At 56.8% G+C, this 55,994-nt stretch carries 53 protein-coding genes, 2 tRNA genes and 1 pseudogene (1 of these 56 running past the window's edge); 14 read left to right on the plus strand and 42 right to left on the minus strand.

Features of this window, described 5'->3' with window-relative positions; translation table 11 throughout:
• A pseudogene (locus SYN8016DRAFT_RS15120) lies at positions 1 to 169 on the minus strand (photosystem II q(b) protein); the annotation flags it as partial.
• A 163-nt stretch (positions 170 to 332) separates the two neighbouring features.
• Between SYN8016DRAFT_RS15120 and SYN8016DRAFT_RS12380 the strand changes: the two are divergent.
• Positions 333 to 1,937, plus strand: coding sequence for a photosystem II high light acclimation radical SAM protein (locus tag SYN8016DRAFT_RS12380; RefSeq protein ID WP_006854763.1), 1,605 nt, complete (start codon positions 333 to 335; stop codon positions 1,935 to 1,937).
• Position 1,938: 1 nt separating this feature from the next.
• Here the strand turns inward: SYN8016DRAFT_RS12380 and SYN8016DRAFT_RS12385 are convergent, their stop codons facing one another.
• The 3 genes from SYN8016DRAFT_RS12385 to SYN8016DRAFT_RS12395 are packed head-to-tail and all read right to left on the minus strand — an operon-like array spanning position 1,939 to position 4,333.
• Positions 1,939 to 2,730, minus strand: coding sequence for a CPBP family intramembrane glutamic endopeptidase (locus tag SYN8016DRAFT_RS12385; protein WP_038014826.1), 792 nt, complete (start codon positions 2,728 to 2,730; stop codon positions 1,939 to 1,941).
• A gap of 23 nt (positions 2,731 to 2,753) precedes the next feature.
• The gene (gene clpS, locus SYN8016DRAFT_RS12390; protein ID WP_006854765.1) at positions 2,754 to 3,065 is read right to left on the minus strand and encodes an ATP-dependent Clp protease adapter ClpS; all 312 of its coding nucleotides are present in this window, start codon (positions 3,063 to 3,065) and stop codon (positions 2,754 to 2,756) included.
• A gap of 41 nt (positions 3,066 to 3,106) precedes the next feature.
• Positions 3,107 to 4,333 carry an LL-diaminopimelate aminotransferase gene (locus SYN8016DRAFT_RS12395; protein WP_006854766.1) on the minus strand — a complete coding sequence of 409 codons (1,227 nt, stop codon included), beginning with the start codon at positions 4,331 to 4,333 and terminating at the stop codon, positions 3,107 to 3,109.
• 165 nt (positions 4,334 to 4,498) lie between these two features.
• Between SYN8016DRAFT_RS12395 and SYN8016DRAFT_RS12400 the strand changes: the two genes are divergently transcribed.
• The 3 genes from SYN8016DRAFT_RS12400 (at position 4,499) to SYN8016DRAFT_RS12410 (ending at position 9,982) form a co-directional block, all read left to right on the plus strand.
• Positions 4,499 to 7,099 carry a TIGR03960 family B12-binding radical SAM protein gene (locus SYN8016DRAFT_RS12400; protein ID WP_253909879.1) on the plus strand — a complete coding sequence of 867 codons (2,601 nt, stop codon included), beginning with the start codon at positions 4,499 to 4,501 and terminating at the stop codon, positions 7,097 to 7,099.
• A 261-nt stretch (positions 7,100 to 7,360) separates the two neighbouring features.
• Entirely contained in the window at positions 7,361 to 9,370 is a 2,010-nt protein-coding gene (locus SYN8016DRAFT_RS12405; protein ID WP_006854768.1) for an Rne/Rng family ribonuclease, read from the plus strand.
• Between the two features lie 18 nt (positions 9,371 to 9,388).
• On the plus strand, positions 9,389 to 9,982 hold the full coding sequence (locus tag SYN8016DRAFT_RS12410; protein WP_006854769.1) for a ribonuclease HII: 594 nt from the start codon (positions 9,389 to 9,391) through the stop codon (positions 9,980 to 9,982).
• Here the strand turns inward: SYN8016DRAFT_RS12410 and SYN8016DRAFT_RS12415 are convergent.
• On the minus strand, positions 9,965 to 10,540 hold the full coding sequence (locus tag SYN8016DRAFT_RS12415; protein ID WP_006854770.1) for a DUF1997 domain-containing protein: 576 nt from the start codon (positions 10,538 to 10,540) through the stop codon (positions 9,965 to 9,967). The two genes, SYN8016DRAFT_RS12410 and SYN8016DRAFT_RS12415, sit on opposite strands and share 18 nt — an antisense overlap.
• A gap of 31 nt (positions 10,541 to 10,571) precedes the next feature.
• Between SYN8016DRAFT_RS12415 and pheA the strand changes: the two genes are divergently transcribed.
• Complete coding sequence (gene pheA, locus SYN8016DRAFT_RS12420; protein WP_038014887.1) at positions 10,572 to 11,411, plus strand: prephenate dehydratase; 840 nt, start codon at positions 10,572 to 10,574, stop codon at positions 11,409 to 11,411.
• Between the two features lie 58 nt (positions 11,412 to 11,469).
• On the opposite strand, the gene SYN8016DRAFT_RS12425 is transcribed toward pheA, so the two are convergent.
• The 9 genes from SYN8016DRAFT_RS12425 to SYN8016DRAFT_RS12465 all read right to left on the minus strand — a co-directional run bounded on the left by SYN8016DRAFT_RS12425 (position 11,470) and on the right by SYN8016DRAFT_RS12465 (position 20,034).
• Complete coding sequence (locus SYN8016DRAFT_RS12425) at positions 11,470 to 12,414, minus strand: methyltransferase domain-containing protein (protein ID WP_006854772.1); 945 nt, start codon at positions 12,412 to 12,414, stop codon at positions 11,470 to 11,472.
• Positions 12,414 to 13,076 (minus strand): LON peptidase substrate-binding domain-containing protein, encoded by a 663-nt coding sequence (locus SYN8016DRAFT_RS12430; protein WP_006854773.1) that lies wholly within the window; start codon positions 13,074 to 13,076, stop codon positions 12,414 to 12,416. The genes SYN8016DRAFT_RS12425 and SYN8016DRAFT_RS12430 overlap by 1 nt, the downstream gene beginning before the upstream one ends.
• A 57-nt stretch (positions 13,077 to 13,133) precedes the next feature.
• Positions 13,134 to 13,454: a 30S ribosomal protein S10 gene (gene rpsJ, locus SYN8016DRAFT_RS12435; RefSeq protein ID WP_006042265.1), complete on the minus strand. Its 321-nt coding sequence runs from the start codon at positions 13,452 to 13,454 to the stop codon at positions 13,134 to 13,136.
• Between the two features lie 152 nt (positions 13,455 to 13,606).
• Complete coding sequence (gene tuf, locus SYN8016DRAFT_RS12440; protein ID WP_006854774.1) at positions 13,607 to 14,806, minus strand: elongation factor Tu; 1,200 nt, start codon at positions 14,804 to 14,806, stop codon at positions 13,607 to 13,609.
• Between the two features lie 41 nt (positions 14,807 to 14,847).
• Positions 14,848 to 16,923, minus strand: coding sequence for an elongation factor G (fusA, locus tag SYN8016DRAFT_RS12445; RefSeq protein WP_006854775.1), 2,076 nt, complete (start codon positions 16,921 to 16,923; stop codon positions 14,848 to 14,850).
• A gap of 77 nt (positions 16,924 to 17,000) precedes the next feature.
• Positions 17,001 to 17,471 (minus strand): 30S ribosomal protein S7, encoded by a 471-nt coding sequence (gene rpsG, locus SYN8016DRAFT_RS12450; RefSeq protein WP_006854776.1) that lies wholly within the window; start codon positions 17,469 to 17,471, stop codon positions 17,001 to 17,003.
• Between the two features lie 51 nt (positions 17,472 to 17,522).
• Entirely contained in the window at positions 17,523 to 17,897 is a 375-nt protein-coding gene (gene rpsL, locus SYN8016DRAFT_RS12455; protein WP_006854777.1) for a 30S ribosomal protein S12, read from the minus strand.
• Between the two features lie 77 nt (positions 17,898 to 17,974).
• Positions 17,975 to 18,301, minus strand: a complete 327-nt coding sequence (locus SYN8016DRAFT_RS12460) for an AIR synthase (RefSeq protein WP_038014828.1) — start codon at positions 18,299 to 18,301, stop codon at positions 17,975 to 17,977.
• Positions 18,302 to 18,321: 20 nt separating this feature from the next.
• Positions 18,322 to 20,034 carry a phosphodiester glycosidase family protein gene (locus tag SYN8016DRAFT_RS12465; protein WP_141561519.1) on the minus strand — a complete coding sequence of 571 codons (1,713 nt, stop codon included), beginning with the start codon at positions 20,032 to 20,034 and terminating at the stop codon, positions 18,322 to 18,324.
• Positions 20,035 to 20,148: 114 nt separating this feature from the next.
• Between SYN8016DRAFT_RS12465 and gltB the strand changes: the two genes are divergently transcribed.
• Together gltB and SYN8016DRAFT_RS12475 are read left to right on the plus strand one after the other, a co-directional pair.
• A complete protein-coding gene (gene gltB / locus SYN8016DRAFT_RS12470; RefSeq protein WP_006854780.1) occupies positions 20,149 to 24,747 on the plus strand; it encodes a glutamate synthase large subunit in 4,599 nt (1,532 codons plus the stop codon).
• 15 nt (positions 24,748 to 24,762) lie between these two features.
• Entirely contained in the window at positions 24,763 to 25,071 is a 309-nt protein-coding gene (locus SYN8016DRAFT_RS12475; protein WP_006854781.1) for a YciI family protein, read from the plus strand.
• Positions 25,072 to 25,101: 30 nt separating this feature from the next.
• On the opposite strand, the gene lipA is transcribed toward SYN8016DRAFT_RS12475, so the two are convergent.
• Positions 25,102 to 25,971: a lipoyl synthase gene (gene lipA / locus SYN8016DRAFT_RS12480; RefSeq protein WP_038014889.1), complete on the minus strand. Its 870-nt coding sequence runs from the start codon at positions 25,969 to 25,971 to the stop codon at positions 25,102 to 25,104.
• A 27-nt stretch (positions 25,972 to 25,998) separates the two neighbouring features.
• Here lipA and SYN8016DRAFT_RS12485 point away from each other — a divergent pair.
• Positions 25,999 to 26,072: transfer RNA gene (locus SYN8016DRAFT_RS12485), tRNA-Pro, on the plus strand.
• A 15-nt stretch (positions 26,073 to 26,087) separates the two neighbouring features.
• Here SYN8016DRAFT_RS12485 and cobJ read toward each other — a convergent pair.
• Entirely contained in the window at positions 26,088 to 27,998 is a 1,911-nt protein-coding gene (cobJ, locus tag SYN8016DRAFT_RS12490) for a precorrin-3B C(17)-methyltransferase (protein WP_006854783.1), read from the minus strand.
• On the minus strand, positions 27,995 to 29,545 hold the full coding sequence (locus tag SYN8016DRAFT_RS12495) for a hypothetical protein (protein WP_253909874.1): 1,551 nt from the start codon (positions 29,543 to 29,545) through the stop codon (positions 27,995 to 27,997). Before SYN8016DRAFT_RS12495 ends, cobJ begins: the two co-directional genes overlap by 4 nt.
• A gap of 381 nt (positions 29,546 to 29,926) precedes the next feature.
• On the opposite strand from SYN8016DRAFT_RS12495, the gene psaA reads away from it, so the two are divergent.
• Together psaA and psaB are read left to right on the plus strand one after the other, a co-directional pair.
• Positions 29,927 to 32,230, plus strand: coding sequence for a photosystem I core protein PsaA (gene psaA, locus SYN8016DRAFT_RS12505; protein WP_006854785.1), 2,304 nt, complete (start codon positions 29,927 to 29,929; stop codon positions 32,228 to 32,230).
• A gap of 22 nt (positions 32,231 to 32,252) precedes the next feature.
• A complete protein-coding gene (gene psaB / locus SYN8016DRAFT_RS12510) occupies positions 32,253 to 34,469 on the plus strand; it encodes a photosystem I core protein PsaB (protein WP_006854786.1) in 2,217 nt (738 codons plus the stop codon).
• Positions 34,470 to 34,610: 141 nt separating this feature from the next.
• Here psaB and SYN8016DRAFT_RS12515 read toward each other — a convergent pair whose 3' ends face one another.
• Both SYN8016DRAFT_RS12515 and SYN8016DRAFT_RS12520 read right to left on the minus strand, forming a co-directional pair.
• Complete coding sequence (locus SYN8016DRAFT_RS12515) at positions 34,611 to 35,564, minus strand: hypothetical protein (RefSeq protein WP_006854787.1); 954 nt, start codon at positions 35,562 to 35,564, stop codon at positions 34,611 to 34,613.
• A 102-nt stretch (positions 35,565 to 35,666) separates the two neighbouring features.
• Positions 35,667 to 36,644, minus strand: coding sequence for a fatty acid desaturase (locus tag SYN8016DRAFT_RS12520; RefSeq protein ID WP_371212451.1), 978 nt, complete (start codon positions 36,642 to 36,644; stop codon positions 35,667 to 35,669).
• On the opposite strand from SYN8016DRAFT_RS12520, the gene SYN8016DRAFT_RS15875 reads away from it, so the two are divergent.
• Positions 36,607 to 36,756 (plus strand): hypothetical protein, encoded by a 150-nt coding sequence (locus SYN8016DRAFT_RS15875; RefSeq protein ID WP_244279013.1) that lies wholly within the window; start codon positions 36,607 to 36,609, stop codon positions 36,754 to 36,756. The two genes, SYN8016DRAFT_RS12520 and SYN8016DRAFT_RS15875, sit on opposite strands and share 38 nt — an antisense overlap.
• Positions 36,757 to 36,874: 118 nt before the next feature.
• Here SYN8016DRAFT_RS15875 and SYN8016DRAFT_RS12525 read toward each other — a convergent pair whose 3' ends face one another.
• The 3 genes from SYN8016DRAFT_RS12525 to SYN8016DRAFT_RS12535 form a co-directional block, all read right to left on the minus strand.
• On the minus strand, positions 36,875 to 40,012 hold the full coding sequence (locus tag SYN8016DRAFT_RS12525) for an efflux RND transporter permease subunit (RefSeq protein ID WP_006854789.1): 3,138 nt from the start codon (positions 40,010 to 40,012) through the stop codon (positions 36,875 to 36,877).
• Positions 40,013 to 40,123: 111 nt separating this feature from the next.
• Entirely contained in the window at positions 40,124 to 40,615 is a 492-nt protein-coding gene (locus tag SYN8016DRAFT_RS12530) for a photosystem I reaction center subunit XI (protein ID WP_006854790.1), read from the minus strand.
• A 57-nt stretch (positions 40,616 to 40,672) separates the two neighbouring features.
• Positions 40,673 to 40,789 (minus strand): photosystem I reaction center subunit VIII, encoded by a 117-nt coding sequence (locus tag SYN8016DRAFT_RS12535; RefSeq protein WP_006854791.1) that lies wholly within the window; start codon positions 40,787 to 40,789, stop codon positions 40,673 to 40,675.
• 111 nt (positions 40,790 to 40,900) lie between these two features.
• Here SYN8016DRAFT_RS12535 and SYN8016DRAFT_RS12540 point away from each other — a divergent pair, with 111 nt between their 5' ends.
• Positions 40,901 to 41,392 carry a hypothetical protein gene (locus tag SYN8016DRAFT_RS12540; RefSeq protein ID WP_006854792.1) on the plus strand — a complete coding sequence of 164 codons (492 nt, stop codon included), beginning with the start codon at positions 40,901 to 40,903 and terminating at the stop codon, positions 41,390 to 41,392.
• Here the strand turns inward: SYN8016DRAFT_RS12540 and SYN8016DRAFT_RS12545 are convergent.
• Complete coding sequence (locus SYN8016DRAFT_RS12545) at positions 41,350 to 42,354, minus strand: glycosyltransferase family 2 protein (protein WP_006854793.1); 1,005 nt, start codon at positions 42,352 to 42,354, stop codon at positions 41,350 to 41,352. The two genes, SYN8016DRAFT_RS12540 and SYN8016DRAFT_RS12545, sit on opposite strands and share 43 nt — an antisense overlap.
• A gap of 49 nt (positions 42,355 to 42,403) precedes the next feature.
• The gene (locus SYN8016DRAFT_RS12550; protein ID WP_006854795.1) at positions 42,404 to 43,141 is read right to left on the minus strand and encodes a C40 family peptidase; all 738 of its coding nucleotides are present in this window, start codon (positions 43,139 to 43,141) and stop codon (positions 42,404 to 42,406) included.
• 17 nt (positions 43,142 to 43,158) lie between these two features.
• Between SYN8016DRAFT_RS12550 and SYN8016DRAFT_RS12555 the strand changes: the two genes are divergently transcribed.
• Positions 43,159 to 44,049: a serine hydrolase gene (locus tag SYN8016DRAFT_RS12555; RefSeq protein WP_006854796.1), complete on the plus strand. Its 891-nt coding sequence runs from the start codon at positions 43,159 to 43,161 to the stop codon at positions 44,047 to 44,049.
• 513 nt (positions 44,050 to 44,562) lie between these two features.
• Here the strand turns inward: SYN8016DRAFT_RS12555 and SYN8016DRAFT_RS12560 are convergent.
• Positions 44,563 to 44,651: transfer RNA gene (locus SYN8016DRAFT_RS12560), tRNA-Ser, on the minus strand.
• Positions 44,652 to 44,689: 38 nt separating this feature from the next.
• A complete protein-coding gene (gene alr / locus SYN8016DRAFT_RS12565) occupies positions 44,690 to 45,871 on the minus strand; it encodes an alanine racemase (RefSeq protein WP_006854797.1) in 1,182 nt (393 codons plus the stop codon).
• A gap of 73 nt (positions 45,872 to 45,944) precedes the next feature.
• On the opposite strand from alr, the gene SYN8016DRAFT_RS12570 reads away from it, so the two are divergent.
• A complete protein-coding gene (locus tag SYN8016DRAFT_RS12570; RefSeq protein ID WP_006854798.1) occupies positions 45,945 to 46,445 on the plus strand; it encodes an HNH endonuclease in 501 nt (166 codons plus the stop codon).
• A gap of 11 nt (positions 46,446 to 46,456) precedes the next feature.
• Here SYN8016DRAFT_RS12570 and prfA read toward each other — a convergent pair whose 3' ends face one another.
• The 16 genes from prfA to rplF all read right to left on the minus strand — a co-directional run.
• Entirely contained in the window at positions 46,457 to 47,551 is a 1,095-nt protein-coding gene (prfA, locus tag SYN8016DRAFT_RS12575; protein WP_006854799.1) for a peptide chain release factor 1, read from the minus strand.
• A 101-nt stretch (positions 47,552 to 47,652) separates the two neighbouring features.
• A complete protein-coding gene (rpmE, locus tag SYN8016DRAFT_RS12580) occupies positions 47,653 to 47,919 on the minus strand; it encodes a 50S ribosomal protein L31 (RefSeq protein ID WP_006854800.1) in 267 nt (88 codons plus the stop codon).
• Between the two features lie 33 nt (positions 47,920 to 47,952).
• Complete coding sequence (gene rpsI, locus SYN8016DRAFT_RS12585) at positions 47,953 to 48,360, minus strand: 30S ribosomal protein S9 (protein ID WP_006854801.1); 408 nt, start codon at positions 48,358 to 48,360, stop codon at positions 47,953 to 47,955.
• Positions 48,357 to 48,809 carry a 50S ribosomal protein L13 gene (gene rplM, locus SYN8016DRAFT_RS12590; protein ID WP_006854802.1) on the minus strand — a complete coding sequence of 151 codons (453 nt, stop codon included), beginning with the start codon at positions 48,807 to 48,809 and terminating at the stop codon, positions 48,357 to 48,359. The genes rpsI and rplM overlap by 4 nt, the downstream gene beginning before the upstream one ends.
• Before the next feature lie 169 nt (positions 48,810 to 48,978).
• Complete coding sequence (truA, locus tag SYN8016DRAFT_RS12595) at positions 48,979 to 49,869, minus strand: tRNA pseudouridine(38-40) synthase TruA (RefSeq protein ID WP_173362188.1); 891 nt, start codon at positions 49,867 to 49,869, stop codon at positions 48,979 to 48,981.
• A 35-nt stretch (positions 49,870 to 49,904) separates the two neighbouring features.
• Positions 49,905 to 50,255, minus strand: a complete 351-nt coding sequence (gene rplQ / locus SYN8016DRAFT_RS12600) for a 50S ribosomal protein L17 (protein WP_006854805.1) — start codon at positions 50,253 to 50,255, stop codon at positions 49,905 to 49,907.
• Between the two features lie 31 nt (positions 50,256 to 50,286).
• Positions 50,287 to 51,225 carry a DNA-directed RNA polymerase subunit alpha gene (locus SYN8016DRAFT_RS12605; RefSeq protein WP_006854806.1) on the minus strand — a complete coding sequence of 313 codons (939 nt, stop codon included), beginning with the start codon at positions 51,223 to 51,225 and terminating at the stop codon, positions 50,287 to 50,289.
• 50 nt (positions 51,226 to 51,275) lie between these two features.
• A complete protein-coding gene (gene rpsK, locus SYN8016DRAFT_RS12610; RefSeq protein WP_006854807.1) occupies positions 51,276 to 51,668 on the minus strand; it encodes a 30S ribosomal protein S11 in 393 nt (130 codons plus the stop codon).
• 66 nt (positions 51,669 to 51,734) lie between these two features.
• Complete coding sequence (gene rpsM / locus SYN8016DRAFT_RS12615; RefSeq protein ID WP_006854808.1) at positions 51,735 to 52,100, minus strand: 30S ribosomal protein S13; 366 nt, start codon at positions 52,098 to 52,100, stop codon at positions 51,735 to 51,737.
• Between the two features lie 74 nt (positions 52,101 to 52,174).
• Positions 52,175 to 52,288, minus strand: coding sequence for a 50S ribosomal protein L36 (gene rpmJ, locus SYN8016DRAFT_RS14640; RefSeq protein WP_011618382.1), 114 nt, complete (start codon positions 52,286 to 52,288; stop codon positions 52,175 to 52,177).
• 47 nt (positions 52,289 to 52,335) lie between these two features.
• Positions 52,336 to 52,887, minus strand: a complete 552-nt coding sequence (locus tag SYN8016DRAFT_RS12625; protein ID WP_006854809.1) for an adenylate kinase — start codon at positions 52,885 to 52,887, stop codon at positions 52,336 to 52,338.
• 30 nt (positions 52,888 to 52,917) lie between these two features.
• Complete coding sequence (gene secY / locus SYN8016DRAFT_RS12630; protein WP_006854810.1) at positions 52,918 to 54,237, minus strand: preprotein translocase subunit SecY; 1,320 nt, start codon at positions 54,235 to 54,237, stop codon at positions 52,918 to 52,920.
• A gap of 109 nt (positions 54,238 to 54,346) precedes the next feature.
• On the minus strand, positions 54,347 to 54,799 hold the full coding sequence (rplO, locus tag SYN8016DRAFT_RS12635; protein ID WP_006854811.1) for a 50S ribosomal protein L15: 453 nt from the start codon (positions 54,797 to 54,799) through the stop codon (positions 54,347 to 54,349).
• 8 nt (positions 54,800 to 54,807) lie between these two features.
• Positions 54,808 to 55,461 carry a 30S ribosomal protein S5 gene (gene rpsE / locus SYN8016DRAFT_RS12640; RefSeq protein WP_038014840.1) on the minus strand — a complete coding sequence of 218 codons (654 nt, stop codon included), beginning with the start codon at positions 55,459 to 55,461 and terminating at the stop codon, positions 54,808 to 54,810.
• Positions 55,462 to 55,474: 13 nt separating this feature from the next.
• Complete coding sequence (gene rplR / locus SYN8016DRAFT_RS12645) at positions 55,475 to 55,843, minus strand: 50S ribosomal protein L18 (protein ID WP_006854813.1); 369 nt, start codon at positions 55,841 to 55,843, stop codon at positions 55,475 to 55,477.
• Positions 55,844 to 55,876: 33 nt separating this feature from the next.
• On the minus strand, positions 55,877 to 55,994 hold the final stretch of the coding sequence (gene rplF / locus SYN8016DRAFT_RS12650; protein ID WP_006854814.1) for a 50S ribosomal protein L6. Its footprint extends 422 nt past the window's final position; only the last 118 of its 540 coding nucleotides appear in the window; the start codon falls outside the window, past its right edge; it ends in the stop codon at positions 55,877 to 55,879.

Genomic DNA, 55,994 nt, shown 5'->3' on the forward strand with positions numbered 1-55,994 from the left:
GAGGTGCGGCGATGAAAGCGACGATGAAGCAAGTGGTAGCGGCAAGCAGGGTGGGGATCATCAGAACACCGAACCAACCGACATAAAGACGGTTGTTGGTGGAGGTGACCCACTCACAGAACTGCTGCCAGCCGTTAGCGCCGGAGCGCTGCTGGATGGTGGTAGTCATGAGAACGGAAAAGAAGGTCTCGCAAGGAGACGGTTACGGAAGGGCAGGACGCCCTGCCGAAGCAATTGTAAAGCAAGTTTGCGGTTTGTAACCGCTTCTTGATGAAGCAATCCTGAAGCCCGGGGCCGGGCGTTGCAGCGGATGCAGTTGTTAGCGTCCGCAGATGAGCAACGCAGCACCGATCGCGACGTCAAGGGCAGCAGGTGAAAGGGTCCTGTTTGTGCGCTTGCCATGCAATCCAATCTTTCCGATCGGACCGATTTATCTGGCCGATCACTTGCACAAGTGTTTTCCGGAATTGCCCCAGCGCATTCTTGATCTGGCGGCCCTGCCGGTTCTTGATGTTGAAGGTGTTCTGCTCAACGTGGTGGATCAGTTTCGGCCCACGTTGTTGGTCTTCTCTTGGAGAGACATTCAGATCTATGCGCCTGTGGATGGCCGAGGCGGGAATCCACTTCAAAATTCCTTTGAAGTGTTTTATGCACGCAACCCTCTGAAGCGAGTCAAGGGGGCCTTGGGTGGATTGCGCTTGATGACCAGTCATTACGGCGAACTTCATCGCAATCAAAAATTGGTGCGTCGTGGTTTGAAACGGGCGCGTCGCCATCGTCCAGAAGCGCGTGCCGTTTTAGGTGGTGGTGCCGTCAGTGTTTTTTACGAACAGCTGGGCCGGTCCTTGCCGAAGGGAACCATCATTTCCATCGGGGAGGGTGAGCCACTTCTGGAAAAGCTGTTGGCTCAACAACCGCTTGATGGAGAGCGTTGTTTTGTTGTGGGAGAGGCGCCTCGCCGGGGTTTGATTCATGAGCAACCCGAGAGCAGGCCAAAGACAGCGTGTGATTACAACTACATCTCTTCGATTTGGCCGCAGCTGGATTGGTACTTAGAAGGTGGAGACTTTTACGTTGGTGTTCAGACCAAGCGAGGTTGCCCTCACAACTGTTGCTATTGCGTCTACACCGTTGTGGAAGGCAAGCAGGTAAGGGTCAATCCTGTGCAGGAAGTTGTTGCTGAAATGCGTCAGCTTTATGACCGGGGGGTGCGGGGCTTCTGGTTTACCGATGCGCAGTTCATTCCCGCTCGGAAATACATCGAGGATGCAAAGGAGCTGTTGCGTGCGATCAAAGCGGAGGGTCTAACTGGGATTCGTTGGGCGGCCTACATCCGTGCCGACAACTTGGATCCTGAGTTGGCCCAGTTGATGGTTGAGACCGGCATGAGTTATTTCGAAATTGGTATAACTTCAGGCTCCCAGGAGCTCGTGCGCAAGATGCGTATGGGGTACAACCTGCGCACTGTTTTGGAAAGTTGCCGGATGCTTGCCGACGCGGGCTTCCGTGATCACGTGTCGGTGAATTACTCCTTCAATGTGATTGATGAAAGGCCTGAAACGATTCGGCAAACCGTGGCGTATCACCGGGAACTCGAAACGATTTTTGGTGAAGATCTGGTTGAACCTGCCATCTTCTTCATCGGCCTACAGCCGCATACGCACCTCGAGCAATACGGCTTTGATCAAGGTTTGATCAAGCCTGGATATAACCCGATGAGCATGATGCCCTGGACGGCGCGCAAACTCCTTTGGAATCCTGAGCCGATGGGCAGCACGTTTGGTCGGGTTTGCCTCGAAGCGTTTGATCGCGATCCCAGTCGTTTCGGTAAAACGGTGATGGGACTTCTCGAACGCGACTACGGCACAGCTCCACTTGAAGAAGCCCTGCGTGCACCCGTTGAAGGCCGCAAGGCCTTGGCGACGGCGACCCGCTAGCTCAGCGCCACCAGCGGCGGCGCACCAGGATTAATCCCGCCAGCCCGACCCAGCCCAGGAGGCCTCCTATCGGGTTGGGATTGGCCCCGCCAGGACCCAAGAGCCATACTGGCCCTGTCGCCGGCACGCTGATCAGGCCGGATTGCAGGGCAAACCAGCCCCCGACCAGTCCGCCGTGAAGTCCAACCGATCCCCAGAGCGCACCTTGATCGGCCCGCCGTTGCAGCGCTAGGGCGAGCCCCAAGAGCGTCAGCCCTACGAGCAGCCCAATCGCTTCGATCGCGGGAAGCTGGTACCAGGGATGCACCAGGGCAAAGAAGGCAGCCTGCAAACCAATGGCCTGTTGACGGCCTCCAAGCAGCTCCAATTCACCCCAGAGCCAACCACGAAAGAGCAGTTCCTCAGCGAATCCCAACCCCAGCAGCAGGGCGATGGCATTAAGGAGTTGTCCGGCTGTAAGTTGCCCCTGCCATTGGCTTTGGCCGCTGAGCAGTAGGACCACAACCACGCCAAAAAGAAGTGCAGCTGCCTTCAAGAATCCGCGAAAGAAGGCGCGTAGCCCCGTAGCGGCAGGGACGACAATCCCCAGCTTGTGCCAAGGATGCTCGACACCCCAGCTGCGTCGCAATCGCCAAGGGAGGGTGAGCAACAGCAGCAGCAACGCCACCACCACTCCAGCCAGGTTTACCTGGTCCGGGCGCCATTGGGGGAAGATCAGCGCCAGAGGTCGTGCGCTCAGCCAACCCAGCCCGTAGATCACCGGTACATAGAGGAGCGTTCCCCACCAGTGCAACGTTGATCTGGGGGGGGGCTGTATCAATCTTCTGGTTCGATGGTGCTGGTGAGGCCCTTGTTCTTCAAGGTTTCGCAGTAGAACTCTGCAGGCTCAATGTCGCAAACGATCACCAGACCGACCCCCGTGTTGTGGGTTTCCAGCATCACGGCCATCGCGTCCTGTTCACTGAGCTGGGGAACCACCTGCTGAAGCGTGACGACGACGTACTCCATGCTGTTAACAGGGTCGTTATGAAGCAAAACCTTGTAGCGGGGCGATGTCTTACGCACCCGCTCGGTCTGCTTATCAAGAACCGCAGCCCCACCGGGGCTACGGCTGGGTGTATCCACCATTGCCACTGATTCCCACTCCTTCCAATCTAGGAGTGATGAGGTCATAGGTTGCGGATGCGGGCCATCGCTTCGTCCACATTGCTGCGGCTGTTGAAGGCGGAAAGGCGGAAATAGCCCTCTCCTGCAGCCCCGAAGCCACTGCCGGGCGTTCCCACCACGTTGGCCTTCTGAAGAAGGTGATCGAAGAAGCTCCAGGAGTCCATTCCGGAAGGGGTTTTCAGCCACACATAGGGCGCGTGCTGTCCTCCATGCACTTCGATGCCTGCGGCACTGAGCTCGCCCCGGATGATGGCAGCGTTCTCCATGTAAAAGCTCACAAGCGCCTTCACTTCCTGTTTCCCTGCGTCGGAATACACCGCTTCCGCACCGCGTTGAATGATGTAGCTCACACCGTTGAACTTGGTGCTCTGCCGACGGTTCCAAAGCCCCCAAAGTTCCACCTCTGAACCATCGTCGGCTTGGCCTTTGAGCCCTTTGGGAACAACGGTTAGGGCGCAACGGGTGCCTGTAAAACCGGCGTTTTTGGAGAAGGAGCGGAATTCGATCGCACACTCGCGAGCGCCCTCGATCTCATAGATGGAATGGGGTAGCTCGGGATCCTGAATGAAGGCTTCATAAGCGGCATCAAACAGAATCAAGGCTTTGTTGGCACGGGCGTAGTCCACCCACGCTTTGAGTTGAGCTTTCGTCGCTACAGCGCCCGTGGGGTTGTTGGGATAACAGAGGTAGATCAGGTCCACAGGTTCACAAGGAATCTGCGCTGCAAAGCCGTTATCGGCGGTGATCGGCAGGTAGGTGAGGCCGCCATAACGACCGTCATCGCCCGCTTCGCCTGTGCGGCCAGCCATCACATTGCTGTCGACGTAGACCGGATACACCGGATCGGTGACTGCAATGCGGTTACCACTCCCGAGGATGTCGAGGATATTGCTGCTGTCGCATTTGGAGCCATCCGACACAAAGATCTCCTCTGCGCTGATCTCACAGCCCCTGGCTTGGAAGTCATCGCGGGCAATCGCCTCACGAAGCCAGGCATAACCCTGTTCTGGTCCATAGCCGTGGAACCCTTCCGCCGTCCCCATCTCGTCGATGGCTGATTTCATGGCGTTGCGACAGGCCAGCGGTAGGGGCTCTGTGACGTCTCCGATGCCGAGACGAATCAGCTGGGCCCCGGGGTTGGCGCTACTAAAGGCCTTCACCCTGCGGCCAATCTCCGGGAACAGATAACCCGCTTTGAGTTTCAGGTAATTGCCGTTGACCTTGACCACGAATGACTGGGGTTGCTGCGGGCATCCTGCTACATACGATGAAAGAAGCAGGGCCTGGTGGTCGTGATTGTCGCCCCGTCCCATACGAAGCAGGATCCGGATCCCCACGCTGTCGTGGCGTTTGACCAGCTTGTGGATGCCTCAATCAATCGCCCTGCCCGCTATATGGGCCATGAGTTGGGGGTGGAGCCACGGGATTGGGAGGCGGCGCGGGTTCGCTGGGCTCTGACCTACCCCGAGATTTACGAGGTGGGCTCCAGCAACCTTGGCCACATCATTCTCTATTCCATTCTCAATGCTGTTCCCGGTCAGCTCTGTGATCGGGCCTATCTCCCGGAGGCTGATTTATCCGAGAGGCTGAAAGAGCGGAATCAAGCGCTGTTTGCGGTGGAGAGCAGGAGGCCGCTCCCAGCTTTCGACATACTTGGCTTCAGCCTCAGTTACGAGCTCGGTGCGACCAACATTCTCGCCATGTTGGATTTGGCGAAAGTGCCGCTTTATGCGGCAGAGCGAGGCGACTTGCCCCTCTCTCACCCTGAGTCCCCGCCTCTGATTTTTGCTGGCGGTCCCACCGCCACCAGCAACCCTGAGCCCTACGCAGCTTTTTTCGACTTCATTGCTTTAGGGGACGGGGAGGAACTTCTCCCTGAGATTGGATTGGTGGTGGCCGAAGCCAAAGCGGCGGGTTGGTCGCGAACGGACTTGCTCCGTGATCTGGCTCTTGTCCCAGGGGTTTATGTGCCCTCGCTCTATGGACCGGATCCGCAAGGGATCAGCGTGGCGCCGCTGGAGCCTGGTCTCCCGGCGCGCCCTTTGAGGCGCGTGGCCACTCCCATGCCTCATTACGCGATGGGACTCGTTCCCCATGTCGAAACCGTGCATGACCGATTAACGGTGGAAATTCGGCGTGGCTGCACCCGCGGCTGTCGTTTTTGCCAACCGGGAATGCTGACGAGGCCAGCCAGGGACGTGGAGCCTGAGGCCGTCATTGAGGCGATTGAAACGGGAATGCAGCGAACGGGTTACAGCGACTTTTCGTTGCTCTCGTTGAGCTGCAGCGATTATTTGGCGTTGCCCGCTGTGGGTGTCGAGCTTCGTAACCGTCTCGCCGATCGCAACGTCACGCTTCAGTTGCCGAGTCAGCGGGTGGACCGGTTTGATGACGATATCGCTCACATTCTTGGGGGCTCCCGGCAGTCAGGGCTCACGTTTGCACCGGAAGCAGGCACCCAGCGGCTGAGAGACATCGTGAACAAAGGCCTGACGGATACCGACCTTGTGGATGGAATCCGCACGGCCATGCAGAACGGCTTCCGGAAGGTGAAGCTCTATTTCATGATCGGGCTGCCTGGTGAGACCGATGCCGATGTGCTCGGCATCGCCGAGACCTGTCGGATGTTGCTCGATCGCTGCCGCGATTTGGGTCGCCTCAATCTCAACATCACCATCAGTAATTTCACCCCAAAACCGCATACGCCGTTTCAGTGGCACAGCGTTTCGACGGCAGAGTTTTTAAGGCGTCAGCAGTTGCTTCGGGAGGCCGGGAAGCGCCTCCGTGGTGTCCGCTTCAACTTCACGGATGTGAGGCTCTCGGCCATGGAGGACTTCGTCGGTCGTGGGGATCGGAGCCTGGCGCCTGTCATCGAAGCGGCATGGCGTGCGGGGGCAGGGATGGATGCCTGGTTCGAGGCCCTCGATCGCACCTATGAGGCTTGGACGGGCGCGATTGCCGCAGCAGGCCTGGAAGGTCGCTACCGGGCTCTTGAGCTCGGCGGCTGGGGACGGGCGAATGCGCTCAGCGAGGAGGGGTTGGATGCCTTTTGTGCTCAGCCGCTGCCTTGGGATCACATCGATACCGGGATTGAGAAGCGCTGGTTGGCTGAAGACCTCAAGCGAGCGCTCGACGCGGCTGTGGTTCCGGATTGTTCGTTTGATGGATGCAGCAGTTGTGGGGTCTGTGGCCCTGACCTAGGCCACAACGTGGTGATTCCTGCTCCTGAGATCCCGGTTCAGAAGCCAAGGCAAGCTCCACCGAGTGATCGGGTCTGCCGGATCAGGTTTCGTTTCAGCAAAACAGGCGCGATGGCCCTGCTCAGCCATCTGGATTTGGTGCGCTTGTTTGAGCGTGCGCTTCGACGGGCTGAATTGCCGGTGAGTTTCACCGGTGGCTTTCATCCACTTCCCCGGCTTCAGCTCGCCTTGGCGCTGCCACTAGGCGTGCAAGGGGAGGGGGAATGGATGGATTTGGAATTCATCGAACAGGTGGAGGCGCTTCAGGTTTTGAAGCGTTGGCAGCAGACCCTTCCGCCAGGTCTTGAGTTGATGGAGGCCTATGAAGTGCCCGTGTCTGGCCAGAGCCTCTCGCAGCAACTGGAAGCCGCCCGATGGAGCTTTGAGCTGAAACCTCAAGCGGGCGACCCTTCGATTCCGTTGGCGCGCTGGAAGCAGGTCGTGGATGATTTGTTGTCGCGTGACACGCTTGTTTGGCACGACACCGATAAAAAAGGACGTTCTCGTCAGCGCGATTGCAGACCTGCTTTAGAGAGGCTTGAGATTGTTGCCCCAGTTGATGGGGGCTTGGTTGATGGAGGGTTGGCTGATGAAGGTTTGGCTGATGGGGTGACGCTTGCCTTCTTCGCCCACATCGATAACCAAGGACGGAGCCTGAAGCCCGCTCAGTTGCAGCACTGGTTGTCTGAAGCCTTGGAGCAGCCTTTACATCTTCACAATGTTCGGCGCCTCGAACTACGGCTTGTGCGGTGCTAAATTTATACCAAGACGACAAACCACGGGCCTGCGCCACGGTTTCGTCCCGACCTTCTTGCTCCCACATCTTGCGGAATAAGAGGCCAGAGCCTCCTGTTTCAAACAATGCTCAGGCATTGCAGTCGAGCTCCAAATCAAAGGAGTTATTCACTCCGAATGTTTAGGCCTAATCGGTCACCTGAATTCATTCCAATCCCGTGCGACATGCCGGCTGGCTGTTGATCGGGCTCCAATCCTGACGGGCGTCGTCAGTCATTGTTTATGCCCCAACAAATTGTTATTGCTGAGCAACTGCGCATTGCCGCAGTTCTCACAGATGAGTGCGTTGATGAATTAATCGTTGCCCAAGGGCGTTACCAGATCGGTGATGTCTATTTGGGCACCGTTGAAAATGTTCTGCCAGGGATTGATGCTGCTTTCGTCAATATTGGGGAAAGCGAAAAAAATGGCTTCATTCATGTCACCGACTTAGGCCCTTTGCGCCTTAAAAAAGGTGCCGCCGGCATCACAGAACTGCTCGAACCACGCCAAAAAGTGCTGGTTCAGGTGATGAAGGAGCCGACGGGCACCAAAGGTCCACGCTTAACAGGCAATCTGGCGCTGCCAGGTCGGTACCTGGTGCTTCAACCCAGTGGTCAGGGAGTCAATATCTCCAGGCGCATTGGTTCAGAAGGAGAGCGCAACCGGTTGCGTGCGCTTGGTGTGTTGGTGAAGCCCCCAGGTGCGGGGCTGCTGATTCGTACGGAAGCCGATGGAATCAGCGAAGAATTGCTGATTGACGACCTCGAGTCGCTGTTACGTCAATGGGAGGCGATCCAAAAAGCTGCTGAGACGGCGTCCCCTCCGGTGCTTCTCAACCGCGATGAGGATTTTATTCATCGCATTCTTCGCGATCACACCGGCTTGGATTTGGAGCGTGTGGTGGTGGAGTCTTCCGCTGCTGTGGAGCGGGTGCGTTCGTTCCTCGGAGAGGAGGGAAGTCATGTGGTGGTGGAGGCCCACCCCGAGCCCTCTGAGCTGCTCGAGCACTACAAAGTCAATGGCGCCATTCGTGATGCCCTGAAGCCAAGGGTTGATCTCCCCTCTGGTGGCTACGTGATCATCGAGCCCACCGAGGCGCTCACGGTGATTGATGTGAACTCTGGTTCGTTTACCCGCTCGGCGAATGCCAGGGAAACGGTGCTCTGGACCAACTGTGAGGCGGCGATTGAGATTGCGCGGCAGTTGCGTTTGCGCAACATCGGTGGGGTGATCATCGTCGACTTCATCGATATGGACTCCCGTCGTGATCAGTTGCAGTTGTTGGAGCATTTCACCAGCGCGATTCGTGATGATGCCGCTCGCCCTCAAATTGCCCAGCTCACAGAACTCGGTCTTGTGGAGCTGACGCGCAAGCGTCAGGGCCAAAATATTTATGAGCTGTTCGGGCGAGCCTGCCCCAGCTGTGGGGGGCTTGGCCATGTTGCCGTGCTTCCTGGAAAGGATCTGATGCAGCCTCTCGCCACCGCCACGGGGCTGGTGCGTTCTGCCGCGTCAGCGCGGGCTGAAGTCCCTCAGTCTGGAGAGGCCTCGAATGCCCGACGTCGTCGCGGTGGCCGAGGGAAGGTTGTGGCGGCTTCTGGTCCTGTCGATAGCAGCGATGCGCCTTTGGATGAGGTGGAGATTCCAAGCGCTGCATCGACGCCTGCTGCCATTGAGCCTGCAAGCGTGAGTCGACGTCAGGATCCTGAGCTGGTTGCGGTTCCTATGGATGAAGAGGAAGAGCAGGTCTACGGATGGCTCGGCCTGAATCCCGCCTTACTGCTGGAGTCTCAGCCCGAGCTGGACAACCTGATGGTGCGCATCGTTCGTCCCGGCGAAGACGCAGAGCAGGTGCTTGAGCAGGCTCGACAGCAAATGTCGGCGAACGCAGGTCGCCGCCGCCGCCGTGGGCCGAGGGGAAATGGTCGTAGCGCAAGTCCTGGTACGGGCCGTCCCGTTGCTTCAGTTGCTGGAGACGACTTAGCACCCACAACCGTCGTCACTCCCCTAGAGCCGGACGACCATTCCCAGCCGTTGCTTGTCGAGATCACGCCTTTGATTGAGACCCCACGACTGGAGATCTCACCTGAGCCGGAAGCTGTCTCCGTTGTGGAATCTGTCTCCGTATCCATTTCTGAACCGGTCGCTAGCTCTGAGCCAGAGGTCAGTGCTGAGCCCGCAGACTCCTCTGATTCAAGGCCTGGTCGCCGTCGTCGTCGTTCGTCTGCATCGCCTTCTGATAACGACTAACGGGTGGTGTTAGGTCCAATGGTCGACGGCGATGGCCTGGGCATCGCTGGGGTGGATGAAGTGGGTCGAGGCTGCTTGTTTGGGCCCGTCTTTGCAGCGGCCGTTGTGTTGAGCGATCAAGCCGCAGCGCATTTGCAAGCGGCTGGCCTCACCGACAGCAAGGCATTAACACCGCGTCGTCGCGCCGCACTCGTTCCTCTGATTGAGGCGCATGCCCAGGCTTGGGGATTGGGTCAAAGCTCTGCTCGGGCGATTGATCACTACGGCATTCGCACCGCGACGGAGCAGGCCATGTTGTGTGCTCTGCAGCGCTTGCCCAGCCCGCCCCAGCTGGTTCTTGTGGATGGAGTGCTCCCATTGCGTTTGTGGGCGGGCTCTCAACGCACCATCGTGCGTGGGGACAGCAGTCATGCCGCCATAGCAGCTGCAAGTGTGTTGGCAAAAGAGGCTCGCGACGCTTTGCTTCGGCGCCTGTCGCATCGATTTCCAGGGTATGGACTGGAGCGACATGCCGGATATGGAACGGCTCAACATCGAGCAGCGCTGCTGGCCGCTGGCCCAACCCCCCTGCATCGGCACTCGTTCTTGAGGAAGCTATTCGCTACCGGGTAGGGCGGACTCACTGGCGGGAGGGCTGTCTAAATCCTTGGCCCAAGACCGAAAATCAGCCACCAACTGACGACCGACTCGGCCTTTGATCGTGAGCAGAATGCCATTCAAGATGGACTCTCCGGTGCTCTCCAACACGCGCTTGGGAATGAGGCGTAGCAGGGGAGGCTGGCTGACTTCCACGCTCAACATGGCCTCCCCTTGCAGTCCCCTTGGAGTGGCTTCGAGCAAGGCTTCAAGGCTCAGTTGAAAATCATCCACTAAGCCCAAACCCTCGAGGTCCGCATCAAGAGCTCGGATCCGTAGTTGTCCGCTCACTTCATCGACTTCCAGCGACACCACTGGTTTGACATGCAGTTGGAACACATTGAGTGTTGTCACGGTGTAGCGATAGTGCCCCGGTGCCAAGGCGGTGAGCTGGCTGGGGTCGAGCAACGCTTTGACAACGCGGTCGTGCTCATGCAAATAAGCCCGCAGACGTTCTGACTCATCTGCGATGGGTAGATCGAGATGCTGACTGGCTCGAAAGGCCAGGGGCATGACCGTGTCCTGACGCGGCATGATCCTATCGATCGATGTGTGTCTTGATCCGATGCCGATGCGTGTGGCTTTTCTCGGGCCGGAAGGGACCTATGGGGAGCGGGCTGCTCGCAGCCTCATGAAACTTGAGGCGATCGAGAATCCAGAACTGGTGGCGTGTTCGGGGCTTCGGTCCGTGGTGGAGCATGTTGCCGATGGTCGCTGCGAATCGGCCGTCGTGCCTGTGGAGAACTCCGTTGAGGGGGGGGTTACGGCGAGCCTTGATGCTCTCTGGTCTTATTCGAACTTGAGAATTCGTCGTGCTGTTGTCCTGCCGATTCGTCATGCGCTGCTGAGCAGCGGCTCTCTTGAGGGAATTTCGGAAGTCCTGTCCCATCCCCAGGCTCTAGCCCAATGCAGCGGCTGGTTGGCTCGTCACCTACCGCACGCTGTGCAGCTCCCAGCCAGATCCACCGCTGAAGCGGCCAGGATGGTGCGAGGCAGTCACTTTCGAGCAGCCATCGCCGATCGCTCGTTAGCTGGGCAGCAGGGACTCCAGGAGTTGGCCTATCCAGTGAATGATGTCCCCGGCAACCGCACCCGCTTCTTGTTGCTTCAGAACGGTGAGGTGAGTTGTGAGGGAGATATTGCCAGTCTTGCCTTTTCACTGCATCAAAATGCTCCTGGGGCGTTGATTGAGGCCTTGCAAGCGATCGCCCAGCTCGGACTGAACATGAGCCGGATTGAATCGCGTCCCTCGAAGCGTGAACTTGGTGAATATGTGTTTTTTGTGGATGTGGAGCTGCCGGGGCAAAAGACGGCTGAGTACCTCGACAAGTTGACCACAAGCCTTCAGCCTCTGTGTGAACACCTTCTCCAATTCGGGGCTTATCCCAGTTCCGTGTTGGAGTGATCTCAGGAGCTTGATCTCATTAGCCTGCGTTCAACAGCTTGCGTTCAACAGCTTTCTCTCAAGCGTGATCGGTTTTAAACACACCGAATTGCATCATTCCCCGGGCAAAAGCCCAACGCATTAAGAGCAGCGTTGGTGTTTCGCGTAGGCCCTGCAGAACGGCCTTGGGCCCAAGGCGGAGAATCGCATTGGGCCTGCGAATCCCTTCAAGGATGGATTCATTCCAAGAGGGCAAGGTGGCGTCTGTCCAATCGTCGGTGCTGATCGTGCCGCGTTGATGGAGGCTGATTTCAAGGTTCTGACGAAAACCGCGGATGCTGGCGAATTCAGGATGCGCCCATTGTGTGAGCAATTGATGCATCACCCAGCGTTCGCGTCGGTCAAGGGCACCATCCTCTGGATCGCGACGGTTCCAGTCGGCTACGGCCAGGCGACCGCCAGGCTTCAGGACGCGTAGGAGTTCGTCGGCGAACCTCTGCTTGTCGGGCATGTGAGGACCGGCCTCGACACTCCAAACGGCGTCAAACGTTTGATCCTCAAGCTGCAGGTTGAGGGCATCCATCACGGCGAAGCGACAGGACAATGTGTCGGGGGTGAGTTGGGTGGCTCGGTTGATCTGAGCCGGGCTGATGCTGATCCCCAAAACATCTAAGCCGTAGTCACGGGAAAGGATCCTGGCGCTTCCTCCTATACCGCAACCCACATCCAAGACGCGGGATCCCGGGGGCAATTGATCGAAGCCACTCCAGCGGACCAACTCATGAACGAAGTCGGCTTTGGCCTGCCTGAAATCTCGAAGCTTTGCAGGGGTTCCGTAGTGCCCAAGATGAACATGCTCACCCCAAAGCGATTCCAATAACTGGTCATCGGTCCAAGCGTCGTAGGCGGCGGCAACGCTCTCACTGGAGTGATAGGCGCGGTTGCGTCGATTCCAAAGCTGGTAGGCACAACCCAAGAGCAGCAAAGCGGCTGCTGTTGATATGAGGACTGTCGTTGAAGGCATTAACCGTTGCTCGGATCGGTCTCTGACAGGGTGTCGCGTAAAACTGTGCGGGCAGCGAGCTGACGTCGGGTCTCATCCAACATTTCGAACTCCTGCTCCAGGCGTGTGCGCGTGTTGGTGAGCTCTAAGAGATCCTGTTGTTGGTCGGCGACTGGACCCCCTAGGTGCGCTCCAATCCAGAAGGAGAGCTCGCGTGGAAGGTCTGGAAGGTCGTCAGGGAGTGAAGATTTGGAGTCGGTCAGCTTGCCCGTCAGTTCGACCACATCTTTCAACGCTTGCGTCACGGTCGCCGCTAAAGACTCCAATTCGCTGGTGTTGTCGACCGGCTCGTCTTCGATCCAGCTGACCATTGCTGAGCGAAAGGGGGTCTCCCTGGTGACGTTGAGGACGCGAAAACGCTGTTGTCCGAGGGTCACGATGTTGCTGCGGCCATCGTCTCCGGTTTGATGCTGAATCACCTCAGCACAACAGCCAACAGCGGCCATTGTTTGTTGATTTGGATCCCAACGCACGACTCCAAATCGACGATCCGTTTCCAGGACGCTCTGCAACATCATTCGGTAACGCGACTCGAAGATATGCAGCGGCAGAACGTCGCTTGGGAAAAGAACCACATCCGGCAGAGGAAACAGAGGGAGTTCTCTGACGGACAGATCAACCACGCAGGATTTAAGCGAAGAGCAAAATACTAGGCAGCTGATCGTGGGATGGGGCCTCGATCAGAGCTTGACCTCGATGTCGACTCCACTGGGGAGGTCGAGCTTCATGAGCGCGTCGATGGTCTTTGCAGAAGGGCTGTAAATATCGATGATGCGTCGATGGGTCCGCGTTTCAAAGTGCTCGCGTGAATCCTTATCCACGTGGGGCGAGCGCAGAACGCAGTAAATTTTCCGCTTCGTAGGCAGTGGAATCGGGCCAATGGCCGTTGCTGCCGTGTTGTCGGCAGTCTCAATAATTTTGTCGCAGGAGAGATCCAGCATGCGGCGATCAAACGCCTTGAGACGAATGCGAATCTTTTGCTGAGCAATTGCGGTGGACATGGAAGCGCAAGAAAGTCCCTAAAAGAGACGGAGAGGATGGATTTTCGAGGTTCGGACTCAAGAGCTCCAGAGGTTGGAGCTCTTGCACTCAAGAACTGTAAGGGACGGCCTCACCGCAGTCAGGCTCTCCCTTACAGGGATTGAGCATTAGATCATTCGATGATCTTGGAGACCACGCCAGCACCGATGGTGCGACCACCTTCGCGAATAGCGAAGCGCATGCCCATTTCCATGGCAACGGGGCAGATCAACTCACCAGTCATCTGGATGTTGTCTCCAGGCATCACCATTTCAACGTTGGTGCCATCTTCCGCCGTGAATGCGGTGATCTGGCCGGTCACGTCCGTGGTACGGATATAGAACTGCGGGCGGTAGCCAGCAAAGAAAGGTGTGTGACGTCCACCTTCTTCTTTCTTGAGAACGTAAACCTGACCCTCAAACTTGGTGTGAGGAGTGATCGAGCCGGGCTTCACAAGCACCATGCCCCGTTCGATGTCTTCCTTCTGAACGCCGCGAAGCAGAAGACCCACGTTGTCGCCGGCCATGCCCTCGTCGAGCAGTTTGCGGAACATCTCAACACCGGTAACGGTGGTTTTGCGGGGCTCTCTGATACCCACGATTTCAACTTCTTCGCCAACTTTGACGATGCCGCGTTCGATACGACCGGTAGCGACGGTGCCACGTCCAGTGATGGAGAACACATCTTCGATCGCCATCAGGAATGGCTTGTCCACTTCGCGCTCGGGTTCGGGGATGCTTGCATCCACCGCTGCCATCAATTCTTCAATTTTGGCTTCCCATTCTGCTTCGCCCTCAATGGCTTTAAGGCCAGAGACTTGAACAACAGGGATGTCGTCGCCGGGGAAGTCGTAGCTGGACAGCAACTCGCGGATCTCGAGTTCAACCAACTCGATGATTTCTTCGTCATCGACCATGTCGCACTTATTCAGTGCCACAACCAAGGCGGGAACGCCAACTTGCTTGGCGAGAAGGATGTGCTCCTTGGTTTGAGCCATGGGGCCGTCGGTGGCTGCGCACACGAGGATGGCGCCATCCATCTGAGCAGCACCCGTGATCATGTTCTTCACATAGTCCGCGTGACCAGGGCAGTCAACGTGGGCGTAGTGGCGGGTATCGGTTTCGTACTCAACGTGAGCAGTATTGATGGTGATGCCACGCTCGCGCTCCTCAGGAGCACCATCAATGTCGGCATAGTTTTGAACCTCAGCCTGACCTTTCTTGGCGAGCACGTTTGTGATCGCTGCGGTGAGGGTGGTTTTGCCGTGGTCAACGTGGCCGATGGTGCCGATGTTGACGTGGGGCTTGTTCCTTTCGAACTTCTCGCGAGCCATTTTGGTAAAGAATCTAGGGGTGAATTAAGGGAGTGTAGAGATCAGGAATTGCCCTGATTCTTGGAGATGATGGCCTCGGCCACATTGCGAGGAACATCCTCGTAGTGACTGAACTCCATCGAGAAAATACCCCGACCCTGGGTCATGGATCGGAGTTCGGTGGCATAGCCGAACATCTCGGCCAAGGGCACCTTGGAAGAGACTTTAGACGTTCCGTCATCGACGGACTGGCCCTCTACCTGTCCCCGGCGAGAGGACAGGTCGCCGATCACCGAACCGAGGAAATCCTCGGGGATTTCGACTTCGACCTTCATCATCGGCTCAAGAAGTACAGGATTGCACTTCTTGACCGCATCCTTGAAGGCCATAGAGCCAGCAATCTTGAAAGCCATCTCCGACGAGTCCACATCGTGGTAAGACCCATCGACCATCGTGCATTTGACATCAATCAGGGGATAACCAGCAATCACACCTGACTCGCAGGTCTCCTTCATGCCCTGCTCTGCAGGCTTGATGTATTCCTTGGGAACGATGCCACCAACAATTTTGTTGATGAATTCAAAGCCAGATTCTGGTTCGCCAGGCTCCATCTCGATGACGACGTGACCGTATTGGCCTTTACCACCGGTTTGCCGGGAGAACTTGCCTTCCCCTTTCGATGAACCACGAATGGTTTCTCTGTAAGAAACTTGAGGGGCACCAATATTGGCTTCCACTTTGAATTCGCGCAGCATGCGATCCACCAAAATTTCGAGGTGGAGTTCGCCCATGCCTGCGATCACGGTCTGACCTGTTTCCTGATCAGTACGGACACGGAACGTCGGATCTTCTTCGGCCAATGACACCAAGGCTTTGGAGAGTTTCTCCATGTCGCCTTTGGTTTTGGGTTCGACTGCAACTGAGATCACGGGCTCAGGCACAAACAGCGTTTCCAAAACAATTGGATCGTCTGTTGAGCAGAGAGTGTCTCCGGTGGTTGTGTTCTTGAGACCCAAAACAGCTCCGAGATCACCGGCACGAAGGGCATCCACTTCTTCGCGATCATCGGCTTTGAGAACGACGAGGCGAGAAATGCGCTCTTTGCTGTCTTTGGTGGAGTTCAACACGTAGCTTCCTTTCTCGAGGATGCCTGAATACATGCGAACAAAGGTGAGCTTGCCGTAGGGATCAGCCATCACCTTGAAGGCCAGAGCACTGAAGGGCGCGCTGTCGTCGGAAGGGCGAACCGCTTCCTTGCCGTTCGGAAGAATGCCTTGAATTGGTGGCACATCGATGGGCGCTGGCAGGTAATCAACAACAGCGTCGAGAACCAGTTGCACGCCTTTGTTTTTAAAGGCTGAGCCACAGAGAACAGGAACCAAGCTGTGCTTCAGAACGCCAGTACGAATCCCTTGCTTAAGTTCGGAGTTGGAAAGTTCACCTGATTCGAGGAACTTTTCGATCAGATCTTCATCTGTTTCGGCAATCGTTTCCATCAGAATATTGCGCCACTTATCGACCTCCTCTTTCATGTCGGCTGGAACATCGGTGATCTCGATGTCTTGGCCTAAGTCATCCTTATAGATATGCGCCTTGTTTTCTACGAGGTCGATGATTCCGCTGAGTTCGCCTTCGGCTCCGATTGGAAGCTGAATGGGAACCGCATTGGCCTTGAGGCGATCCTTGATTTGGCCGTAGACCTTCAAGAAGTCGGCACCCGTGCGGTCCATCTTGTTGACGAACACCATGCGCGGCACGGAATAACGGTCGGCTTGGCGCCACACCGTTTCCGATTGTGGTTGGACACCACCAACGGCACAAAAGACGGCAATAACACCATCGAGAACGCGCATGGAGCGTTCAACTTCGATGGTGAAGTCAACGTGTCCAGGGGTATCAATAATGTTGATCCGGTGGTCATTCCAGCTTGTGGAAATAGCAGCGGCAGTAATGGTGATCCCACGCTCACGCTCCTGGGCCATCCAGTCGGTTACAGCGGCACCGTCATGCACCTCACCAATTTTGTGCACCACACCGGAGTAGAACAGAATCCTCTCAGTGGTGGTTGTTTTACCAGCGTCAATATGGGCTGCAATACCAATATTTCTGACGCGTTCCAGGGGAAAGTCGCGTGCCACAGGATACTCCGGGGTGGGGCGTTAAAAAGCGAATGTGACTCTACATGTCAACCTGAGTAAATCAGGTTGACTGAAGATCAGTAGCGATAGTGGGCGAAAGCTTTGTTCGCTTCAGCCATCTTGTGGGTTTCTTCCCGTTTGCGGACGGCACTACCAGCTTCGTTCGCGGCGTCCATTAATTCGCCAGCAAGCTTTTGGGCCATGCTGCGACCGTTACGAGCTCTTGAGAAATTCACGAGCCAACGCAGAGCCATCGCAGTGCCCCGCTCTTGGCGAACTTCCATCGGCACCTGATAGGTCGCACCACCAACGCGGCGAGCACGAACTTCGACGAGTGGAGTCGCGTTCTTGACTGCCGTTTCGAACAGCTCGACGGGATCACCACCGGTGCGTTCACCGATCAATCCAAAAGCATCAGAAAGAATGCGTTGGGCGGTGGACTTTTTTCCATGCTTCATCAACCGAGCCACCATCATCGTGGCTAGACGGTTGTTGAATTGTGGATCCGGAAGGATCGGACGCTTGACTGCTGCGTTACGGCGTGACATGAACCGTTAGGTGTGGAGAAACAGAGTGAGAAAAAGTGGAAAGAGTGAAAATCACTCTTTGGGCGACTTGGCGCCGTACTTCGAACGGGATTGACGGCGGTCCTTGACACCAGCGGTATCCAAGGTTCCGCGAATGATGTGGTAGCGAACACCGGGAAGATCCTTGACTCTTCCTCCACGGATGAGGACCACAGAGTGCTCCTGGAGGTTATGGCCGATGCCACCGATGTAAGCCGTGACCTCGAACCCGGAGGTGAGGCGTACACGGGCCACTTTGCGTAGAGCCGAATTCGGCTTCTTCGGGGTGGAGGTATACACGCGGGTGCATACACCCCGTCGCTCCGGGCAAGCCCTAAGCGCAGGAGATTTGGTTTTCGCCTTGAGGGTCTGACGCTCGTGACGGATTAGTTGCTGGATGGTTGGCATCGACGGTCGGGATGCGGCCGGAGACCCGACCTAGTTCGACAATCCGTCACCATACTGGTTCGTCTGACCTTTTTTTCTTAGCAGCGGGAAAAAGCGCTTCCGCAGAGACAGCAACGCACGTTGTCTTGGGGGCTGATCAGAAAGCCACCGCCACTCAGATCACCGCGGTAATCGAGGCACAGACCCTCTAAAAGATGGAGTTGCTCCTCTGGTGCGTGAAGTGTGACTCCATCGGCTCGTGCCATGGCAATCCCGGCGAGGTGACCGGGTCGCAGGCGGATCACGTGTTGTTCGCAGCTGCCGGATACCAAGTCCAAATGCATCAACCCTGGTGTCCCTGCTACCGCTGCCTGACGACCGAGTTCCGCTGCAGCGGAGGCGCTGATGGAGAACGTGGCGCCCATAGCCATTCGCATCAATGAATTCAGTTTGCCAGCACCTTGGATTGATCACTAATAAATCCAAGACCGTTTTGCACGCGAGGCGTGATGCCCCGGCCGGTCATCACGGTTGTATTGGCGATAAGCATGGTGGTTGAGCCTCCTCCGTCGAGATTGAGCGCGTCCCTGAGCCCCAGTTGACTCAGCGCCAAACTCGTTTCAATGAGAGTGGGATCGCTGCCATTCGCGCCTTTGACGGCGAGGAGCCAAATTCGCTCGCTGTCTTGCGCAACAACGGTGCGAGGTGCTGAAACGGCAAGGAAGCCAGGACTAAAGCCCTCCTGACGGCCGTTTAGGACAACCCTGCCCATTTGCAGCAGAAGGGGCCCTCCCCCCATCACTTGAGGGAGTTCACCTAAGGGGTTTGAGCTGCGCATGTTGATGGTCACTTCATCCCCGATCTGTGCGGGGAGTGCAGTCCCCCCACGGGCCACGATGAGGTCTCCTTTTAAAGGCAAAGGCACACCGCGAACGAGGGAGGCTTGGTCGTACACCGCATCGACGCGTCCTTCGCTGAGTGTCAACGCCTGCTCTTCTCCACTCAGCGCGCGATACGTTGGCCCCCAGGCTCGGGTGTAGCGACTGAGTCCGCGTTGCACATACCCGCTATTCAGCATCCCGAGAGGCCATCTCCGTCGTCCAAACACCGTCATCTCTTGGATCAACTGCAGGCGTCCAAACATCAGCGGGCCGCTGCGCTTCCAGCCAATGGCGCCTCGGTTGAGGATCGGGCCTGAGAGCCACTCATTGTTGAGTCGAACAGCGCCAAGGGGGAGTTGGCGAACCCTGTTGAAAAAGCCTCCATTCACTGCCACAAGCGCGTTAGCAGGTTGCGCCAACTGATTGAGGTAGCGCAATCCTGGTTGGGCATGGCTGGGGGCAAGCGGGAGTAAAAGGAGGTCTGAGCTGTTGTGCTGAACTCCTGCTCGGTACAGCCGAATGGGCTTGACGCCGACTTGAATGACGCGCTGATCAAGAACCAACCCTTTCTTGATCAGGTCTTGCATCTCTGGGGCAAGCAGCGCGATTTGAAAGGCTTGGCTCTGTCGCTGTTTTGTCGAAGACTTTGCGGGAGTGATGCCATCCAGCACGACCCGCCATGGGTCTTTCAGGGTCAAGGTGGAAAGCCTGCTGGATTGACCCAGAAGCTTCAGCCCACTCCTGTCTCGTCGTGTTTTCAAGCCAAGTCTGCGCAGTTGGCTTTCCTGAAGAGGCGTGACCTTCACTTGCAGAAGGAGATCATCGCCCTGGCGTTGAACGAGAGCAGGTCCACTGAGGTCCAGCACAAGACGGTTGGCGCTGCTTCCCTTGCCTTGTCTGAGCTTTTTCAGATGGGGTTTGGGCAGGTCCACCCTCAGCGTGCTCTTGGTTCGGTTCACTTGAACCCCCAGCGCGTTCAACCAGGGCAGGGCATCGAGGGCGACTTCATCCCCGATGGTGCGTTGTTGCAAACCGCTCAAAGGCCTTTGAAAGCCGTACCAATCAAGAAATTCTTCGCCGACATCCGCTTGGCGCTGGAATCCCATCTGGCCCACAAGCAGATCAAGAGGCAACCAGAGCCGCGTGGGACGCATCGCTCCTTGGCCCTGCCACAACCACGAGCTCGAGGTGTCGATGCCGCCGATTGTTAGGCGATCTCCACTGAACTGATCAGTGACGCGAACCTCCGCAATCGGCGCTGGCGGCGGAGGTGGCATTGCTGCATCCATATATCGACGCTAGCTGGGGTGGGCGAATCCTTAGGATCCGAGATAGCTCAACCAGCTGCGGAATGCGAACACCGTTGCTGTTGCACGTCTCGACTGCAGGTTATGACCCAACTCACCGGTTCCGATTGGCCCTATTGCGACAGCAGTGCACCTGCTGCGATTGCCGCGGAGAAGGACGCCTGTGGTGTTGGTTTTCTTGCACAACTTCAGGGTGAGCGCAGTCATTGGGTGCTTCAGCAGGCCCTGCGTGGGTTGGGTTGCATGGAGCACAGAGGTGGCTGTGGAGGCGATGGTGATTCCGGAGACGGGGCAGGAGTCCTATGCGAAATCCCTTGGGATTACGTGAGAGCCATTTGGCCAGAAGCCGTGAACGCCAACGGTCTCGGCATGATGTTTCTGCCAAAAGATCCCAGCCGCCGTGCCGAAGTGCAGCGATTCTGCGATCAAGAGGCGCAGGCCCTTGGCCTGACCTCCGTGGGATGGCGTGAGGTTCCGGTCGACTCAGCCGTGCTCGGTCCGCTGGCGCGTGAGACGGCACCTGTCATCGAACAGTGGTTGGTTCACAGCGCTGTTGATGCAGATGCCCTGGAATCGTTGCTGTTGCGTCTGCGCCGTCGTGTTGGTGCCAGGGTCCGGCAGGAATTTGGCGCCGAGGGCGCTCGCGACTTCTATGTCGCGTCTCTCAGTGGCAGGACTGTTGTCTACAAGGGGATGGTCCGCTCCGAGGTTCTCGCCCAGTACTACGCCGATCTGCGTGACCCTCGCTTTGCTGTGAGTTTTGCGGTGTATCACCGACGTTTCAGCACCAATACGCTTCCCCGCTGGCCGTTGGCACAGCCGATGCGCCTCTTAGGTCACAACGGAGAGATCAATACCCTGCTGGGCAACCTCAACTGGGCTAAGGCCTCAGAAGCTGGCCTCGAAGACGTGTGGGCTGAAGCCGCCGCCGACTTGATACCCGTTGTGAACCCTGACTTCAGCGACTCGGCCAATCTCGATGCCACTCTTGAGCTGATGGTGCGCAGTGGACGGTCCATCACCGACAGCTTGATCACGTTGGTGCCGGAAGCCTTCCGAAATCAGCCCGACCTTGACAGCCGTCCTGATGTCACGGCGATGTACGAATTCAATGCCGGGATTCAAGAGCCATGGGATGGCCCGGCGTTGTTGGTATTTGCCGATGGGAAGCGCGTGGGAGCGACCTTGGATCGCAATGGGCTCAGGCCTGCTCGGTGGTGCACAACGGCGGATGGCTTCGTCATCATGGGCTCTGAGACCGGAGTGGTGGATCTCAGCGGAAAGACAGTGGTTGAGAAAGGGCGTTTAGGTCCAGGCCAAATGGTGGCCGTTGATCTTGAGCGCGGAGAGCTGTTGACCAATTGGGCGGTGAAGGAAGACGCCGCAAAACGCTTCCCTTATGGCGATTGGTTGAAGCAGCATCGCCGCTCGGTTTCGGCTCAGCCCTGGACTCAGGACTGCCAAATCAGTGAGCTTGATTTGCTGCGTTTGCAGACGGCGATGGGCTTCACCGCAGAAGATCTTGATCTTGTGATTGAGGACATGGCAGGTCTTGGCAAGGAGCCCACCTACTGCATGGGAGACGACATCCCTTTGGCGGTGCTCTCCGACAAGCCCCACCTTCTGTACGACTATTTCAAGCAGCGCTTTGCGCAAGTGACCAATCCACCGATTGATCCCTTGCGCGAAAAATTGGTGATGAGCTTGGAGATGCACTTGGGGCAGAGGCGCCCTGCAGTGAAGCCCCAGGCAGAGGCCGCGGCCTTGATTCACCTCGACACGCCCGTGCTCAATGAGGCGGAGCTGGCTGCTCTGTCGAACCAAGGACTCGCGGTGCGATCCCTCTCCACCCAGGTTGAAGTGGAGGCGTGTGCCGGGGGACTTCAGTCAGCCGTGGATGCTCTCTGCTTGAAAGCAGAAGAGGCGGTCCGTAAGGGCGCTCAGGTGTTGGTTCTGTCGGACCGCGTGAATGCTGATGAACAGCCTGCGGAGCTCATGGCCACCACGGTGGCGATGCCTGCTCTGTTGGCGGTGGGCGCGGTGCACCACCATCTCTTGCGCCAGAAATTGAGACTCCATTGTTCGCTGGTTTCGGAGACCGCTCAGTGTTGGAGCACCCATCACATGGCCTGCTTAATCGGTTACGGAGCTAGTGCTGTTTGTCCATGGCTCACCTGGGAGACCACGCGCCATTGGCTCGCCCATCCCAAGACGCAGAAGCGGATCGAACAAGGCAAGCTGCAAGCCTTGGACCCAGGCAAGGCCCAGGACAATGTGCGCTTGTCTTTGGAGAATGGTCTCCGAAAGATTCTCTCCAAAATCGGGATTTCGCTCCTGGCGAGCTATCACGGAGCTCAAATTTTTGAGGCCATCGGTCTTGGGGCCGACGTGATTCAAAAGGCTTTCGCAGGGACGACGAGCCGAGTGGCTGGAATGACGCTTCAAGAGCTTGCCAATGAGACGCTTTCGCTGCATGCCAAGGCTTTCCCTGAGCTGAATCGCAGCAAGCTTGAGTTCATGGGTTTTGTGCAATACCGCACCGGTGGTGAATACCACCTCAATAGCCCTGAGATGTCGAAGGCTCTGCACAGTGCCGTCAAAGCTGGTCCTGGATACGACCATTTCTCCACTTACAAAACCCTGTTGGAAAACAGGCCTCTAACGGCCCTTCGCGATTTGCTCGAGTTCAAGCTGGCTGCAACGCCTTTGCCGCTCGACCAGGTGGAGAGTGCAGAAAGCCTGTGCACCCGTTTTTGTACGGGTGGCATGAGCCTGGGAGCTCTCTCAAGAGAAGCCCATGAGGTTCTAGCCGTGGCGATGAACCGTATTGGCGGAAAGAGCAATAGCGGTGAGGGTGGTGAGGACCCGATTCGTTTTCAGGTTCTTGATGATGTGGATGGAGACGGTCGGTCATCGTCTTTCCCCAGCATCGGTGGGCTGAGAAATGGTGACACCGCCTGCTCAGCGATTAAGCAGATTGCCTCCGGCCGGTTCGGGGTGACAGCCGAATATTTGCGCAGCGGGAAGCAACTTGAGATCAAGGTGGCGCAGGGGGCTAAGCCTGGTGAAGGTGGCCAACTGCCTGGACCAAAGGTGGATGAGTACATCGCTGGGCTGCGCAACAGCAAGCCTGGTGTGGCGTTGATTTCACCTCCGCCCCACCACGACATCTATTCCATTGAGGATCTCGCCCAGCTCATCCATGATCTCCACCAGGTGCATCCGAAAGCCCCTGTCAGTGTCAAGTTGGTGGCTGAGATTGGGATCGGTACGATTGCCGCCGGTGTGGCGAAGGCCAATGCCGATGTGATCCAGATCTCGGGTCACGATGGCGGCACGGGGGCATCGCCGCTGAGCTCGATCAAGCACGCGGGCAGTCCCTGGGAGCTAGGTCTTACAGAAGTGCATCGGTCTTTGTTGGAGAACGGATTGCGTGATCGCGTCTTGCTCCGTGCCGATGGCGGTCTCAAGACCGGCTGGGATGTGGTCGTCGCTGCTCTGCTCGGTGCAGAAGAGTATGGATTTGGGTCTGTGGCGATGATTGCCGAGGGCTGCATCATGGCCCGCGTTTGTCACACCAATAACTGCCCCGTGGGGGTGGCCACTCAGAAAGAAGCGCTACGCAAACGCTTCACCGGTGTGCCCGAGCACGTCGTGAACTTCTTTTGGTACGTGGCGGAAGAGGTTCGTCAGTTGATGAGTGTCTTAGGAGTTGCTCGTCTTGAGGATCTGATTGGACGCAGCGATCTGCTTCAGCCCCGTTCCGTTGAGCTTGAAAAGACCAAATGCGTGGATCTCTCCAGCTTGTTGGCTCCCGTGGGAGACGCCAACGACCGCTCCTGGCTCAAGCACAGCCCTGAAGCCCATGGGAATGGTCCGATTCTTGAAGATGATCTCCTTGCTGATGCCGACTTCATGGCTGCTGTCGAGAACCATGGTTCTCTCAGCCGCGAGATCGAGATCGTTAATACCGATCGCAGTGTTGGTGCACGACTCGCCGGAGAAATGGCGCAACGCCATGGCAATCGTGGCTTTAAAGGCCAGTTGAATCTGAACTTCCGGGGCGCTGCCGGCCAGAGCTTTGCGGCATTCCTTGTCCAAGGCATGACGATGCGTCTGGAGGGTGAAGCCAACGACTACGTGGGGAAAGGCATGAACAGTGGTCGGATCACGCTTGTTCCGGATGATGGTGTCGCCAACCCTGGCGATCAGGTGATTCTTGGTAACACCTGCTTGTACGGAGCCACAGGTGGTGAGCTTTTTGCCCATGGTCGGGCTGGAGAACGCTTCGGCGTTCGCAACAGCGGAGCGCGTGCCGTGGTGGAAGGCGCCGGGGATCACTGTTGCGAGTACATGACCGGAGGCGTGATTGTGGTTTTAGGCAGCACCGGTCGGAATGTCGGTGCCGGTATGACCGGTGGTGTGGCGTTCCTGTTGGATGAAGCGGGCGGTGTCCAGGCCCGCGTGAATCCTGAAATTGTTGAGGTGGTCAGCATCACGACTCCCCAGCAGGAGTCCTTGCTGAAATCACTCCTTGAGGCTCATCTGAACACCACCGCCAGTGAGAAGGCCAATGCTTTGCTTGCGGATTGGACCAACGCCAAGTCGTCGTTCAAGTTGTTGGTGCCCCCCAGTGAGCGGGCAGCGATGGGGCTTGAAGCGCGTGAGGTGGTTGCCGCCTAATTTTTCCGCTTCGCTATGGCCTGGTTTATCAAGCAGGAAACGTTCACCGCAGCGATGACCTCGTTATCAGCGGAGCAGCGTCGCGTTCATTGCCATGACCATCGCCGTTGGGTTCAAGCTCAACGGCTCGCAGGGTGTGCCATGGCCAGTGGTTTTCTTGTGGATGAGCAACACAAGCCAGGTGGGGGCGGTTTATTGGTCTTCGAGGCTGAAAGCTATGAGGCCGCAAAAGCGTTCATCGCTGCCGATCCGATGATTGCTCGAAACTTGGTGGACTGGACACTGCACGAATGGAAGCCTGTTGAGGGAGCACTTCAGGCTTGATCCCCTGGCGCAGCAGTTTTTAAGGGGGGATTAGCGCGGGTACGTGGCCATCAATCGTTGGACCTCACCGGCGTGGTAGCTACTGCGGGTGAGCGGAGTGCTGACCACTTGGAGGAATCCAAGCTCTTGTTCTCCCTTGAGGCGGTAGCTCTCGAACTGCTCTGGAGTCACAAACCGGTCCACGCTCAGGTGTTTGGGGCCTGGTGACAAGTATTGGCCGATGGTGACGATGTCAACTCGGTGTTCTCTTAAATTGCGAAGCACCTCGATCACTTCCGCGTCGCTCTCGCCAAGGCCCACCATCAATCCCGACTTGCTGTAAGACCGTGGCCAGCCATCGCGAACCCGTTTGAGGAGTTCCAAGGAGCGCTCATAGATCCCCTGCGGACGCGCTTGGCGATATAGCCGCGGCACCGTCTCAATGTTGTGATTGAGCACATGCGGTGATGCCTCCATCACCGTGGCTAGCGCATCCCAATTGCCACAGAAATCGGGAATGAGCAGCTCAATTGTGGTGAGCGGCGAGTGTTGCTTCACCTGCTCGATGCAAGCCACGAACTGCGACGCCCCTCCGTCTTCCAGGTCGTCGCGGTTCACGGACGTGATCACCACGTGTTTGAGCCCAAGCCTGGAGACCGCCTCCCCGAGCCGTTGCGGTTCGGTTGGGTCGAGTGCTCGGACGCTCTTGTCGAAGTCGATGTCGCAGTAGGGACAGGCGCGGGTGCAGCCGGGCCCCATGATCAGGAACGTTGCGGTTCCTCCGGCAAAGCATTCGCCGATATTTGGGCAGCTTGCCTCCTGGCAAACGGTGTTCAGCTTGAGGTCCAGCAGCAGGTCGGCTACCTCGCCAATGCGCTCGCGCTGGGGGGCTTTGACGCGCAACCAGTCAGGTTTCTGAATGGACGTCATCTTTTAAAGTCGCCTCATCGGGATGTAGCGCAGCTTGGTAGCGCACTTCGTTCGGGACGAAGGGGCCGCAGGTTCGAATCCTGTCATCCCGACTCTATGAGTTGCGCTCAACTGAGTTCTGCGCCTGGGTAGCCGCGCGGAGTCACCATTCGGCCCCCTTCCATTCTGCTACTGCTGTTGCCGATGACCAAAACGGTCAGCATGTCAACGGTGTCCACGGGCAAGCTGTCGAGCCGAGAGAACGACACGTGTTCCTCTTGTCGACCTAATTGCCTTGCGATCACAACAGGTGTGGCGTCGGGGCGTTGCGTTAGCAGGATGTCCTTGGCACGGTGCAGCTGCCAATCGCGTCCTTTGGAGCGGGGGTTGTAGAGCGCAACGACGAAATCACCGTTGGCAGCTGCTTCCAGCCGTCGTTCAATCACCTCCCATGGGGTGAGCCGATCGCTAAGGCTCACAGTGCAGAAGTCATGCATCAGCGGCGCTCCAGCTTTTGCCGCTGCAAGCTGCAGTGCAGAGATTCCCGGATGCACGGCAAAGCGAGGTCGTGCGTTTTCTGGTAGCTCCATCCAGAGCTCAAGAGCGAGCCCTGCCATTCCATAAATCCCGCTGTCGCCAGACGACACCAACGCCACGCGAACACCCTGGCAAGCAAGACTCAGCGCTTGCCGGCAGCGGTCTCTCTCCATGGTGAGTTGCCCATCCAGCCGGATCTGATCCGAACGGCGCAGCGGTTCAAGTAAGTCGAGGTAGAGCCCGTATCCCACCCAGGCAGGACAGCGCTCCAGGGCACTGCGGGCTTCAGGAGTGAGCAGGGCTAGATCACCTGGACCACTGCCGATCAGATGGAGTTCGCCCCGTTGCGGTGCATGGGCCTCCATGCTCTCGGCAATCGCCACGGTGACAGCGCCACGTTCAGCCTCGTTGGCGTGGGTGATCCGTTTGCTCAGTTTGAGTCGTGCTTTGTCTCCAGCACTCAGCAATGCCGCCGCTTCTGCAACGGATCCGGTCCCCATTTCTGCAGCAACCACCTGGGATGGGGTTGGCACCGGCACCTCATTCAAGGCTGATGCGGTGTGCAATCGGAAGGGCCAATGGTGAAGCTGTGCGAGCGCTTGGAGCGCCCGTTCATCGCCCTTGCGATCGATGCTGGTGATGCCTGCAACGGCGCTTTCGGCCAGGCCCGCCTCCTCGAGGGCGCTGCTTACGGCGCGCTCGACAAGGTTCAAACTCGTCTCTCGTTCGCAGCCAATCCCAAGCCAAAGCAGTGGTGGGTGCCACGTGCAAGCCCCTGCATGGGCCATCGATGTGCTGATCTCCAACGTTGGTATGGCACGCGTTGGTATGGCATTCGTTGGGATGGCACTGCCTGTTTCGGCATCGGGGCCGAGAAGCTGGCTGGCTTGCGCTGCCGAACTGCTCTGCCACAGCGTGCTCCCCATTGTTTGGATCAGACGGGTGGCCTCTCCACGCGCCTGGGCCTTCATCAGTTGGCTCCAGTTGGCGTCTGTTCCGCCACGTTTCCATCCCCAACCATGTCCGAATGCATCGCTTGCAAGACGGCCTGAAACCGCACTGTCTCCGGTTAGAACCGCTTCTCCTCCGAGCGCGGCAGCGACCTCCCTACTTAATTGTTCGGCGCCAGCTTGGTGGCCGCCAAGCAAAGGAACCACCCTTCGCCCCTTGGCATCGAGCACCAGGACGGCAGGGTCGCTGTCTTTGTCGGTCAGGAGTGGAGCAATCAAACGGGTGACGGCACCCGTGGCTCCGATCACGATCAACACCCCGCCTTCTTGCCAGTGCTGCTGGAGCAACACCGCAGCTGAGTTCACCAGACACGTTCCATCGAGGTCAGGAATGGCAGCGGCAGCGCCAGGGGTGAGCGCTAGTTGATCCGTGAGGCTGCATTGCTGAAGTCTTTGCAGCAACGGCCAGGCCCTTGAGGACAGCCCTAGGGCCAATCGCCGGGCAGCGGTCGGAGGAGACGAGTCGTTCAGGACAGGAGTTTCGGAGGTCAACGCTGGGTGCCATCGGCGTTCAATAGCTCCCGGGCTGATCCTCCCAGGGTGCTGGTTGGAGCAATTCGTTCCGGTTCCGGGTTGGCGAGCTTGCTGGGTTTCTTTGTTGTGTCAGCTCCTTTTTCTGGCATGGCTGTGACTGGCATCTCTGCGTTTGGCAATGACGTTGCTTTCTCTGTGCCTGTGTTCAGGCCCTTGGGCTTGGCGAGTTCTCCTTCAACAGCCTCGCTATCTGCAGCGATTGCATCTTTGCCTTGTTCACCTTCCCCTAAGGCCTTTTCTGCTAAGGGCTCGATCTTCTCCGTTTTGTTATCACCGGCCTTCTCTTCCGAGCCTTTTTCTCTTGAGTCCTTTTCTCCTGAGTCTTTTTCTCCTGAGTCTTTGGCCTTTTCTCCTGCGTCCTTTTCTCCTAAGTCGTTCTCGTCCAAGTCTCTTCCCTCCTCGGCCTGTTGGCTTAATGCCTGTGGCTTCAATCCCTGTGGCTTTGTTTCTGCGTTCTCGAGCCCTTGCGCTTGAGGGACGTTCTCTTCGCTGACAAGTTCTTGCCTTGCGCTTGGGTCTTCAGGCTTGGTTTCACCCAGCAAACGCGCTAGCTCGCTGTCATTCAGGCTCGATTGCAACCAAATTGGTTTGGGGTTCTGCCGCTCAGGGACCACTCTCAATTGGTTGTTGAACATCGGCTCGAGCGATTCACCGATCCCGTTCAGCAATTCCATCTGAACAGTGTTGATCCCTTTGCGGTTGTCGATTCCCTGGAGCCAAAGGGCATCCTGCTGGTCCACGACAAAACTGTCCTCGTTAACCGTGATGCGTAGGCGCCAGCGAGCGTCTCCAGCTCGGAGGTTTTGCAGCGGCGCATTCCATACCAACCAATCGAGCAGCAAAGGGCTGTCCCCCCCGAGCTCAGCCGGACTCACCATCGCCAGCCAAGGGGCATCGCGTTTTGGCTGCGTGCCCATCAGCGGGCGCAGCTGATCTACAGCCCAATGCAAGCTGGCGCCAGGAGTTTTGACGGCTTCTCCCCAGGGATAAGCGGCATAGGCCGTGAACCTGTGGCTCCCTGGACTAAGGGGAGGGAGTTCAAGCGTGACGCGGTTTCCATTCCGTTCACTGATGCGAATGGGTGCTTGGTCATCAATTTGAATCGCGACGTGGGCTCCGAGACCGAGTTCGCGGTCGTTCGCGAGGGGCCAATCCTCGATTTTTAATTCCAGGTTGAGGGGACCGCCCTTGAGCTGGCTCCCATCCAAGGGACTGATGAGTGAAAGCTGGGGATGATGCTTCGCTAAGGCTTGATGGAGCTGCTGAACCGCACCAGGTGGTTCCACTTCTCGAAGGCGGCCTGATGGGTTTTGGGTCGGAAGATTCTTGCCTTGATTAGGAGCGGATGTGGAGTTGGGCTGATTGGCCCAAGGCAACGACGGAATGGCCAGCACGGGTTGTCCCGTTCCAAAGAGGAGGATCAGGGCGAAGAGTGCTGCGAACCATCGGATGCTTGCTTGTCGCCGGCCCGATTTATCCATGGAGCGGAGAGGATGTGCCGCCATTCTGAATGGCCCCACTTCGCAGGTCCAGGGCGCTGACTGAGTATTAATTAGCGAAAGAAAATAAGAGGGTTGTTGATAGTTTTGTGTCTTGATTGGGTGGTTCTCGCTGACACCACCTGCAAACCAGACCCCAGTTGCAGACTGGATCGCCGCCGGATTGAACCTTTGTAACTCGATGAGGGTTAAGGCCCTCTCGCGACTCTATGCTCAAATCAGCGGTCCCCTCTTTGGGGCCCAAAGCACCAGTGATGGACAGGGTTTTCCTGGCTTGAACTGGCGCCCGGCTACAGCCTTCGGGCTTTGGCCGGGGCCCCGGCGAACTGTCCGGTTCTCCGGAGGGGTGGCCCTCCACCTCGATCCCGTCCCTCGAGGAACGACTCGATGACCATCAGCCCACCAGAGCGTGGGAGCACCGCGAAGAGCCAAGTCGAAAAGGTTGACAATCCAGCAACCTTTGAATTGTTCGGCAAGCCCGGACATTTCGACCGAGCTCTCGCGAAAGGCCCCAAGACCACAACATGGGTCTGGAACCTCCACGCCAACGCTCACGATTTCGATAGCCACACGAGTGACCTTGAAGAGGTTTCTCGGAAGATCTTTAGTGCTCACTTCGGCCATTTGGCCGTGATCTTCATCTGGCTAAGCGGCGCTTTCTTCCACGGAGCCCGCTTTTCCAACTTCTCCGGCTGGCTCGCCGATCCCACCCACGTGAAGCCAAGTGCTCAGGTGGTGTGGCCCGTGTTTGGCCAGGAGATTCTCAACGGTGATATGGGTGCCGGTTTCCAAGGCATTCAGATCACATCTGGCCTCTTTCACGTCTGGCGTGCATGGGGCATCACCAACGAGACCCAGCTGATGTCGCTTGCCATCGGCGCTCTGGTGATGGCCGGTCTCATGCTGAATGCCGGTGTTTTCCACTATCACAAGGCAGCTCCCAAGCTCGAGTGGTTCCAGAACGTTGAGTCGATGCTCAACCACCACTTGGCAGGTTTGCTTGGTCTCGGTTCCCTTTCCTGGACCGGGCACCTTCTGCATGTGTCTCTGCCGACCACCAAGTTGATGGATGCCATCGACGCCGGCCAGCCGCTGGTGCTCAATGGCAAAACCATTGCTTCTGTCGCAGACATTCCACTGCCACACGAATTCTTTAATCAGGATTTGATCGCGCAGCTCTATCCAGGATTTGGTGCCGGTATTGGCGCCTTCTTCTCTGGTGATTGGGCTGCATACAGCGACTTCCTGACCTTTAAAGGTGGAATTAATCCAGTTACCGGAAGCATGTGGATGAGCGATATCGCTCATCACCACCTAGCCATCGCGGTGTTGTTCATCGTGGCTGGTCACATGTACCGCACGAACTGGGGCATTGGGCACTCCATCAAGGAGATCCTCGAAGGTCAGAAGGGTGATCCCCTTCTATTCCCTGCAACCAATGGGCACGACGGACTCTTTGAGTTCATGACGACCTCTTGGCATGCTCAGTTGGGAGTCAATCTGGCCATGCTCGGTTCGCTGAGCATCATCGTGGCCCAGCACATGTATGCGATGCCTCCGTATCCATACATGGCGATTGATTATCCGACTCAGATCGGACTGTTCACCCACCACATGTGGATCGGTGGCTTCCTAATCGTTGGCGCTGCTGCTCACGCCGCAATCGCCATGATCCGCGATTACGACCCTGCCAAGCATGTGGATAACGTGCTCGATCGCGTGCTCAAAGCTCGCGATGCCCTGATCAGCCACCTCAACTGGGTGTGCATCTGGTTGGGCTTCCATAGCTTTGGCCTCTACATCCACAACGACACCATGCGTGCTCTGGGCCGTCCCCAGGACATGTTTAGTGATTCAGCGATTCAGCTGAAGCCTGTGTTCGCTCAGTGGATTCAGGGTTTGCATGCCGGAGCTGCCGGTAGCACCGCTCCCAACGCACTTGCTGGCGTGAGTGAGGTGTTCAACGGCTCCACGATTGCCGTTGGTGGCAAGGTTGCTGCAGCAGCGATTCCTCTTGGGACCGCTGACTTCATGGTGCACCACATCCACGCATTCACGATTCACGTGACTGTGTTGATCCTTCTCAAAGGTGTGCTCTATGCCCGTAGCTCCCGCCTCGTTCCAGATAAAGCAAACCTGGGCTTCCGCTTCCCTTGCGACGGACCTGGCCGAGGTGGCACCTGTCAGGTGTCTGCTTGGGACCATGTGTTCCTAGGCCTGTTCTGGATGTATAACTCCCTCTCCATCGTGATTTTCCACTTCAGCTGGAAGATGCAAAGCGATGTTTGGGGAACCGTGAATGCTGATGGCAGTGTCCAACACATCACGAATGGCAATTTTGCCAACAGTGCAATCACCATTAATGGCTGGCTGCGTGACTTCTTGTGGGCCCAGGCCGCGCAGGTGATCAACAGCTACGGCTCGAACACCAGTGCCTATGGCCTGATGTTCCTTGGTGCTCACTTCGTCTGGGCCTTCAGCTTGATGTTCTTGTTCAGTGGCCGCGGCTATTGGCAGGAATTGATTGAGTCCATCGTTTGGGCTCACAACAAGCTGAAGGTGGCACCTGCCATCCAGCCCCGTGCACTCTCAATCACCCAGGGCCGTGCCGTGGGTGTCGCTCATTACCTCTTGGGCGGCATCGCGACCACATGGGCCTTCTTCCACGCCCACATCCTTGTGGTCGGCTGACCTCACCTGACCTTTCCCTCTAATGGCAACGAAATTTCCTTCGTTTAGCCAGGGTCTGGCACAGGACCCGACAACCCGCCGCATCTGGTACGGGATCGCCACGGCTCACGACTTCGAGAGCCATGACGGAATGACGGAGGAGAAGCTTTACCAAAAGCTCTTCTCCACCCATTTCGGGCATCTCGCCATCATCGGCCTCTGGGTTTCGGGAAACCTGTTCCATATCGCCTGGCAGGGCAACTTCGAGCAGTGGGTCGCCGACCCTCTGCACGTGCGCCCAATTGCTCATGCAATTTGGGATCCCCACTTCGGTCAAGGCGCTATTGATGCCTTCACCCAAGCGGGTGCATCCTCCCCTGTGAATATTGCCTACTCAGGCCTCTATCACTGGTTTTACACGATCGGCATGACCACGAATGCCGAGCTGTATCAAGGATCCATCTTCATGATGATCCTGTCAGCTTGGGCTCTGTTCGCTGGTTGGCTGCACCTGCAGCCCAAGTTCCGTCCGTCTCTTGCTTGGTTTAAAAACGCGGAATCGCGCCTGAACCACCATCTGGCTGTTCTGTTTGGATTCAGTTCCATCGCATGGACCGGTCACCTGGTTCACGTGGCCATTCCGGAGTCCCGTGGTCAGCACGTTGGTTGGGACAACTTCCTCAACGTGATGCCTCACCCAGCTGGCCTGGGTCCGTTTTTCACCGGCAATTGGGGTGTGTATGCCCAGAACCCTGACACCACTGGTCAGGTTTTTGGTACCGCTGAAGGATCAGGCACTGCGATCCTCACCTTCCTCGGTGGCTTCCACCCTCAGACAGAAGCCCTCTGGCTAACTGACATCGCCCATCACCATTTGGCCATCGGCGTGATCTTCGTGATCGCCGGCCACATGTATCGGACGAATTTCGGAATCGGTCATTCCATCCGCGAGATCCTTGAAGCCCACAACCCACCAACCGGAACTCCCGGAAACCTGGGTGCTGGTCACAAAGGTCTCTACGACACCATCAACAACAGCCTGCACTTCCAGCTTGGTCTTGCTCTTGCCTCTCTTGGCGTGATCACCAGCTTGGTTGCACAGCACATGTATGCGATGCCGTCGTATGCCTTCATCGCGAAGGACTACACAACCCAGGCAGCGCTATACACCCATCACCAGTACATCGCCATCTTCTTGATGTGTGGTGCCTTCGCTCACGGTGCGATCTTCTTCATTCGTGATTACGACCCCGAAGCCAATAAGGACAATGTCCTGGCTCGGATGCTCGAGCACAAAGAAGCGATCATCAGTCACCTGAGTTGGGTCTCCCTTTTCCTGGGCTTCCATACCCTCGGCCTCTACGTCCATAACGACGTGGTTGTGGCGTTTGGAACTCCTGAGAAGCAGATCTTGGTTGAGCCTGTCTTTGCACAGTTCGTCCAGGCTGCTTCCGGTAAAGCGATTTACGGCTTCGATGTTCTTCTCGCTAACGCGGGTGGAGCTGCTGCCAATGCCAACGCGGCCTACATGGGCGGTTGGATGGATGCCATCAACGGTGTTCGTGGCAGCAACGACTTGTTCCTGCCGATTGGCCCCGGTGACTTCCTTGTTCACCACGCCATCGCTCTAGGTCTCCACACCACCACCCTGATCCTTGTGAAGGGTGCTCTGGATGCACGTGGATCCAAGTTGATGCCTGACAAGAAGGACTTCGGTTACTCCTTCCCCTGCGACGGTCCTGGCCGTGGCGGTACCTGTGACATCTCTGCCTGGGATGCGTTCTATCTCGCCGTCTTCTGGGCTCTGAACACAGTGGGTTGGGTCACCTTCTACTGGCATTGGAAGCACCTTGCGATTTGGCAGGGCAACGTGGCTCAGTTCAACGAGTCCAGCACCTATCTCATGGGCTGGTTCCGCGACTACCTATGGCTGAACAGTTCACAGCTGATCAATGGCTACAATCCATTTGGCAGCAACAACCTGGCTGTTTGGTCTTGGATGTTCTTGTTCGGTCACCTGGTTTGGGCGACAGGATTCATGTTCCTGATCTCTTGGCGTGGTTATTGGCAGGAGCTGATTGAGACCATCGTTTGGGCTCATCAGCGCACTCCTCTCGCCAACCTTGTTGGCTGGCGTGACAAGCCTGTGGCTCTCTCCATCGTCCAGGCCCGTGTTGTGGGTCTTGCTCACTTCACGATCGGCTACATCCTGACGTACGCCGCCTTCTTGATCGCCTCCACGTCTGGCAAGTTTGGCTGATTCAGTCCCAACCTCTGCCTGACTAACGAGCCGTTTCTCAGAGATTCACCCGTCCGGTTTACCGGGCGGGTTTTTTATGGGACGGTGAGGGTATCGTCCGTCCAACTACAAACAGATCAGAAGCGAATGATTTGTTTGGCTTTAATTGCCCCCGCTAAAGGCAATGTCCAGCGTGCGTAGATAGGTGTGTAGGCCGGCATCTTGAATCGGCAGCACGTAGGCATCGGCTCCCGACTCGTTGTGGTGAGAATGCCAATAGCCAGGTGGTGTCACGAAAGCGGCTCCAGGCACCCAATCTTCCCGATGTCCATGGATGATCATCCCGTTGTCATCCAGCTTCGTGCCGATCATGGTGTAGCAGCCGGGTTGGCAATCCACAGCGAAATCAAGGGCGATGGATTGGTGGCGATGGGGGCGCTGAATCTGGCCGGCAGGCAAGATTCCGAGCATGGCCCAAAGCGTATGGGTGATCGTTCGCGTTTGTGGGAAATGGCTATTGCCCAGCAATACGCTGACGCGGTTGGCGCGAGCACCGGTAGGGCTGTTCGCAATCGCTTCAAGATGCCGTTTGCTGTCCCGATGGCTGTAAAAGCTTGGTTCAAAGCGAGCTTGGGTTGGCTCTACTCCGAGGTAACGCAGGAGCGGAGCATCATGCACCCAATACAAACCTGCTTTTTCCTGACTGGTGTGGATTGCGTCCCCTCCTGCAGGCAGCACCAAAAGGTCACCTTTTGACCATTGGAATGTTTGCCCACAGGCTTGGGTCTCCCCTTCTCCACGCGTGACGAAAAACAGCTGACTTGTTGCAACAGCACTGGTGCGTTGATCACCACAGTCGAGACGCACAAAATTGGCGCAAAGAGCAGGACCGGTGGCAGGGCCAGTGCAGCCGAGCTCTTTACTAAGGTCTAAAGGAAGAACCTCACAGCCGGATTGATCGAAAAAATCCGGCGAAAACGACCGATAGGGAACCGATGAGATCAGTCCGCTCTGTTGGGGGTTTGCAGCGGATCGGTAATCAAAAAAACGGGCTTGCTCAGATGAGGCCTGATGCAATGTGGGAACTACCAAGGAGCCGGCCTCAACGGAACGCATACCTTATCGATCAATGGGATAGGGATTGTATGAGTGGCGTCATTCTCAGAAGTCAGCCTTGAGCCGGCTGCCTAACAGCACAGCATGGATTTTGAGCTCTGTTCAGGCGAAAGGTGAAACAAGCTCGGAACGTTCTCTATCCCAAAGGATGAGAGAGAAGCAATCGCCAATTTGAGATAAATAAAGCCTATGAACACCCTCAACTAGGTGAATGTTTGCTTCATGGCATTCTTTTAATCGATAATTTGGAATTCGTTCTGAAAGGTGATGGATGTGGTGATAGGCAATATCGGCGGTAAACCAATTCAAAACAGCAGGCATTTGTAGGAAGGAGGATCCAGAGAGGGCACCGCGGAAATAACTCCAATTGTCTTCATTGCTTGTGTAAGAGTCTGGGAAATTATGTTGAATGAAAAAGACCGCAATCATCACGGCGGCACTGCAGCTCATGACCAAGGCATAAAGGATCCAAAAATGTGCATAGCCAATAGAGCTGCCAATCCACCACCACAAAAGGCCCACAACGGCTGTGTTGGCGACCATGTCGACACATTCACCGCCGGTGTAGAAGAAGCTCGATTTGTAGTTTGAGCAAATTTGTTTAGGAGATTCCCAGCTCCCAGTGCGTACCATCTTGATGGTGCTTTTGATGGAATGACCAATGAATTCAAAGAAGCTCAATAGCAAGGCAAGTCTTGGCTTGATGATGAGATAAAAGAAACCACCTGGGAATAACAGCAATGGATGGCGCAAGATGCGATAAAGCCACTGCGAACGTGGAGATCTCGTTTCATATTGTTCGCGTGTGATGAGAGCAGATGGTCCGCGATAGCGGTCCCAATTTCCATTGTGTTTGTGATGAAAGGCGTGCCCCCTTGACCAGGGATGTTGCGGCATGCCGTGAATCAAGCTCAATCCGAAGGCCGCAATTCGATTCGACCGCTTGGAACGGAACAGACTTTGATGTCCGCAGTCATGCATCAGGGAGAAGCTGCGACTGAGCAGCAGAACCATCAACACCAGGAGCAAGGGTGTCATCACAATGGCTGTGATGTTGAACGATGTTGTAACCGCAGCCATTGCGATCGCTACAGCGATGATGGGAATCACGGTGTTGAAGATCTGCCAGCTCGCGATGCGATCATCACTGGCCATAAACGGAGCGAGTTGGAAGTCGATCCGTTTGGGGTAATTGCTAGATGCCATGTCTTGGCTAATGGTCTTTGCGGTCGTTGTCATGCAGCTTCCACGTGGGTTGCCGCGATCGGCTTGATCAGAGAACCTATCTCTTTTTTGCTCCAACCGGTTTGTCAATTGCCTTGCGCGTGCTGAATTTGTGCTCTCTGCCTCCAGCCTTTGAGGCTCAAATAAACGGCTGGAACAACGAACAGAGAGAGCAGTGTGGAGATCAGCAAGCCGCTGAAGACCACCGTGCCGATACTGATCCGACTCGCTGATCCTGTTCCGCTGGCGAGCAGCAAGGGCAGAAATCCTGCCAAGGAGGTAATGGCTGTCAAAACAATGGGCCGCATGCGCTCTTCTGCGGCGTCGGTGATGGCCTCTCGAAGAGGTAGGCCTGCGCGGATCCTCTGATTGGCAAATTCCACAATCAGAATTCCATTCTTTGCGGCCAAGCTCACGAGCACGAGAAGGCCCATCTGGCCGTAAACATCAAGTGGCAGCCCACGCAGTTTGATTCCGATCAGAGCACCGAGGAGTGCAAGAGGCACTGACAGCAAAATCACGAGGGGGTCGAGAAAACTCTCGTACAAACCAGCGAGCAAGAGGTAAACCACCACCACGCTCAAACCAAAGAAGGCCCAAGTGACGCCTTCGGCCACCCTTTCTTCTTCTGCCAGGCCTGTAAAAGCAAGCCCAATGTTGCCCCCTCCAATTTGTTCGCCTGTGGCTTCAAGGATGTTGATGGCTTGTCCGCTACTCGTTCCTTTCGCCGGCACGGCGCTGACCCGGATGGATCGGTTGAGGGCGTAATGATCAATCGAGCCGGTCCCCTCAACTTTTTCAAGTCGGGCCACGCTTTCAGCGCTGACAAGTTCCCCATCACGGTTTCGGAGCATGAGGGATTCAATGTCCTCTGGGCGATTGCGGTCGCTGCCCTCCATCTGAATCCAAATGCTGCGAATCTCTCCGTCGGCATAGGTGTCATCGAGATAGCGTCCGCCGATGGACATGCCAATCGAATTCAGGGTTTCTCTGTATGGGAGATTCAGTGCTGCCATTTGATCGCGGTCTAAAACGAGGCGCCATCTCGGGGCACTGGCGTCAAAACGCGTGCTGACCCGTTCAAATTTCCCCGTTTCCTTGGCTCGTGCAATAAAGGCCGTGGCGACCTGTTCGAATTGGACCAGGCTCAGTTGGCCAGCGCTGCGGTCTAGCAGCTCAATATTCAAAGCTGAATCACCGCTAAACCCACGCACGGTTGGCGGTGTAATCAGCACAACTTTGGCATCGCTGATCGAGCGGTTCAGGGCTTTTTGCAGTCGACGCTTGATGGCTTGATCGCTTTGCTCTGCTCCGCCTCTCTCCTGTAATGGCTTCAATCTGAGGTAGAACGAGCCCTTGTCTTCCCCGCTTTGCCCAAACGAACTTCCTGCGTAGAAGTTCCCTGACCGGATCAGGGGCTCCTGCTCAATGACAGCGCGAATGGCATCCATGCTTGCCACGCTTCGTTCCAGGCTGGCGCCTTCCGACAAGGTGAAATAACCGCGTATCTGGCCCTGGTCTTCGTTGGGGATAAAGGCTGTCGGCGTGTTGCTGAGGACGACTCCCGTGAGCATCAAGCTGATGATGAGAACGAGGCCCACCCAATTGGGGCGATTCAACAGCTTGCGCAGGGTTCGTGAGTAGTGCGCTTCAGTGCGCTGCATGGCCTTTCGGAGCCGATCGCTGAGTCGTCTGATCGGTCCTGGCAAGCGTCCATTCCCTGGGGTGAGGACCCTGGCTGATGCCATTGGCGTGAACGTGAGGGCGTTCAGCGTGGAAAAAACAATGGCGGCCGTAATCGTCAAGGCAATGGGTTCATAGAGGCGTCCAATCGACCCTGGAATCAGCAGAACAGGAACGAACACCGCCACAAGAACCAAGGATGTGGCCACGATTGCCCCGGCCAATTCCTGCATCGCTGTTTCAGCAGCCTTTAGGGGTGGGTCCCCTTTCTCAATGCGATCGGCAATTTCCTCGCTCACAACAATGGCATCGTCAACAACGATGCCTGTGGCAAGAATCAGTCCGAATAGGTTCAAACTGTTGATATCTGAACCGCTGAGGCGGATCACCAACAAGCTGCCTACCAACGAAATGGGGACGGCGATTCCTGGCACCATGGCTAATCGCCATCTCCCCAGGAAGAGCACTAAAACAACCAAAACCAGCAGGACGGCATCGCGCAGTGTCGTGACGGTGCGATCGAGATTGGCCTGGATGGTGTCGGCCGTATCCACGATGGTTTGCATCGTGATGCCGGGGGGAAAGCCTGATTCGAGTTTTGCGAGATTGCTGCGGATGCTTCGGCTGAGAGCCAGGGCATTCGCTCCATCTCTTTGATAAATCCCTACGGCAACGGAGCGTTCTCCCTGCAGATTGATCGCAGCCCTCCCGTAACTGCGTTGTCCAAGGCTGACGCGGCCGACATCTTTGAGGCGAATGAGGCCCCCGTTGGCCAATCGTTTGATGACCAGGTTTTCAAGTTCGCCCTGGCTGCGCAAGCGACCGTCGGTTTCGACGGGAAGGCTCAGAAGTTGTCCTGGTGGAGCCGGTGCGCTGCCAAGAGCGCCGATGGCCGCCAGAACGTTTTGCTCGACAAGCGCTGTGCTGACATCCGTAATCGTGAGATTGGCTTGTTCCAGTTTTTGAGGATCCATCCACAGGCGATAGGCCAACTCGCTGCTTCCGAATACACGAATGTCTCCCACGCCGGCAATCGAGCGGAGCGATTCTCTGAGCGACTGTTCAAGCCAGCCTGGGAGGAAGGTGGGAACGTAGAGATCTTGTGGATGACTAAAGCCCAGGATCATCAGGAAATCGCTAGAGGAGCGACTCACGCTCAGCCCCTGGCGGGTTACGGCTTGCGGTAATCGGCGCAGCGCCAAATTGACTTCGTTTTGGACCTTGATCGCGTTGAGTTGAGGGCTGCCTTTCTTGAAGCGAAGGCTGATCCTTGATTGCCCTTCACTGCTGGTGGACTGAATGCTGTCGAGATCACTGAGACCGTTGAGCTGTTGCTCCAGCACGGTTGTGACGCTCTGTTCCACGACATCAGGAGATGCAGCCGGGAAGCGTGCTGTCACGTTGACCTGGGTTGGGGCCAACTGGGGTAAGTCTTCTAGGCCCAAGCCAGACAGCGACACAAGTCCTGCCAGCAGGACGAGCAGACTGCAGACAACGGTGAGGACAGGCCGCCGCAGAAACGGCTGGGAGATGGACCGCAAGGCGGCAACTGCTGCAAAACCAGATTGATCCTGGCAGTTGAAAGCCCCGGTTGAGCGGAAACTCGCTCAACCGGGGCTTTGGTGGTCTGTGGACGTCTGGGTTGGCGAGGCTTAGCCCACGCTCCAGACTCCACCAGCGATATCAACAAGTGGTGCGACCAAGGCCGTTCCTGTGAGGAACCATGCAAAGGCAGCTCCACCACATCCGCCAAGCCAGAATCCGCTAGCAAATTCAGCCCAGCCTGCTTTGGTGAACAGATCAGCAGGAGGATTGTCGATCGTGGCGTCAGCGGGCTGGACGTTGGGTCCATTTCCTGCGCTGCCGTAGATCGACATGCAGATGGTCAAGATTGAAACCAATCCAATCGTGGCCAAGAGCCCCGCTGTGGTGGCGTAGTCCGTTGAGCGCATCGGCCCACACACCGTGAAGGGTCCATAGAGGAAGAATCCATGGGCCATGCCAATTTCAAGACCACGGCGGTTGGGAGATAAAGCCGGTCGATAGGCGGGCAAGGCATTGAGGAAGGCCTTGCTGAAGTAGCTGCTATTTACAGGTGTGGCCAGGTTGCCGACGGTGGGATCGGCGACGGGGGTCACTGTCATGGAAGGAAAGGCGAGTTGGTTGCGATGTGCAGAGGTGATCTGGGGGGTCTCCGCCGATCAGTCAGTGGCTTCGATCACATTGAAAAGCAGAGCCATAGCCACGGCTGGTCCCATGATTCCCACAAGGGGAACAAACACCGAGGGCATCCAGGCAGCGACGAATTCTCCGGTCATGGCGACGCCAAAAGGTCCTTATTTACTGTATAGAAAGCCCTTGATGCGGTCCGTCCTCAATCGGGACGGCGACATAAAAGTTCAATCCTTCGTCTTCGCGATTTCTTTCCGATGAATCAGCTCATTGCCGGTGGCGCTGCGTTTGTTTTGGTTCTTGTTTTGTGGGGATTCGGGCGGCGTCCCACCAAAACAATCCTGAGCAGTACAGATGCGGGCATGGTTGCGGCCATCAACCGAGCGCAACTTGGGCTTGTGGATGGAGGCTCGGACGACGGGTCGCCTGCGTCTGAGCCGATCGGCGATGAAGCAAGGGCAGAGCCGCTCTGGCAGAGACCGTGCTCAGAAGCTCAAGCGATGGCCTTGAGGAAGCAATTGCTGCATGCCTTTAACCACGGTCATCCGGATGAGCGCTTGCGGGCCATTCAAATCGCCTGTGAATGGGGGCATCGCTCTACCGTGCCCCTGCTCAGGAGGGGACTGCGAGATGTGGACGCTCGCATCGTGCAGCTATCAGCTGCCGCGATCGAACCTCATCGTGGCGGCCCTGCCCCTGCTCCTGCTCAATCTGTACGGCCCCCGCGCAACGTGGCGCGGATGCGATAAATCGGTCTCCCTTGGCTTTCGTGATAGGTGCGAATGAGCAGCTCTGCCAACAGTCCAAAGCAGAACAATTGAATGCCTGCCAACCCCAAAACCACCGCCAGCGTCAGCAGGGGGCGGTTGCCAATATCTGCTCCTTGAAGCTTGATCAGCAAGAGGTAGCTGCTGGAAATCACGCTCAACGCAATCGCAATCAATCCGGCGAATCCGAACACGTACATCGGACGCGTGAGGAATCGCTTCATAAACCACACGGTGAGGAGGTCCATGAGCACCCGGAAGGTGCGATCAATGCCGTATTTGCTGCTGCCGTACTGCCTTGCCCGGTGATTCACTTTCACCTCGGTGATCCGTGCGCCTTCGATGAAAGCCAATGCGGGCAGGAAGCGATGAAGCTCTCCATACAGGCGCATGTCCGAGAGAACGGCCCGGTCGTAGGCCTTCAGTGAGCAGCCGTAGTCATGGAGCTTCACGCCTGTGACCCTGCCGATCAGTCGGTTGGCGATGCGCGAGGGCAACTTGCGCTGGAGTTCGGCATCCTGGCGTTGGTGACGCCAGCCGCTCACGAGGTCATACCCCTCCCGTAGCTTCGCCAGGAGCAAGGGTATGTCGGCTGGATCATTCTGTAAGTCGCCGTCCAAGCTGACGATGACCCGGCCACGGGCCACGTCAAAACCAGCGGCCATCGCAGCGGTTTGACCGTAGTTTTTGCGCAGGAGCACGCCAACGAGCTCTGGAACCTCCTGACTCACCTGCGCGAGCACGGCTGCGGTCTGATCAGACGACCCATCATTCACGAGAACCAGCTCGAAGCGCTCGCCTGTGGGCCGCAGGGATGCGAGAAGTTGCTCGACAAGTTCGGGCAGGCTCTCCTCTTCGTTGTAGAGCGGCACCACTACGGATATGTCGAGACTGCTCTCCCCGTTTGCGGATGCGTTTGAGGGTGCTGCTGGGCTCAGAGACATCCAGATGTGGAGCGATGCGAGCAACTTAATCCGGCATCGAGGGATCTCTTCAAGGAAGCGTGGAGCCGTCATGGCAGCGCGTCACCCTGCCGGCTCCGCGAAGTTCGGATCGGTAGTGGCAGGCCACGGGGTGTTGGTCCGAGGGGTGGATGCTGTCGATGCCAATCCCGTTGCGCCCATGCTCCTGCCCCGAACTATGCATGTAGCGACCTTGTCCGAGGTGGATGGCCACATGGGTGCAACGCTGTGCCGTGCCAAAAAACAACAAATCTCCAGGGCGCAGCAGTTGATCATTCCCGGGGCGGACCGCCACGGGGCTGCAGAACCTTTCCTGTTGGTAAGCATCCCGAGGTAACCAGAGGCTTTGGCTGGCAAAGGCGGTTTGCACAAGGCCTGAACAGTCGAGATCAGGACCGATCGTCCCCCCCCATAAATAGTGATTGGGGATCTGAGCAGCGTCCTTCAGCCAACGAAGCACGAATGGAAGACGCTTTTGGATGCTCTCTGCATCGAGGAGCCGAGGACGCCAGTTGCTGCGCGCTATGGCCTGACCCTTGAGGTCATCGATGGCCATCCAACAGGGGTACCCATCCTCAAGCAAAGCTGTTTTGACGCGATGGGCGCTCGCAGGCGGATCGGCCAGAACTCGAAACCCTCTGCCAGCGCACGCTTGCGTCGCTAAGCCGCTGCCATGACTGCGCGCATACCCTTGAATATCCACATTCAATGTCCAACAGCTTCCTTTGCTCAGCTGTTCGGGAGTGAGGGCTGTGCCTAGGGTCGGCATTGACTGATGCCTGTGCTATGGCGTTCTACCGTGCCGAGCCGGCGATGCAGGAGTACCTCGTCGGCTTGATCGATCGACTCGCTGAGCAGGGCCGCCCTGGATTGCACGAGCAGATTGCCGTGAATTGGGTGCGTTACGACCAAGCCAATCTGTCGACGGGGAGCGGATTTGGTGCTGCTTGGGCTGATCAGAAACCGCTCTATCCAGCGAGCGTTGTGAAATTGGTTTATGCCGTTGCGGTTGAGGCTTGGCTGCAAAAGGGTCTCCTTCTGGAAACGGCGGAGTTACGGCGTGCCGTCAACGACATGATCGCTCTGTCCAGCAACGATGCCACTGGATTGGTGATGGACTATCTGACGGGCACCTCCAGTGGGCCAGACCTGCAGGGCGAAGCATGGGTGAGCTGGCAGCGTCAGCGTCAATTGGTGAATGAGTGGTTGTCGGATTTTGGCTGGGCTGAGTTTGAACGGGTGAACTGTTGCCAGAAAACCTGGGGGGATGGGCCCTATGGGAGGGAACAGAGGTTTTATGGCGAGAACAACAGCAACCGCAATGCCTTAACAACTGCTGCCGTCTCTCGGTTGTTAGAGGCGGTGATGACCGACGGCCTGCTCTCCCCACCGGCTTGTCATCGGCTGCGTTCAGCGCTCGCACGCTCTTTAGATCCGGACGAGAGGAGCGCTGATTCTGAAAATCAGGTGGATGGTTTTCTGGGCGAAGGCCTACCAGAAAACAGCAGGCTATGGAGCAAAGCCGGATGGATGAGTCAGGCCAGGCATGACGCCGCTTGGTGGACTGATCCTGAGGGCATTGCCCAGATGCTGGTGGTGTTCAGCGTGGGTCATGAACGTGCCAATGACAACCAGTTGTTGCCGGGGATTGCGAGGGAGTTAGCTGCTTTTCGCTAGGTCTTCTAAGTAATCAATTGCCTGCATTCATAGTGCTTGCCTTGGTAAGAAATAGTGCTGTTGTTGCAGCTTTTAGTTGATATGTGCATCTTTTGAAGTACTATGGCTTTGCATTGATTTTTTTGATCTCTTGCTTGTCAAGCGCTCGTTTGGGTCGATGAAGGGTTTCATTCGACTGGTGATCTGAAAATTAAATCTTTGATGAATCGCACAGATGTTTGCGGCATGGCGGTGAATCAGGTTGATGCGTGCTCATGGTTATTGCGTAGGTAGTCTTAAAGAAATATTGTCTCCAAGGTCTATAGCTGCTTGGGCCTTGGTATGGAAGTTTTGACTGAACGTTGCCGAATCCTGAAAATCTTTAGAGGTTCTTTTAAAAGATTTGATTAATACTTGTTTTTGATCAGAGTTGGGAATCAGTCGTGAAGGCGTGAAGTACTTCGTGAACAATCTCTATGGGTTCCATGTTTGCATTCACCGTCAAGTGAAGTGGCAACAGAGAATTGTTTAAAACGGAGAGGGAGGGATTCGAACCCTCGACAGAAGTTGCCTCCTGTAACTCCTTAGCAGGGAGCCGCTTTCAACCACTCAGCCACCTCTCCAGCAGCCAGGTCATCTTACCAAGAGGTGTGCCAAATGCTCAGATCACTAAGCGTGGCAAGCGATGTTTGAAACTGCAGAGCACTTCCCAGGGGATGGAATCGGCAAGTTCCGCCCAGGACCGAGGGCTGATGGTTTGTTCGCCATCGCGGCCTAGCAGGGTGACAACATCACCGCTTTCCAGGCCCGTGTGCTCCGTGGCATCGAGGATCAGCTGATCCATGGTGATCGCTCCCACTTGAGGAAGCGTGTGGCCATCATGCAGCGCATGAATGCGGCCCGAAAGGCACCGGCTCACTCCATCGGCGTAGCCGATGCTGACAACGGCCAGACGACTGGGCCGCTTGGTGACAAAGCGATGCCCATAGCTGACGCCAACCCCTGGAGGGACCTCGCGGATCAGGCTCACTTTGGCTTTAACGCTCAGCGCAGGCTCCAGGTTGAGAATCCCATCGAGATGTTCACTGGGGCAGTGACCGTAGAGAGCGAGTCCCACGCGCACAAGGTCGTGGTGAAGGCGCGAATCCCGCAGGGTCCCTGCTGAGTTGGCGAGATGCCGCTTCAAGGTTGGGCTTCGCAGTTCGCGTGTGATGCTTTCGAAGCGTTCTTCCTGGAGCGTGGTGACCTGGCCTGCATGTCCGTCGCGTTCTCCATCCGCTAGGGCTAGGTGGCTGTAAATGCCACAAAGGTGGAGTTGATCCAGCTGTTGGATGGCGTGGGCCAGCCGGTTGCCCTCCTTCCAGTCACAGCCCAGGCGGGTCATCCCCGTGTCCAGCTTGAGTTGCACGGGGAAACGTCGCCCACTGCTATCCGCCAGGTTTTGACAGAGCAAGGCCTCACGCATACTGCTGAGGGTGGGCATCAGCCGCCATTGCAGGCAGGCTCTGAGGTCATCGGGCTGGGAGAGATGCCCCAACACCAGCACCGGCTGATCAATCCCTGCATTCCGAAGGTCGATCCCCTCCTGGAGTGTTGCCACACCAAAGCTCGTGGCACCACCACGAACAGAGGCTTTGGCCACGGTTTCTGCTCCGTGGCCATAGCCGTCTGCTTTGACGACAGCCATCAGATCACAGGAAGGACCAAGGTGGCGTTTTAGAGCACGGGCATTCGTTTCGATGGCAGAAGCCGACACCTCCAGCCAGGCGCGCTGGCGTGGGTTGGCCTCCGCTGGATTCTGAACCCAGGGAGAGTTTTGGTTGTCGGCGATCTGATCTCGCATGCGAGCAGGGTAGTGAAGATCACAGAGACGTCCCTGTGATTCTCGATAGCATGCCCATTATTGGAGGGTTGGAATGGGCCAAGTTCTGGTTCTCAACGCCTCCTATGAACCCCTGAACATCACAACTTGGCGGCGAGCCATGGTGATGTTGATGAAAGGAAAAGCGGAAGGATTGGAGCACGACCAAAGCAAGTTGATCCGTCAAGGCACCCATCTGCCGACGGTGATCCGTCTTGTTCAGTTCGTAAGGGTGCCTTTTCGCCAACTTCCCTTGACGCGTCGAAACGTGTTTCAGAGGGACAACCATTGCTGTCAGTACTGCGGCTCGCGCACGGAGCAGCTCTCCATCGATCACGTCATGCCCCGCAGCCGTGGCGGTGGTGATAGTTGGGACAACATCACCACCGCTTGCTTGAGCTGCAATGTTCGCAAGGGCAGCCGAACGCCTGAGGAGGCGGGGATGCCCCTTAATCGTGTGCCACGTCGTCCGCATAGCAGCCTCAGCTTTGAAGCCGTACGCCAGATCGACTCTGGTCGCTATCTCGAATGGGCCAAGTATGTGATCGGTGCTTAATCGATCTCTGTTCAATCAGCCTGTTCGCTGAGGTCGGCGAGTTTGCCTCGTTGTTCTTCGGCGATGCAGGCATCGATGACATCATCCATTTGGCCCTCCAGTACGGGATCAAGGCTGAAGTTGCGTCCGAGCCGGTGATCTGTCATCCGGTTGTCTTTGGCGTTGTAAGTGCGGATTTTTTCACTGCGATCCCCCGTGCCCACTTGGGCGCGCCTAGCTGATCGTTCGCTGGCATTGGCCTCAGCAAGTTGGCGTTCGTAGAGCTTGGCGCGCAGAATCTCGAGGGCGCGTTCGCGGTTTTGCATTTGCGAGCGCTCCTGGGTGCAAAACACCCTGATGCCGGTTGGTTTGTGCATCAGGTCAACCGCCGTTTCGACTTTGTTGACGTTTTGGCCGCCGGCGCCGCCCGACCTGGCGGTGCTGATGTCCAGGTCGCGGGGGTCGATCTCCACTTCAACCGGATCAGCCTCTGGCATCACGGCAACCGTGGCTGTCGAGGTGTGAACCCGTCCTTGGGATTCTGTGGAGGGCACCCTTTGTACCCGATGCACGCCGGCTTCAAATTTCAGTTCGCTGAAGACGGCATCCCCCTTCACCGAAAGAATCAATTCTTTGTAGCCACCTAAATCAGCTTCATTCGCGCTAACCGGTTTCACACTCCATCCCCGTCGACTGCTGAAGCGCTCATACATGCGCGCTAAGTCTCCAGCCCAAAGACAGGCTTCATCTCCACCTGCCCCAGCACGGATTTCCAGCATCACGCTGCGCTCGTCTCTGGGATCCTTTGGCAACAAAGCCAGGGTGATCCTTTGAATCAGATCGGCATGGTGGCGATCGAGTTCTTGAAGCTCCTGTTGGGCCAACTCTTCCATGGCTGCATCACCACGGCTTTCTTTCAGCAGGCTTTTGGCTTGAACTTGCTCGGCTTCTACCTTCTGAAGGCTGGTGTAATCGAGAACCAGAGGTTCCAGGCGTGAACGCTCACGGGCAATGGTTTCTAGCCGCTGTGGGTCAGCGGCCACATCGGGATCTGCCAGCTGTCGCTCCAAATTGTGGAAGCTGCTGGTTGCCGCTTCCAAGCGACTGATCAGAGTTGTTGTGTCCATCCCCTCAGGGAGCAGTAATCAAAAAACCCCCAAGCGCAGACACGTTCTGCGAGAGGAGGTTGGGCTCACGAGTTCCTGGAACTGATGGGCGTTATGAGCGCTCAGGAGTCTTTAGAAGTCTCGTCTTTGGCGTCCTTTGTCTCGGAGGTGGTGTTGTTAACACTGCCCATGCCGTACTTGCGCATGAAGCGATCCACACGGCCTTCGGTGTCGAGAATCTTCTGCGTGCCGGTAAAGAATGGATGGTTTCCACTCCAGACATCAACATTGATTTCAGGCTGGGTGGAGCCGGTGGTCATGACAACTTCACCGTTGCAAATCACCTTTGCATCCGGATACCAGGTTGGATGAATGTCGGGCTTAGGCATGGGAAAACAAAAAAATGGGTGATCTGGTGAAAATCAGCGCTTGGAGAACTGAGGCGCTTTACGTGCTTTCTTCAGTCCGTACTTGCGACGTTCCTTCGCACGAGGATCTCGGCTGAGATGTCCTTCGGTTTTCAGTGGCTTGCGGTTATCGACCGAGAGTTCGCAGAGTGCTCGTGCAGCTCCTTGCTTGATGGCATCTGCCTGACCTGTCAGGCCACCACCCCGAACGTTCACAAGAACGTCGTACTCGGTGCTGAGTCCCAGGGTCTGAAGAGGGGCTTTCACCGCAGCCAAGTAGGCGGGGTTGTAATTCAGATAGTTGTCGCCAGGGCGTCCATTAATGGTGATCGTGCCATTCCCGGGAACCAAGCGAACACGGGCGACGGAGGTCTTGCGACGACCTGTGCCCCAATAAACGACGGCGTTGTTTGAGCTACTCATTGTGCGGAAGCGGCAGGGTCGAGCTGGAGGGTCTTGGGTTGCTGGGCGGCATGGGGATGCTCGGTGCCCTTGTAAACCTTGAGTTTGCGGAACAACTGGCGGCCCAGGGCGTTGTGGGGAAGCATCCCTTTGATCGCTTTCTCAACGATGCGCTCTGGAAGACGCTCCTGGAGGTGCTCGAAGGTTTCAACCTTCATGCCACCTGGACGGCCTGAGTGACGGCGATACAGCTTCTGCTGGGGCTTCTTGCCTGAAACTCGGATCTTGTCCGCATTCACCACGATGACAAAATCGCCAGTGTCGAGGTGAGGAGTGAAGCTGGCTTTGTTTTTTCCACGCAGCACAGCAGCGACTTCAGTCGCTAGGCGACCGAGGGTTTGATTCTCTGCGTCAACCAGATACCACTGGCGGTCGATCGAATCAATGGAGGGAACTGAGGTCTTGTTCATCGCGCCGGCATGCCGGTTCTCGTATACCCCGTCGCAAGCGGCGGAGCTGGTCAGGGAGCATCAGATCACTTGAGTGATCTGATCAAAGCTCAAAGATCGAGTTTACCTTGTCACTGGTCTTGGTTTTTGATTCCTAGACCGGGGCAGCGGGCTTCCTCAGGCAATGGGCTTATTGGTTTTGCGGCCAAGGCGGAGGATCCGGAGGAGGATCGCACGTCGCCAAAGCAAACCGCGGTTGGCAATCGTACCAGCCACCTTTGCTGAATAGATCCTCCGGGTATCCAGCTCGCAGCAGGCAGAGGCCATGGGGTGGGGCGGCTTCTCGCACTTCGTCTCGACGACGTTCCCGCCAACGCTGTTCAAATCTTTGCGGGGTGAGGCGGTGTTCGCCGACGGAGATGAGTTGCCCCATCAGGAGTCGAACCATTCCATAGAGGAAGCCGCTGGCCTGAATCTCCACGCATAAGAGATCGCCGTCTCGCTCAATGTTGACGTCTTGGATGGTTGTCCTTGAATGAGATCGGCGGCTGCCTGCGCGTTGAAAGGCCGCGAAATCATGCTCTCCTTTTAATGCAGAGAGCGCTTGCGCCATCGCTTGCTCATCGAGTCGCCTCTGGTAGCGATGCCAACTCCAGGGAGCCAAAAATAAATTGGGCCGGCGGCCGTTATAAATCGTGTATCGGTAGCGCCGATAGATGGCCGAATAGCAAGCATGCCAAGTCAGAGGGCGCTCGATGGCTTCGCGCACACGGATGCTCCCAGGCAGGCGCCCATTCAGTGCTGGTGCCCAGCGACTCGCTGGTATCGGCCCACTGCAGTCAAAGTGGACAACTTGGCCTGAAGCATGAACACCGGCATCGGTTCGCCCTGCGGCGATGGCCTTAACGGGTCGGTGTGGATCGAGGGCTGCAATGGCTTTTTCCAGAACGGCCTGCACGCTCTGACCCCGTCCTTGGGTCTGACGCTGCCAACCACAAAAAAAAGATCCCTCGTACTGCAAGCTGATCGCAATTCTCTGAAGAATTGGACTTTCAGCCTCAGACGAGGGATTTGGGGTCACAGGCAACACGGATGAAGCTGTGTTGATTGGGTGAATCAGACCAGCTCAATAATGGCCATCTCAGCGTTGTCGCCACGCCGAGGCACCGTGCGGGTGATGCGGGTGTATCCGCCGTTCCGATCGCCGTAGCGCGTTGGGGCCTTGTCGAAGAGGGCGTGAACCAACTGCTTGTCGTAGACATAGCCCAGAACGCGACGCCTGGAGGCGAGGCTTCCGTTCTTGGCCAACGTGATCATCCGTTCGGCTTCATCACGCAGAGCCTTGGCTCTCGCTTTGGTTGTCGTCACCCTGCCTTCGCGGATGAGCTGTGTTGTGAGTCCGCGAAGCAACGCCTTGCGTTGGTCAGCCGGGCGGCCCAGCAGGGGAACTCGACATTGGTGGCGCATGGTTCTAAGAGAAAACTGAAGGAAGGAGGGGTCAGACGCTAGTGCGACTTTGGGGGATCGAAATGCCGATGCGCTCGAGAGCTTCGATCACTTCATCAGCTGACTTCGAGCCAAAGTTTTTGATCTCGAGAAGATCTTCGTAACTGAAACCCATCAGGTCAGAGACTGAATTCACCTGGGCGCGCTTAAGACAGTTGTAAGCCCGAACAGAAAGATTAAGCTCTTCGAGGGGGATTTGAGCTTCGGCAGAAGGCTCAGGCTCTAGCCCTGGCTCTTCCACCATGGTGACGGTGGCAAGAGGCTGGAACAGCTCAATGAGCTGATTGGCAGCCTGGGCAATCGCGTCATCCGGGGTCATCGATCCATCGGTCACGACTTCCATGCGGAGTCGTTCGCGGGCAGATCCACCCTCGGCAACAGCGGTTTCATCCGTCGTGAAATTCACGCGGTGAACAGGCATAAACACAGCATCGATCTGAAGGAGATCAATGGCGCTCGTGTCTTCGTTATGGCGATCAACAGGGCGATAGCCGACGCCGCGCTCAACATGAACTTCCAGTTCGAGGCTGTGCCCTTCGCTGACAGTGGCAATCGGACGCTCACCATCCACCACTTGCACTTGGGATGAGAACTGCAGGTCCTTGGCTTTTACGGTTGCAGGCCCCGAGACGATCAGACGGCCGATTTCCAGTTCGTCTGTACGGCTGTTAACCGTGAGTTGCTTGCAGTTGAGGAGAATGTCAAGCACGTCTTCGCGCACACCTGGAATGGTGGCGTACTCGTGATTAACTCCAGCAATGCGGACAGCGGTAACGGCTGTGCCCTCGAGGTTGCCCATGAGCATCCGTCGGAGGGAGTTCCCGAGAGTCGTTGCTTGACCACGCTCGAGGGGACCGATGAGAAAAACACCGGTCTGCGAGCGATCATCTGTGATCTGATGCTCGATACGGTCGATCTGGTATTGCAACACGGGCTGAAGCGGAGAGAGTGAAGTGGGCCTGGGCTAATTCGCTGAGATCTTCAGACACGACGCCGCTTGGAGCGGCGGCACCCGTTGTGGGGTAGGGGAGTGACATCGCGGATCAGGGTGATCTCCAAGCCAGCAACTTGAAGAGCGCGAATGGCTGTTTCCCGTCCGGAACCAGGTCCACGAACAAGGACTTCAATTTGACGCATGCCTTGCTCGAGAGCGCGGCGAGCGGCAGCTTCTGCTGCGGTCTGTGCAGCAAACGGGGTGCCCTTGCGAGCCCCTTTAAACCCACTGGCTCCAGCAGACGACCAGGAGATAACTTCTCCGGTGGTGTCTGTAATGGACACGATCGTGTTGTTGAACGTGCTTTGAATGTGGGCAACTCCGTTGGGGACGTTGCGTTTGGCCTTTTTGGGGCCTGATTTCTTTGCGGGCTTGGCCATGGGCTAGAGCCTGAGGGGGGTAGGGCTGTAATGAATGAAGAGAGAGACCGATTGAATCGGGCAGGCTTATTTCTTCTTGCCGGCCACGGTCTTCCTGGCGCCACGGCGAGTGCGGGCGTTGGTGCGGGTGCGTTGACCGCGCACGGGAAGGCTCATCCGATGACGACGCCCACGCAGGCAACCAATGTCTTGCAGGCGCTTGAGGGCCATGCCCTCTTGACGCCGTAGATCTCCCTCGATTGTGAAGGACTCAGTGGCGTTGCGCAGTTTCTGCACATCGTTGTCCTCGAGATCCTTCACGCGGATGTCAGGGTTGACTCCGGCTTTGGTGAGGATGGTCTTGGCCCGAGTTGAGCCGATTCCGTAGATGTAAGTAAGTGCGACTTCGATCCGCTTGTCGCGGGGAATGTCAACACCAGCAATCCTTGCCACTGAGCAAATAATCGAGGGGGGACAGTTGCCGCCTGTTGGCAGCGAATGATGCGGTCAGAGTGTGGAGCGAGGGATCATCCCTGGCGCTGCTTGTGCTTAGGGTTTGGGCAGATCACCATCACCCGGCCGTGGCGACGAATCACCCGGCACTTTTCACACATTTTCTTGACCGAGGCGCGCACCTTCATGGGGTGTGGCTCTCCAAAATTCCAAACAGCGAATTTACCACAGCGACCTAGGCAAGAACACCTTCGATGCGCTCAGTGATCGCTTCGATGCTGCCATGGGCTTCGACCGATTGCAGCAGACCCCGCTGTCGGTAATGCTCAATCAGGGGCTCGGTTTTGTCTGCATAAACTACGAGTCGATTGCGGATCACGGCTTCGTTGTCGTCGTCTCGCCCCCTGGATAACAAGCGTTCGATCAGGACGGCGTCATCGAGCTCAAGAAGCACGACGGCTTCGATGGGTTGGTTGAGCTCCTTGAGGAGCGGATCGAGCGCTTCAGCCTGGGCAACATTGCGTGGGAATCCATCCAACAACCATCCCTGACCATTCAGGGCTCCAAGCTGGGCTTTCACGATGGCTAGCACGAGCGCGTCGCTCACCAGCTCTCCACGATTCATCACGCTCTCGGCTTCTTTGCCCAGTTCGGTTCCTGCCGACACTTCCGCGCGAAGAAGATCGCCAGTGGAGAGGTGACGTAAGCCATGACGATCACATAACAGTGCCGCTTGGGTTCCTTTTCCAGCGCCGGGAGGGCCTAAGAAAAGCAGTCGTTGTTTCATGGAAATTGGATTGACTGGATTGTGAATGCCTTATTGGCGAACAAGTCCTTCGTAGCGCTGGGAGATCACGTAGGTCTGAACTTGCTTGGCGGTGTCGATCGCGACACCAACGAGGATCAGAAGTGAGGTGGCACCAAGTCCTTGGAAGGTTGTGACTCCCGTGGCCCTCTCAACGGCTGAGGGAATAATGGCCACAGCGCCAAGGAAAAGTCCGCCAAGAAGGGTCAATCTATTTTTAACCCCCTCCAGATAGGCAGCTGTTGCACTACCGGGCCTCACTCCTGGGATGGCAACTCCGCCTCGTTTGAGGTTGGTGGCAATGTCACTCGGATTGAGAGAGAGCGATGAATAGAAATAGGCGAATCCCAAAATCAGGGAGAAGAACACGATCGCGTAAGGCCATGGATTGGCTGCGCCAGGATTTAAGGCGCTCGCCGCTCGAATCAGGATTGGATTATTGGTGACGTTCGCGATCGTGATCGGCAAAAAGATCAGCGCTGACGCGAAAATAATCGGCATCACGCCACCGGCATTGAGCTTGAGGGGGAGATAGCTCTGACGACTTGGGAGGAGCGCTGTCCCCCCTACCTGGCGCTTGGCACTGACGATGGGTAAGCGTCTAGCGCCTTCCTGAACAAAGATGATTCCAACAATGGTGATCAGGAAAACCAAGACGAGCACAATGATCCCGACAACATCTCCTCGGTCTCCTGTCTGAGCCTTCTCAATCGTTGACCCCAAGGCCTTCGGGAGGGTGGCGACGATATTCAAAAAGATCACAAGGGAGGCCCCTTGTCCGATGCCTCGTTCCGTGATCACTTCACTGAGCCACATCACGATCATCGAGCCTGTCACCAAGGCCAGTGCTGTTTGGACGACAAAGACGACGTCGCTTAATCCTTCAACGGCGTATTGGCGAAGGATCATCGCAAAAATGACGCTTTGCACCGTTCCCCAGCCCAGCGCCACGTAGCGGGTGATTTGGGCGATTTTTCGCCGACCAGCCTCGCCTTCGTTTTTCTGTAGGTCCTCGAGTTGGGGGAGCGACGCTGTGAGCAGTTGGATGATGATCGAGGCGTTAATGAAAGGCAGGATGCCTAGGGCAAACACGCCAAGGGTGGAGATTCCTCCTCCAGTGAAAATGTCAAGGAAGCCAATGAGTGTTCCTCCCTGCTCAATAAATTGCTCAAAGGCAACGCGATCGATCCCAGGCATGGGGATGTAGATCCCCAGCCTGACAAGCATGAGCAACCCCAAGGTTGTGAGAACCCGGCCGCGCAGCTCAGGGTTCTGCACCAACTGGGTAATCACTTCAGTGGCGCTGGGGTTGCGTCCCCGACTGACAAGCATGGAGAAGGAAGAAAAGAATGGGGCTGATGCAGCAAAGCCGTCCCAGGACCGGAATCCAGTGGGACGGCTCAGACCTTAGATCTGCGCGGAGCAGATCGTATTGGCGAGATCAGTCGAGAACCTCGCAGGTCCCACCGGCGGCTTCGATTTTGGCGCGAGCAGAGGCCGTAAAGGCCGCTGCCTGAACGGTGAGCTTGGCTTTCAATTCACCGTTGCCAAGAATCTTGAGGGGACTCTTAGGGCTGGTGACAATGCCATCTTTGACGAGCGAGTCGAGATTGACGGTGCTGCCAGCCTTGATGTCGTTCAGTGCACTCACGTTCAGAACGGTGAATGACTTCGGATTGATCAGGGTGAAATGCTTGAGCTTCGGCACCCGGCGATAAAGCGGCATCTGGCCGCCTTCAAATCCAGGACGGGTGGGACGGCCTGAGCGGGACTTTTGTCCGCGCATACCGAAACCGCAACTAGCACCCTGACCGGCTGCAATACCACGGCCCTTACGCAATTTGCGCCGACGAGCACCTTTGTTGGGTTTGAGAGAGTCGAGTCTGAGAGTCATGGGGGAAATCAGGAGTAGATCTGCTCGAGGGAGATCCCCCGTTCCTTGGCTGTCTCCTTGTGGGTGCGGAGAAGTTGCAGGGCCACCATGGCAGCCCGAGCGTTATTGAGAGGGGTTTTGCTTCCTAGGCGTTTCGCCAAGACATTTTTAATGCCTGCGAGTTCGAGCACCGTGCGGATGGATCCACCGGCAATTACACCGGTACCAGGTGCGGCGGGACGAATGAGAACACTCGCTGCACCGTCACGACCATTCGACAGGGTCGGGATCGAGTTGTGGCGGGTCAGAGGCACTTTCACTAGGTGCTTTTTGCCATCAGCAACTCCCTTGCGTACCGCACCGATGACATCGCCGGCCTTGCCGACACCAACGCCGACCTGACCGCGTTCGTTGCCGACAACAACGATGGCGCGAAAGCTCATCTTTTTGCCGCCCTTCACGGTTTTGGAGACCCTGCGGATCTGCACAACGCGCTCTTGCCATTCGGAATCACGTTCTTGGCCACGGCGACGGTCGCCGCGACCGCCGCGACGGTCACCGCGGCCGCCTCCGCCTCCGCGGCGCTGCTCCTGTTGTTGGCCTTGACCTTCAGCTGCTGCCGGAACGTCAGAAGCCGATGGCACGTCGTTGGAGGTGGTCTGGTTGTTGGGTTCGGTCGTCATAGTGAGAGCAGGATCAGAACTGAAGGCCCGCTTCCCGGGCGGCATCGGCAAGAGCTTTCACTCGGCCGTGGTACAGGTTGCCGCCTCGATCGAAGACAACTTGTTGGATGCCTTTGGCGATGGCACGTTTGGCCACTAAGTCGCCAACGGCACCGGAGGCATCACAGCTGCTGCCATCAGCTTTGAGGCTGGATCGCAGATCTTTGTCGAGCGTTGACGCAGAACACAGGGTGCTCTGCGCATCGTCGTCGATCAACTGAGCGTAGATGTGACTGTTGGAGCGAAACACGGCCAGTCTGGGACGATCGGCAGTGCCACTGAGATGGCGACGCAGACGCCTGTGGCGTTTCTGGGTCTGCTGTTTGCGGGAGAGGGTCGACATGGTGGGTAAAGCTGAAGGGTGTCTGGCAGGGAATTACTTCTTGCCCGACTTGCCTGCCTTACGCAGGATGCGCTCGCCCGCATATTTAATTCCTTTGCCTTTGTAAGGCTCGGGAGGACGGATGGCGCGGATCTTGGCGGCTTCATTGCCA

This window comes from Synechococcus sp. WH 8016, assembly GCF_000230675.1.
Lineage (GTDB): Bacteria > Cyanobacteriota > Cyanobacteriia > PCC-6307 > Cyanobiaceae > Synechococcus_C.

Coding starts and splice junctions, on each gene's coding strand:
- SYN8016DRAFT_RS12515 (WP_006854787.1), bottom strand. CDS start 35,564: ATGCGTTCCGTTGAGGCCGGCTCCTTGGTAGTTCCCACATTGCATCAG.
- rplQ (WP_006854805.1), bottom strand. CDS start 50,255: ATGCGCCACCAATGTCGAGTTCCCCTGCTGGGCCGCCCGGCTGACCAA.
- SYN8016DRAFT_RS12425 (WP_006854772.1), bottom strand. CDS start 12,414: ATGCCTTCAACGACAGTCCTCATATCAACAGCAGCCGCTTTGCTGCTC.
- SYN8016DRAFT_RS12570 (WP_006854798.1), top strand. CDS start 45,945: ATGGGCCAAGTTCTGGTTCTCAACGCCTCCTATGAACCCCTGAACATC.
- psaA (WP_006854785.1), top strand. CDS start 29,927: ATGACCATCAGCCCACCAGAGCGTGGGAGCACCGCGAAGAGCCAAGTC.
- SYN8016DRAFT_RS12415 (WP_006854770.1), bottom strand. CDS start 10,540: ATGCCGCGTCAGGACACGGTCATGCCCCTGGCCTTTCGAGCCAGTCAG.
- SYN8016DRAFT_RS12520 (WP_371212451.1), bottom strand. CDS start 36,644: ATGGCTGCGGTTACAACATCGTTCAACATCACAGCCATTGTGATGACA.
- tuf (WP_006854774.1), bottom strand. CDS start 14,806: ATGGCTCGCGAGAAGTTCGAAAGGAACAAGCCCCACGTCAACATCGGC.
- rpsK (WP_006854807.1), bottom strand. CDS start 51,668: ATGGCCAAGCCCGCAAAGAAATCAGGCCCCAAAAAGGCCAAACGCAAC.
- pheA (WP_038014887.1), top strand. CDS start 10,572: ATGCCGATGCGTGTGGCTTTTCTCGGGCCGGAAGGGACCTATGGGGAG.
- rpsE (WP_038014840.1), bottom strand. CDS start 55,461: ATGACGACCGAACCCAACAACCAGACCACCTCCAACGACGTGCCATCG.
- rpsG (WP_006854776.1), bottom strand. CDS start 17,471: ATGTCACGCCGTAACGCAGCAGTCAAGCGTCCGATCCTTCCGGATCCA.
- SYN8016DRAFT_RS12405 (WP_006854768.1), top strand. CDS start 7,361: ATGCCCCAACAAATTGTTATTGCTGAGCAACTGCGCATTGCCGCAGTT.
- SYN8016DRAFT_RS12465 (WP_141561519.1), bottom strand. CDS start 20,034: ATGCCACCTCCGCCGCCAGCGCCGATTGCGGAGGTTCGCGTCACTGAT.
- SYN8016DRAFT_RS12495 (WP_253909874.1), bottom strand. CDS start 29,545: ATGGCGGCACATCCTCTCCGCTCCATGGATAAATCGGGCCGGCGACAA.
- SYN8016DRAFT_RS12475 (WP_006854781.1), top strand. CDS start 24,763: ATGGCCTGGTTTATCAAGCAGGAAACGTTCACCGCAGCGATGACCTCG.
- secY (WP_006854810.1), bottom strand. CDS start 54,237: ATGCTTGTCAGTCGGGGACGCAACCCCAGCGCCACTGAAGTGATTACC.
- SYN8016DRAFT_RS12400 (WP_253909879.1), top strand. CDS start 4,499: ATGGGCCATGAGTTGGGGGTGGAGCCACGGGATTGGGAGGCGGCGCGG.
- rplM (WP_006854802.1), bottom strand. CDS start 48,809: ATGAACAAGACCTCAGTTCCCTCCATTGATTCGATCGACCGCCAGTGG.
- SYN8016DRAFT_RS12550 (WP_006854795.1), bottom strand. CDS start 43,141: ATGCCGACCCTAGGCACAGCCCTCACTCCCGAACAGCTGAGCAAAGGA.
- rpmJ (WP_011618382.1), bottom strand. CDS start 52,288: ATGAAGGTGCGCGCCTCGGTCAAGAAAATGTGTGAAAAGTGCCGGGTG.
- SYN8016DRAFT_RS12380 (WP_006854763.1), top strand. CDS start 333: ATGAGCAACGCAGCACCGATCGCGACGTCAAGGGCAGCAGGTGAAAGG.
- SYN8016DRAFT_RS12625 (WP_006854809.1), bottom strand. CDS start 52,887: ATGAAACAACGACTGCTTTTCTTAGGCCCTCCCGGCGCTGGAAAAGGA.
- rpmE (WP_006854800.1), bottom strand. CDS start 47,919: ATGCCTAAGCCCGACATTCATCCAACCTGGTATCCGGATGCAAAGGTG.
- gltB (WP_006854780.1), top strand. CDS start 20,149: ATGACCCAACTCACCGGTTCCGATTGGCCCTATTGCGACAGCAGTGCA.
- SYN8016DRAFT_RS12460 (WP_038014828.1), bottom strand. CDS start 18,301: ATGGGCGCCACGTTCTCCATCAGCGCCTCCGCTGCAGCGGAACTCGGT.
- rpsL (WP_006854777.1), bottom strand. CDS start 17,897: ATGCCAACCATCCAGCAACTAATCCGTCACGAGCGTCAGACCCTCAAG.
- SYN8016DRAFT_RS12545 (WP_006854793.1), bottom strand. CDS start 42,354: ATGTCTCTGAGCCCAGCAGCACCCTCAAACGCATCCGCAAACGGGGAG.
- rplR (WP_006854813.1), bottom strand. CDS start 55,843: ATGTCGACCCTCTCCCGCAAACAGCAGACCCAGAAACGCCACAGGCGT.
- SYN8016DRAFT_RS12540 (WP_006854792.1), top strand. CDS start 40,901: ATGAATCAGCTCATTGCCGGTGGCGCTGCGTTTGTTTTGGTTCTTGTT.
- rpsJ (WP_006042265.1), bottom strand. CDS start 13,454: ATGTCCACCGCAATTGCTCAGCAAAAGATTCGCATTCGTCTCAAGGCG.
- rplO (WP_006854811.1), bottom strand. CDS start 54,799: ATGACTCTCAGACTCGACTCTCTCAAACCCAACAAAGGTGCTCGTCGG.
- SYN8016DRAFT_RS12555 (WP_006854796.1), top strand. CDS start 43,159: ATGGCGTTCTACCGTGCCGAGCCGGCGATGCAGGAGTACCTCGTCGGC.
- rpsI (WP_006854801.1), bottom strand. CDS start 48,360: ATGAGTAGCTCAAACAACGCCGTCGTTTATTGGGGCACAGGTCGTCGC.
- SYN8016DRAFT_RS12410 (WP_006854769.1), top strand. CDS start 9,389: ATGGTCGACGGCGATGGCCTGGGCATCGCTGGGGTGGATGAAGTGGGT.
- SYN8016DRAFT_RS12530 (WP_006854790.1), bottom strand. CDS start 40,615: ATGACAGTGACCCCCGTCGCCGATCCCACCGTCGGCAACCTGGCCACA.
- alr (WP_006854797.1), bottom strand. CDS start 45,871: ATGCGAGATCAGATCGCCGACAACCAAAACTCTCCCTGGGTTCAGAAT.
- psaB (WP_006854786.1), top strand. CDS start 32,253: ATGGCAACGAAATTTCCTTCGTTTAGCCAGGGTCTGGCACAGGACCCG.
- prfA (WP_006854799.1), bottom strand. CDS start 47,551: ATGGACACAACAACTCTGATCAGTCGCTTGGAAGCGGCAACCAGCAGC.
- clpS (WP_006854765.1), bottom strand. CDS start 3,065: ATGGTGGATACACCCAGCCGTAGCCCCGGTGGGGCTGCGGTTCTTGAT.
- SYN8016DRAFT_RS15875 (WP_244279013.1), top strand. CDS start 36,607: ATGGCTGTGATGTTGAACGATGTTGTAACCGCAGCCATTGCGATCGCT.
- SYN8016DRAFT_RS12535 (WP_006854791.1), bottom strand. CDS start 40,789: ATGACCGGAGAATTCGTCGCTGCCTGGATGCCCTCGGTGTTTGTTCCC.